50 protein-coding genes and 1 rRNA gene (1 of these 51 running past the window's edge) are annotated in these 57671 nt (G+C 74.4%); 14 read left to right on the top strand and 37 right to left on the bottom strand.

Features of this window, described 5'->3' with window-relative positions:
• Window positions 1-866: the 5' portion of a S1 family peptidase gene (locus IE271_RS31260; RefSeq protein WP_190193841.1), read on the bottom strand. 37 nt of this gene lie to the left of the window's left edge; only the first 866 of its 903 coding nucleotides appear in the window; the start codon lies at window positions 864-866; its stop codon lies beyond the left edge, outside the window.
• A 997-nt stretch (window positions 867-1863) separates the two neighbouring features.
• Window positions 1864-3045 carry a DUF5685 family protein gene (locus IE271_RS31255; protein WP_190193840.1) on the bottom strand — a complete coding sequence of 394 codons (1182 nt, stop codon included), beginning with the start codon at window positions 3043-3045 and terminating at the stop codon, window positions 1864-1866.
• A 289-nt stretch (window positions 3046-3334) separates the two neighbouring features.
• On the opposite strand from IE271_RS31255, the gene IE271_RS31250 reads away from it, so the two are divergent.
• Complete coding sequence (locus IE271_RS31250) at window positions 3335-3772, top strand: cell division protein SepF (protein ID WP_190193839.1); 438 nt, start codon at window positions 3335-3337, stop codon at window positions 3770-3772.
• A gap of 51 nt (window positions 3773-3823) precedes the next feature.
• Here IE271_RS31250 and IE271_RS31245 read toward each other — a convergent pair whose 3' ends face one another.
• A complete protein-coding gene (locus tag IE271_RS31245; RefSeq protein WP_190193838.1) occupies window positions 3824-5014 on the bottom strand; it encodes an acyl-CoA dehydrogenase family protein in 1191 nt (396 codons plus the stop codon).
• A 108-nt stretch (window positions 5015-5122) separates the two neighbouring features.
• The gene (locus IE271_RS31240; protein WP_190193837.1) at window positions 5123-6763 is read right to left on the bottom strand and encodes an MFS transporter; all 1641 of its coding nucleotides are present in this window, start codon (window positions 6761-6763) and stop codon (window positions 5123-5125) included.
• 264 nt (window positions 6764-7027) lie between these two features.
• On the opposite strand from IE271_RS31240, the gene IE271_RS31235 reads away from it, so the two are divergent.
• Together IE271_RS31235 and IE271_RS31230 are read left to right on the top strand one after the other, a co-directional pair.
• The gene (locus IE271_RS31235; protein WP_229919670.1) at window positions 7028-8257 is read left to right on the top strand and encodes a putative hexosyltransferase; all 1230 of its coding nucleotides are present in this window, start codon (window positions 7028-7030) and stop codon (window positions 8255-8257) included.
• A 242-nt stretch (window positions 8258-8499) separates the two neighbouring features.
• Entirely contained in the window at window positions 8500-9672 is a 1173-nt protein-coding gene (locus tag IE271_RS31230) for a phosphatase PAP2 family protein (RefSeq protein ID WP_190193835.1), read from the top strand.
• Window positions 9673-9781: 109 nt separating this feature from the next.
• Here the strand turns inward: IE271_RS31230 and IE271_RS31225 are convergent, their stop codons facing one another.
• A complete protein-coding gene (locus IE271_RS31225) occupies window positions 9782-9997 on the bottom strand; it encodes an I78 family peptidase inhibitor (RefSeq protein ID WP_190193834.1) in 216 nt (71 codons plus the stop codon).
• 410 nt (window positions 9998-10407) lie between these two features.
• On the opposite strand from IE271_RS31225, the gene ctaD reads away from it, so the two are divergent.
• Entirely contained in the window at window positions 10408-12111 is a 1704-nt protein-coding gene (ctaD, locus tag IE271_RS31220) for an aa3-type cytochrome oxidase subunit I (protein ID WP_190193833.1), read from the top strand.
• Between the two features lie 40 nt (window positions 12112-12151).
• On the opposite strand, the gene IE271_RS31215 is transcribed toward ctaD, so the two are convergent.
• The 3 genes from IE271_RS31215 to IE271_RS31205 form a co-directional block, all read right to left on the bottom strand.
• A complete protein-coding gene (locus IE271_RS31215; RefSeq protein ID WP_229919669.1) occupies window positions 12152-13045 on the bottom strand; it encodes a hypothetical protein in 894 nt (297 codons plus the stop codon).
• Window positions 13042-14313: a glycosyltransferase family 4 protein gene (locus IE271_RS31210; protein ID WP_190193832.1), complete on the bottom strand. Its 1272-nt coding sequence runs from the start codon at window positions 14311-14313 to the stop codon at window positions 13042-13044. The genes IE271_RS31215 and IE271_RS31210 overlap by 4 nt, the downstream gene beginning before the upstream one ends.
• A 262-nt stretch (window positions 14314-14575) precedes the next feature.
• On the bottom strand, window positions 14576-15196 hold the full coding sequence (locus tag IE271_RS31205; protein ID WP_190193831.1) for a LysM peptidoglycan-binding domain-containing protein: 621 nt from the start codon (window positions 15194-15196) through the stop codon (window positions 14576-14578).
• A 539-nt stretch (window positions 15197-15735) separates the two neighbouring features.
• Between IE271_RS31205 and IE271_RS31200 the strand changes: the two genes are divergently transcribed.
• Complete coding sequence (locus IE271_RS31200) at window positions 15736-16512, top strand: DUF8842 C-terminal domain-containing protein (RefSeq protein ID WP_190193830.1); 777 nt, start codon at window positions 15736-15738, stop codon at window positions 16510-16512.
• A gap of 457 nt (window positions 16513-16969) precedes the next feature.
• Entirely contained in the window at window positions 16970-17458 is a 489-nt protein-coding gene (locus IE271_RS31195; protein ID WP_190193829.1) for a hypothetical protein, read from the top strand.
• Window positions 17459-17538: 80 nt separating this feature from the next.
• Here IE271_RS31195 and der read toward each other — a convergent pair whose 3' ends face one another.
• The 5 genes from der to aroH form a co-directional block, all read right to left on the bottom strand.
• Window positions 17539-19014 carry a ribosome biogenesis GTPase Der gene (gene der, locus IE271_RS31190; RefSeq protein WP_190193828.1) on the bottom strand — a complete coding sequence of 492 codons (1476 nt, stop codon included), beginning with the start codon at window positions 19012-19014 and terminating at the stop codon, window positions 17539-17541.
• Window positions 19015-19086: 72 nt separating this feature from the next.
• A complete protein-coding gene (locus IE271_RS31185) occupies window positions 19087-19809 on the bottom strand; it encodes a lysophospholipid acyltransferase family protein (protein ID WP_373308871.1) in 723 nt (240 codons plus the stop codon).
• Window positions 19767-20462 (bottom strand): (d)CMP kinase, encoded by a 696-nt coding sequence (gene cmk, locus IE271_RS31180; RefSeq protein WP_190193827.1) that lies wholly within the window; start codon window positions 20460-20462, stop codon window positions 19767-19769. Before cmk ends, IE271_RS31185 begins: the two co-directional genes overlap by 43 nt.
• Before the next feature lie 535 nt (window positions 20463-20997).
• A complete protein-coding gene (locus IE271_RS31175; protein WP_190193826.1) occupies window positions 20998-22083 on the bottom strand; it encodes a prephenate dehydrogenase in 1086 nt (361 codons plus the stop codon).
• A complete protein-coding gene (gene aroH, locus IE271_RS31170; RefSeq protein WP_190193825.1) occupies window positions 22080-22442 on the bottom strand; it encodes a chorismate mutase in 363 nt (120 codons plus the stop codon). The genes IE271_RS31175 and aroH overlap by 4 nt, the downstream gene beginning before the upstream one ends.
• Before the next feature lie 408 nt (window positions 22443-22850).
• On the opposite strand from aroH, the gene IE271_RS31165 reads away from it, so the two are divergent.
• From IE271_RS31165 to IE271_RS31150, 4 genes are read left to right on the top strand one after another with little or no spacing between them, the layout of a single operon-like run.
• The gene (locus tag IE271_RS31165; RefSeq protein ID WP_190193824.1) at window positions 22851-23540 is read left to right on the top strand and encodes a hypothetical protein; all 690 of its coding nucleotides are present in this window, start codon (window positions 22851-22853) and stop codon (window positions 23538-23540) included.
• Window positions 23541-23599: 59 nt separating this feature from the next.
• The gene (locus tag IE271_RS31160; RefSeq protein ID WP_190193823.1) at window positions 23600-24184 is read left to right on the top strand and encodes a DUF6529 family protein; all 585 of its coding nucleotides are present in this window, start codon (window positions 23600-23602) and stop codon (window positions 24182-24184) included.
• Window positions 24181-24648: a Rieske (2Fe-2S) protein gene (locus tag IE271_RS31155; protein WP_229919668.1), complete on the top strand. Its 468-nt coding sequence runs from the start codon at window positions 24181-24183 to the stop codon at window positions 24646-24648. The genes IE271_RS31160 and IE271_RS31155 overlap by 4 nt, the downstream gene beginning before the upstream one ends.
• A gap of 23 nt (window positions 24649-24671) precedes the next feature.
• Window positions 24672-25433, top strand: a complete 762-nt coding sequence (locus IE271_RS31150; RefSeq protein ID WP_190193822.1) for a nucleotidyltransferase domain-containing protein — start codon at window positions 24672-24674, stop codon at window positions 25431-25433.
• Window positions 25434-25476: 43 nt separating this feature from the next.
• Here the strand turns inward: IE271_RS31150 and IE271_RS31145 are convergent, their stop codons facing one another.
• From IE271_RS31145 to pyrG, 11 genes are all read right to left on the bottom strand, one after another.
• Complete coding sequence (locus IE271_RS31145) at window positions 25477-26496, bottom strand: ADP-ribosylglycohydrolase family protein (RefSeq protein ID WP_190193821.1); 1020 nt, start codon at window positions 26494-26496, stop codon at window positions 25477-25479.
• A complete protein-coding gene (locus IE271_RS31140) occupies window positions 26493-27251 on the bottom strand; it encodes an NUDIX hydrolase (RefSeq protein ID WP_190193820.1) in 759 nt (252 codons plus the stop codon). The genes IE271_RS31145 and IE271_RS31140 overlap by 4 nt, the downstream gene beginning before the upstream one ends.
• Window positions 27252-27499: 248 nt before the next feature.
• Entirely contained in the window at window positions 27500-28576 is a 1077-nt protein-coding gene (locus IE271_RS31135; RefSeq protein ID WP_190193819.1) for a pseudouridine synthase, read from the bottom strand.
• A complete protein-coding gene (scpB, locus tag IE271_RS31130) occupies window positions 28576-29301 on the bottom strand; it encodes an SMC-Scp complex subunit ScpB (RefSeq protein ID WP_373308870.1) in 726 nt (241 codons plus the stop codon). Before scpB ends, IE271_RS31135 begins: the two co-directional genes overlap by 1 nt.
• On the bottom strand, window positions 29298-30545 hold the full coding sequence (locus IE271_RS31125) for a segregation and condensation protein A (RefSeq protein ID WP_190193848.1): 1248 nt from the start codon (window positions 30543-30545) through the stop codon (window positions 29298-29300). The genes scpB and IE271_RS31125 overlap by 4 nt, the downstream gene beginning before the upstream one ends.
• Window positions 30546-30563: 18 nt before the next feature.
• Entirely contained in the window at window positions 30564-31145 is a 582-nt protein-coding gene (locus IE271_RS31120; RefSeq protein ID WP_190193818.1) for a hypothetical protein, read from the bottom strand.
• Window positions 31130-32308, bottom strand: a complete 1179-nt coding sequence (locus tag IE271_RS31115) for a ParA family protein (RefSeq protein ID WP_229919667.1) — start codon at window positions 32306-32308, stop codon at window positions 31130-31132. Before IE271_RS31115 ends, IE271_RS31120 begins: the two co-directional genes overlap by 16 nt.
• Window positions 32309-32654: 346 nt before the next feature.
• Window positions 32655-33779, bottom strand: a complete 1125-nt coding sequence (gene ald / locus IE271_RS31110) for an alanine dehydrogenase (protein WP_190193816.1) — start codon at window positions 33777-33779, stop codon at window positions 32655-32657.
• A 137-nt stretch (window positions 33780-33916) separates the two neighbouring features.
• Window positions 33917-35998: a tetratricopeptide repeat protein gene (locus IE271_RS31105; RefSeq protein ID WP_190193815.1), complete on the bottom strand. Its 2082-nt coding sequence runs from the start codon at window positions 35996-35998 to the stop codon at window positions 33917-33919.
• 234 nt (window positions 35999-36232) lie between these two features.
• The gene (locus tag IE271_RS31100) at window positions 36233-36859 is read right to left on the bottom strand and encodes an NUDIX domain-containing protein (protein WP_190193814.1); all 627 of its coding nucleotides are present in this window, start codon (window positions 36857-36859) and stop codon (window positions 36233-36235) included.
• Window positions 36860-36968: 109 nt separating this feature from the next.
• Entirely contained in the window at window positions 36969-38651 is a 1683-nt protein-coding gene (gene pyrG / locus IE271_RS31095) for a CTP synthase (protein ID WP_190193846.1), read from the bottom strand.
• Window positions 38652-39140: 489 nt separating this feature from the next.
• On the opposite strand from pyrG, the gene IE271_RS31090 reads away from it, so the two are divergent.
• On the top strand, window positions 39141-40943 hold the full coding sequence (locus IE271_RS31090; protein WP_190193845.1) for a glycoside hydrolase family 15 protein: 1803 nt from the start codon (window positions 39141-39143) through the stop codon (window positions 40941-40943).
• Window positions 40944-41094: 151 nt separating this feature from the next.
• Complete coding sequence (locus IE271_RS31085; protein WP_190193813.1) at window positions 41095-42747, top strand: PucR family transcriptional regulator; 1653 nt, start codon at window positions 41095-41097, stop codon at window positions 42745-42747.
• A 73-nt stretch (window positions 42748-42820) separates the two neighbouring features.
• On the opposite strand, the gene IE271_RS31080 is transcribed toward IE271_RS31085, so the two are convergent.
• From IE271_RS31080 to IE271_RS31055, 6 genes are all read right to left on the bottom strand, one after another.
• The gene (locus IE271_RS31080; protein ID WP_190193812.1) at window positions 42821-43960 is read right to left on the bottom strand and encodes a glycosyltransferase family 4 protein; all 1140 of its coding nucleotides are present in this window, start codon (window positions 43958-43960) and stop codon (window positions 42821-42823) included.
• A 253-nt stretch (window positions 43961-44213) separates the two neighbouring features.
• Window positions 44214-45029 (bottom strand): hypothetical protein, encoded by an 816-nt coding sequence (locus IE271_RS31075; RefSeq protein ID WP_190193811.1) that lies wholly within the window; start codon window positions 45027-45029, stop codon window positions 44214-44216.
• 70 nt (window positions 45030-45099) lie between these two features.
• Window positions 45100-46818 carry a DNA repair protein RecN gene (gene recN, locus IE271_RS31070; protein ID WP_190193844.1) on the bottom strand — a complete coding sequence of 573 codons (1719 nt, stop codon included), beginning with the start codon at window positions 46816-46818 and terminating at the stop codon, window positions 45100-45102.
• 177 nt (window positions 46819-46995) lie between these two features.
• The gene (locus tag IE271_RS31065; RefSeq protein ID WP_190193810.1) at window positions 46996-47901 is read right to left on the bottom strand and encodes an NAD kinase; all 906 of its coding nucleotides are present in this window, start codon (window positions 47899-47901) and stop codon (window positions 46996-46998) included.
• Complete coding sequence (locus IE271_RS31060; protein ID WP_190193809.1) at window positions 47898-48713, bottom strand: TlyA family RNA methyltransferase; 816 nt, start codon at window positions 48711-48713, stop codon at window positions 47898-47900. The genes IE271_RS31065 and IE271_RS31060 overlap by 4 nt, the downstream gene beginning before the upstream one ends.
• Window positions 48714-48720: 7 nt before the next feature.
• Window positions 48721-49104, bottom strand: coding sequence for a hypothetical protein (locus IE271_RS31055; RefSeq protein WP_190193843.1), 384 nt, complete (start codon window positions 49102-49104; stop codon window positions 48721-48723).
• Between the two features lie 177 nt (window positions 49105-49281).
• Here IE271_RS31055 and IE271_RS31050 point away from each other — a divergent pair, with 177 nt between their 5' ends.
• On the top strand, window positions 49282-49629 hold the full coding sequence (locus tag IE271_RS31050) for an SCP2 sterol-binding domain-containing protein (RefSeq protein ID WP_190193808.1): 348 nt from the start codon (window positions 49282-49284) through the stop codon (window positions 49627-49629).
• A 3-nt stretch (window positions 49630-49632) separates the two neighbouring features.
• On the opposite strand, the gene IE271_RS31045 is transcribed toward IE271_RS31050, so the two are convergent.
• The 4 genes from IE271_RS31045 to IE271_RS31030 form a co-directional block, all read right to left on the bottom strand.
• A complete protein-coding gene (locus tag IE271_RS31045; protein ID WP_229919666.1) occupies window positions 49633-50583 on the bottom strand; it encodes an ABC transporter ATP-binding protein in 951 nt (316 codons plus the stop codon).
• Complete coding sequence (locus tag IE271_RS31040) at window positions 50580-51596, bottom strand: FecCD family ABC transporter permease (protein WP_229919672.1); 1017 nt, start codon at window positions 51594-51596, stop codon at window positions 50580-50582. Before IE271_RS31040 ends, IE271_RS31045 begins: the two co-directional genes overlap by 4 nt.
• An 89-nt stretch (window positions 51597-51685) precedes the next feature.
• Entirely contained in the window at window positions 51686-52732 is a 1047-nt protein-coding gene (locus IE271_RS31035; RefSeq protein ID WP_190193805.1) for a FecCD family ABC transporter permease, read from the bottom strand.
• A 112-nt stretch (window positions 52733-52844) separates the two neighbouring features.
• Window positions 52845-53873 carry an HAD hydrolase-like protein gene (locus IE271_RS31030; RefSeq protein WP_190193804.1) on the bottom strand — a complete coding sequence of 343 codons (1029 nt, stop codon included), beginning with the start codon at window positions 53871-53873 and terminating at the stop codon, window positions 52845-52847.
• Window positions 53874-53945: 72 nt separating this feature from the next.
• Between IE271_RS31030 and IE271_RS31025 the strand changes: the two genes are divergently transcribed.
• A complete protein-coding gene (locus IE271_RS31025) occupies window positions 53946-55250 on the top strand; it encodes a DUF1015 family protein (RefSeq protein ID WP_190193803.1) in 1305 nt (434 codons plus the stop codon).
• Between the two features lie 162 nt (window positions 55251-55412).
• Here the strand turns inward: IE271_RS31025 and IE271_RS31020 are convergent, their stop codons facing one another.
• The 3 genes from IE271_RS31020 to rrf form a co-directional block, all read right to left on the bottom strand.
• Complete coding sequence (locus tag IE271_RS31020; protein WP_190193802.1) at window positions 55413-56231, bottom strand: tetratricopeptide repeat protein; 819 nt, start codon at window positions 56229-56231, stop codon at window positions 55413-55415.
• Entirely contained in the window at window positions 56168-57358 is a 1191-nt protein-coding gene (locus IE271_RS43635; protein ID WP_190193801.1) for a hypothetical protein, read from the bottom strand. Before IE271_RS43635 ends, IE271_RS31020 begins: the two co-directional genes overlap by 64 nt.
• 219 nt (window positions 57359-57577) lie before the next feature.
• A 5S ribosomal RNA gene (rrf, locus tag IE271_RS31010) occupies window positions 57578-57671 on the bottom strand; the annotation flags it as partial.

Genomic DNA, 57671 nt, shown 5'->3' with positions numbered 1-57671 from the left:
GTGACCGGCTGGAAGAACGTGGTGCCGCCCGAGGAGCAGTTGCCGCTGCCTCCGGAGGTCAGGCCGTAGGCGGTGGTGCCGCCGTACAGCGGGCCGCCGGAGTCGCCGGGCTCGGCGCAGACCGTGGTCTGGATCATGCCGTAGACGATGTCGCCGCCGCCGTAGTTGACCGTGGCGTTGAGCGCGGTGACACGGCCGCTGTGGGTGCCGGTGGTGGAGCCGCGCCGGTAGACGGTGGTGCCGACCGAGGGCGTGGCGGCGCTGGTGATGTCCTGGCTGCCGACGGTCCCGTCCTTGGCGACCGAGGAGTTGGTGTACCGGACGATGCCGTAGTCGTTGGTCGGGAAGCTGGAGCCGGACGTCGTGCCGAGCGTGGTCGTGTGCGAGGAGTTCGACCACCAGGTGCCCGCGCCGTCGGTGCAGTGGCCGGCGGTCAGGAAGTAGTAGTTCCCGCTGTTGTCCTGGACGTTGAAGCCCAGCGAACAGCGCCAGCTACTCGCATAGATGGCGTCGCCGCCGGAGATCAGCTTGGTGAACTTTCCGGGGGTGTGCTTGATCGTGAGGGCGCCGGCGTCGGCGCCCGCGTCCTTCTTGATCCGCGCGATCTCGGCGTCGGAGACCGTGCTGTCGACCGTGACGACCACGCGGTTCGTCGCGGAGTCGACCGCCCACGCGGTGCCGGCGACGTCGGACCGGAGCACCGATTCACTGGCCTGCGCCAGCCGGGCGGCGCTGAAGGCCCGCGCGTCGGTCGCGCTCGCGTGGGGGACCGCGATCGCGGCCGCCGCCACCAGTCCGGTGCCCACGGCGATCAGCCGGGTCCGTCTCGTGATGCCGCTGCGGGGAGTGGTGCGCTTGATCCTCACTTCTCGTTCCTCCCAGAGGAGTCGGGGGCCCGCGTGGGGGTCGGGGCCCGTGAGGCGCAGCCGGGGGCACTGTTCGGATTCCGAACACGTCGTGCCCCTGACAAGCGCTGGTCGGGAGTATTCGGCCGCGCGGACGAGCGCCGCAAGGGCACCTTTCGGACGCCACCCCCGGGTTCCGCGCCCGGTCCGCGCGGCGCCGAGCCGCCCGGAAGCGACCGATCCGGGGGAAGTGCCCCCCTGTACCGCGACCGCACCGGTCCGGCGTGCGCACGGACGCGGGGACGGGACGGCCGGACGGGCCGGCGACCACACCCGGGGCCGACCCCGGGCGCCGGATCCGCCCGGGCATCCGTCCCAGGTCACGGGCGCCGCACGGACGGACGGCCGGAGTCCGCCCCGCCCTCGGGCCGGGCCGTCGGGAGCGGCCCGCGCCCCGCCCGCCGGCAGGCGCCTTCCGGGCGTCCTCGCGCCGCCCCCCGTACGCCCGCGCGCCGCCGGGCCCCGCGCTCCCGCCAGTGTCCGGAATTCACTCTTCCGAATGACCCGCCCGGCGGCTGCCCGACAGGCTCCGCGGACATCCCGCGACGGGCGGCCGTCGCGCGCGGCGGCCCTCAACCGCGGGCTTTGCCGGCCCTTTAAATGCCTTTGCCGCGGCGATTGCCCGCACGGGCCCGGACGTACGCCGCGCGCGGTTCCCCGACGCGATCGAGGAGCCGCACCGGTCCGCACCGCAGGGAACACGCCATGATCGGCGACTGCGGAAGCGGACATCTCGGTCGCTACGGCCGCGGCGGACCGCCGGAGCGCGGCCGGTCGCGTACGCCGGCCGCTCCCCTCACCCGCACACGGCCAGGTCAGCACGCCGACCGCCCCCTCGTCCGGCGCCTGGTCAGGTTCATGGCACAACCGGCCGGTTGCCGCCGGTGGGTCCCGCGCCCGCCGCCCCCGCCGGTCCGGCCGCGCCCACCGGTCCCGCTCCCCTCCCCGGCCCGCCCGCTCAGCAGTCGCACCCGCAGTCGCAGCCCTCGCAGCAACTGCAGCAGTTCCCACAGCAGTCACAGCAGTTGCAGCAGTCACTGCACCCGTCGCAGTCGCACTGGCTGCACAGGCCGTCCTTGCGCTCGCGGGACCACGGGTCCTCGTACGTGCCGCAGCACAGCCGGCACGTGCAGGCCAGGCCCGCCCACACCAGGCACCCGGCGACCAGGCCCCGGCGGTCCCGGTGCGGCGGCCCGGGCGGCGGGGCGCCGGGACCGGCCGGGCCGCCGGGCGCGTACGGGCCCGGCGGCGGCGTGCCGTACCGCTCGGGCCGGTGGGCGCAGGACGCGGTGCCGAAGGCGCGGTCCACGGAGACGCGCAGCTCGTGCGCGAGCAGCGCGTGCGCGAGCCTGCCGTCGGTGAACTCCACCTCGCGCAGGGCGAGGCGGACGCCGTGCAGGGCGTCGTCGGCGAGCCGCCGCGCCTCCGCGAGCGGGGTGCCCGTCGCGGTCAGCGGGTTCCACGCGCCCGACGCGGCGTCGGCCTCCCGGTCCTCCACGGCGTCCAGGAGGTGGGCGAGCCGGCCGAAGAGGCGGCCCGCCTCGGCGAGCGGCTCCGCGTTGCCGGGCCGCCCGGCCAGCACGGCGGTGTGCGCGAAGGCGGCGGCGGTGGCGGTCTCGGTCGGCTCGGTCACGGCGAGCAGCGGGGTGCCGGGGCCCGCGAGGGACTCCACGCCGAGCTGGCGGTCCACGGCGTCGACGAGCACCGCCGTGTCGAAGCCGACGGCGGTACCGGTCCTGGCACCGGCCCGGTCCCAGCGCACGGCGACCCGGCGCGCCGCGGCCGCCGCCGGTCCGCGCGCCAACAGGCCGTCGCCGTCGGCGACGTGGTCGCGCACTTTCGCGGCGGCGAGCACCAGCGAGACCGCGGCGGCCAGCCGGGCGCCCTCGCCCCGCGCGACGGACGCGGTCCGCAGGCCGCGCAGCGGGCAGGGCCCGGCGGTGCGCCGCCCGGCGGGGGTACGTGCGGCCTGAGCCTCCGTCAGGACCGAGACGAGCAGCCCGTCGTAGTTCGTGACGAGCCGTGCGAGCTGGCCGTGGTCGCCCCGCAGCGCGAGGCAGAGCCCGCACAGGTGGGCCGTCCAGTCGGCTCTCAGCCGTTCCCCGAGGCGATGGACGCACGGCCTGACGATTCCGAACATGATTCCCCCGTGGACCGATCGGCGTTGAGCTGCGGCATCGTAGCGACCGCCTCGTTCACCCGTACGCCCCAGGCGTCACCCGTCCGCCGCGGGAAATCATATTTCACTCTCAGTCAGCAGGCGTTCACAGCCAGAACCTTGGAAAACCGGGCCTCTCGACTAAATCGCTCTGCACCAGTACCGTCACGAAACCCCCGCGCGGCGACTATCCACTTGGCACGTCATCCGCATCATGGACGACGATAGGGATACGGAAGAGCTAGCAAGACCGCTGTGAGAGGAGGCGTCCATGGGATCGGTGCGCAAGGCGAGTGCCTGGCTTGGCCTCGTCGACGACAACGATGACGAGCGTTACTACGACGACGACTACTCCGAAGGTGCCGAAACCGGGGACGCCTGGGTCACGGACCCCCGGGTGAAGGTGGCCTCGGACACGGCCCAGGAGAAGGGCCGCCGGATCGGCACGGTCACGCCCGACAGCTTCCGGGACGCCCGGAACATCGGGGAGCTCTTCCGGGACGGCGTCCCGGTGATCATGAACCTCACGTCGATGGAGGCCGCCGACGCCAAGCGCGTGGTGGACTTCGCCGCCGGCCTCATCTTCGGCCTGCGCGGCTCCATCGAGCGCGTGTCGAACCGGGTCTTCCTGCTGACCCCCGCCGACACCGAGATCGTCAGCGGGGAGCCCGCCCGCCGTCACTCGGACGGCTTCTTCAACCAGAGCTGAGGCAGGGCCGCCCACCGGCCCTGCCTCCCCACGGGGACCTCCCCCGCCGGCTCACCGGAAGGCGTCGAGCCCGGTGAGCGCCTTGCCCAGCACGAGCTGGTGCATCTCGACGGTGCCCTCGTAGGTGAGCACCGATTCCAGGTTGGTGGCGTGCCGCATCACGGGGTACTCCAGCGAGATGCCGTTCGCGCCCAGGACCGTCCGCGCCGTGCGGCAGATCCCGATCGCCTCCCGCACGTTGTTGAGCTTGCCGAAGCTGACCTGCTCGGGACGCAGGCGGCCGGCGTCCATGCGCCGCCCGAGGTGGTGCGCGAGCAGAATCCCCTTGTGCAGTTCGACCGCCATGTCGGCGAGCTTGGCCTGGGTGAGCTGGAAGCCGCCGATGGCCCGCCCGAACTGCTCCCGCGAGCGCGCGTACTCCAGCGCCGCCTCGAAGCTGGCCCGCGCCGCGCCCATCGCCCCCCACACGATCCCGTACCGCGCGTGCGACAGACAGCTCAGCGGGCCCTTGAGCCCGGTGGCCTCCGGCAGCATCGCGTCGGCCGGCAGCCGTACGCCGTCGAGGACCAGCTCGCTGGTGACCGAGGCGCGCAGCGACCACTTGTGCCGGATCTCGGGCGCGGAGAAGCCGGGCCGGTCGGTGGGCACGACGAAGCCGCGGATGCCGTCGTCGGTGCGGGCCCAGACGACGGCGACGCCCGCGACCGACCCGTTCGTGATCCACATCTTGCGGCCGTCGAGCACCCAGTCCGCGCCGTCGCGCCTGGCGTACGTCCGCATGGACGCGGGGTCGGAGCCGTGGTCGGGCTCGGTCAGGCCGAAGCAGCCGATGACCTCGCCGGCCGCCATGCGCGGCAGCCACTCCCGCTTCTGCTCCTCGGAGCCGAAGCGGTGGATCGCGTACATCGCGAGGGAGCCCTGGACCGAGACGAGCGAGCGGATGCCGGAGTCGGCGGCCTCCAGCTCCAGGCAGGCCAGGCCGTACTGCACGGCCGAGGCTCCGGCGCAGCCGTGGCCCTCCAGGGACATGCCGAGCGCGCCGAGGGCGCCCAGCTCCTTCGCCAGCTCCCGGATCCCGGGCAGTTCGCCCTTCTCGTACCACTCGGCGACGTACGGCAGCACCCGGTCCGCGGCCCAGCGCCGCACGGTGTCGCGGACGGCGAGGTCCTCCGGTTCGAGCAGGTCGTCGACGCCCAGCGGGTCGGCGGGGTCGAAGGGCGGCAGCTTCGAGGAAGCGGACATGGGGCCTCCGGCACGGAAAACTAGCACTGTTAGTCACAGATCGGCGCCGACGTTACGGCGCGGTGTCCCGCGCGTCCAGAGCGTGCGTCCCCCGCACGGCCGGTCGGTTCAGCCGACCGACTCCGCCCGCACCGGGGAGGACGAGGACGCGGATGCCGCGGAGGGCTCGCGGGGCGAGGGCACCTCGGCCAGGGTTCCGGCGGGCGGCGCCCCGCACTCCATGGTGCGCGGCAGCCGCAGCGCCATCACCGCGCCGAGCAGCAGCAGTCCGGCGCTGACGAGCAGCGTCACGTGCAGCCCGTGCACGAAGGAGGCGCAGGCGGCGTCGTGCAGCGCCGTCCCGGAGGAGCCGCCGAGCCGGTCGGCCACCTCGTACGCCTCCCCCAGCGAGTGGCTCGCCCCCGCCGCGTCGGCGGCCGGCACGCCCGGCACGGAGGACAGGCGCGGCGCGTAGGCGGCGTTCATCACGCTGCCGAGCAGTGCTATGCCGATGCCCGCGCCCAGCTGGTACGAGGTCTCGCCGATCGCCGCGGCCCCGCCCGACTGCTCCGGCGGCGCCTCGCTCAGCATCGACTCGTACGCCCCGAACAGGGTGGTCTCCAGGCCGAAGCCGAGCAGCACGAAGCCGGTGAGCAGCAGCGGCGCGTTGTCCTCGCGGCCCATCGCGGTGAGCGTGAGCACGGCCGCCGCGGTGAGGCAGAAGCCGAGGCCGACCATGGTCCGCGGGCCGAAGCGGTGCAGCATCCGGGCGCCGAGGAGCCCCGCCGCCATCGCCGCCACGGTCAGCGGCAGCAGCCTGAGGCCCGTCTGGAGCGGCGAGAGGCCGAGGACGAGCTGGAGGTACTGCGCGGCGATGAGTTCGAGTCCGACCAGCGCGAGCATGGCCAGCACGATGCAGCCCACCGACGTACTGAAGGCGGGCCGGGTGAACATGCGCAGATCGACGAGGGGGTGTGCGCGCCCGCGCTGCCTGCGGACGAAGCCGGCGAGCAGGGCGGCGCCCGCCAGCAGCGGGACGAGGGTGGCCGGGCCCAGCGGCGCCTCGCCGCCGCCCAGCCGCTTCACGCCGAGCACCAGGCCGAAGAGCCCGGCCGCCGCCATCAGCGCGCCGACCACGTCCCACGGGCCGTCCCGCCGGCCGGTCGACTCGGGCAGCAGCAGCCGGCCGACCGGCAGGCTGACCAGCATCAGGGGAATGTTGATCAGGAAGACCGAACCCCACCAGAAGTGCTCCAGGAGGAAGCCTCCGAGCAGCGGTCCGACCGCCGCGCCGACCGCGGCCACCGCGCTCCAGACGCCGATGGCGAGGGCCCTCTCGCGCCGGTCGGGAAAGACCTGGCGCAGGATCGACAGCGTCGCGGGCATGATCATCGCGCCGCCCACGCCGAGCAGGGCGCGCGCCGCGATCAGCAGCCGCGCGTCGTCGGACAGGGCCGCCGCGGCGGACGCGACGCCGAAGAGCGCGTAACCGAGCAGGAGGACGCGTCTGCGGCCGACGCGGTCGCCCAGCGTGCCGAAGAGGATCAGCAGCGAGGCGCAGACGAGCGGGTAGACGTCGACGATCCAGAGCAGTTCCATCGCGCCGGGCCTGAGGTCCTCGGTGACGGCGGGCACCGCGACGTGCAGCACCGTGGCGTCGAGGGCGACCAGCAGCAGGCTGGCGCAGAGGACGACGAGGACGACCCAGCGGTTGGCACCGGCCCCGGCCTCCCGACGGCGTCGCACTGCGGCCGTGGTCGTCCCGGACATGTACGTACCTCCCAGATGTTCCCTCGCGGTCGGCGGTTCCGCGGGCGGGGACTTCCCGCGGTGGCTGCGGTGCGGAGGGGCGGTCCTCCGGCACCCGCGCGCCGAAGGGCGAGTGAGCCGTCAGGTTACGCGAGTTCAGGCCAGTGTCGCGTGGCGGACCTCTCACGTCTGCGGGCCGTACGGTGTGGTGTGCGCCACGCCGTCTCCCGGTACGACGCGTCTGCGTGCCCCTTCCGGTTGCGGCTCCGCCCGATAATCGAGCCCGTGACCGATCCAGCGACGCCCGCCGTCCCGCCCCGCGCGGGCCCCTCCGTACGCCGGGCCGCGCCCGCCCTGTTGGGATACGCGGCGGTGCGTGCGCTGGGGGTCGCGGTGCTGGCGGTGTGGAGCGCGGCGCGGGGAACGAGCGCCCACCACTTGCTCACGGCGCGCTGGGACTCCGTGTGGTACGTGCGGGTGGCGGCTTCCGGATACGGCTACGAGGTCCGGCTGCCCGGCGGGGACGTCCACTCGAACCTGGCGTTCTTCCCGCTGCTGCCGTGGCTGGAACGGGCCGTCGCGGCGGTGACCCCGCTGCCGTACGCGGACGCGGGTCTGCTGGTGAGCACGCTCGCCTCGCTCGCCGCGGCCTGGGGGGTCTTCGCGGTCGCCGACCTGCTGTACGGGAGGCGGGCCGGCATCTGCGCGGTGCTGGCGTGGGCGGTGCTGCCGGTCGGGGTCGTGCAGTCGATGGCGTACAGCGAGTCGCTGTTCACCGCGCTCGCCGCATGGTCGCTGTACGCGGTGCTGACGGGCCGCTGGCTCACGGCGGGCGCGCTGGCGGCGGCGGCCGGGCTGACCCGACCGGTGGGCATGGCCGTGGCCGCCGCCGTGTGGACGGCGGCGTTCGCCTCGTTCGCACGGGACCGGCGGGCGGCGGCCGCAGAGGGCGGAACGCGGAGCGGCGCCCCGGACGGACAGGCGCGGGGTGCGGCCTCGGCGGCGTGGCGGAGGGCGACGGGCGCGCGGGCCGTCGCCGTCGCCGTCTCGCCCCTGGGCGCCGTCGGCTACGTGCTGTGGGTGGGCCGCCGCACGGGCGCGGGCCCGCTGGGCTACCTCGACGTCCAGGCGGGCTGGGGCAACGGCTTCGACGGCGGGTACGCCTTCACCCGCTTCGTCGCCGGCAGGTTCACGTCGTTCCCCTCGGCCCTCGCCGGGCTCGCGCTGGTCGCCTCGGTGGCCCTGCTCCTGGCGCTGTACGCCGCCGGCGTGCGGCAGGGCCAGCCGCCCGCGCTGCTGGCGTACACGGGGATCGTCCTCGCGCTCGCCCTGTGCGCGTCGGGCTATTTCGGCTCGAAGCCGCGCCTGCTGCTGCCCGCCTTTCCCCTGTTGTTCCCGCTCGCGCGGGCTCTGGCGCGGCTGCGTCCCACCAGGTCGGCGGGGGTGCTCGGAGGTGTGGCCGCGGTGTCGGCGGTGTACGGGGCGTTCTGGCTGAACGGCTCAGGCCCGCCCTGACCGGCCCCCTGACGACCCGTGAGCGGCCGGATAAATTCGTCGGATCTTCCGGTGAACGAATTTATAAGGGAGATAAAACGGCCACCCTTATGGATCACCGGGAATTATCGGAGCACCGGCCCCCGCGATTGCATATCCCGGCGAATAAACCATCTCCCTGAGAGGAATCCCACATCACATCGTCATCACAAAGCCGGTGATTGGGCCTGGAACGCACCTCACTCGCTGTAACGTCGATTGACGTGCGTACCGAACGGAAGCTGACTCGTCTGGACCGGGTGTTCGCCCGGCTTGACCGTGAGCCGGAACGACCGGCCCACATCGACGTGCCCAGGATGAGCCGGCACCGGGTGGTCCTCTTCTCCGCCACCCTCGCCTTCTACGGCGCCATCGTGTGGGCCGTGCTGATCACCTCGTGGCTGGTCCGGCTCGACTGGCAGGTCATGTTCTTCCGGCCCTACCAGCAGTGGCCGGAGATCCACGCCTTCCTCGACTACTACGTGGTCCTGGGCCAGCGCGGGCCCACCGCCGTGATGGTCGCCGCCTGGCTGGGCTGGCGCTCGTGGCGGCAGCACACGCTCCGCCCGCTGCTGACGCTGGGCGCCGCGCTGCTGCTCCTGAACGTCACCGTGGGCGCCGCCAAGCTCGGCATGGGCCGCCTCGGACCGCACTACGCGACCGAGATCGGCTCCAACGAGATGTGGCTCGGCGGCGACATATTTCCCTCGGGCCACACCGCCAACGCCGTGGTGACATGGGGCATCCTCGCCTATCTGGCGTCGACGCCGCGCGCCCGCCGCTGGCTGTCCGCGCTCTCCGCCGTGGTCTCGCTCGGGGTCGGTCTCACCACCGTCTACCTCGGTACGCACTGGCTGAGCGACGTCCTGCTGGGCTGGACCGCGGGTCTGCTGATCCTGCTGGCGCTGCCCTGGTTCGAGCCGCTGATCGCCCGTGCGGAGGCCACCCTGTTCGCGCTGCGCGACGCCTGGCGCCGCCGCGGCACCGCTCCGGTCCCGGTCCCGGCCCCGGCCAGGACACCGGCCGGCGCGCTGCTGGCCCAGGACGGCGCGCCGTCCGCCGGGGAGTCCGTACCGTCCGGGCCGCCGGTCCGTCAGGCCGCCCCGCACGAGGGCACGGCCCGGGGCGCCGCGCCGCACGAGCTCACGGTGCTGGAGCCGGCCGCCCAGGAGCCCGCGGCGCGCGAACCGGCCTCCCGCGAGGCGCCGCGGGAGCCGACCGCCCGCACGCCGCGGACGCCGGTCCACCTGGCGCCCGGCCCGCACCTGACCCGTTCGGAGCGCACGCCCGTCACCCCCGTGGGCAGCCGCAGGCCGCCGCACGCGGACCGGCTGCCGCACGCGGACCGGCCGCCGCGCGGCCCGGCTTCGGCGGCCCGCCCCCTGACGGGCGGCTGAGCCGGCACGGCGGACGGGCCGCGCACACCGTCCCGCACGGCACGAGGGCCCCGGTTCCTTCCCGGAACCGGGGCCCTCTTCCGTCACCGCACGCCGGGCGGGACCTCGCTCAGCCCTTCCAGCAGCGCTTCACCAGGCCGTCGGCGACCTCGAAGTTCAGCCGTCCGGCGCGGTACTCCATGGTCACCACCGCCCCCGGCGGCAGCGACCTGACGGTGGACCAGCCGTGTTCGCGGGCCCGGCGCTCGGCGCCCGCCGCCTCCAGTCCCACGTAGGCGTCGAGGCTGTCCTGGGGCTCCGCGGGCGGAGTGGGAATCGGTGCCATGCCCGCCACGGTAGGCCGCCCGCGGCCGCGGCGGAAGCCCGGGCCCGCCACCGTGCGTCACGCGCCCCCGCAGTCACACCGACGTCACAGGACGACGACAGGCGTTTTGGCGTAACGGCATCACACGTACGAGCGGTTCACGGCGTGTTCCCGACAAGCCACCCGGAATTCCGTCCCCGCCCGGCGCCGCTCGAATTGCCCGGGAATAGCGGAGGGCCGCGCCACGGCGGCGGCCTTTTTCCCTCCGCATTTCCCGGATCGCCACGCGGAAACCCGCCGATTCTTCTCGGCCACGGGACGCGCACGTTTCCCCCACACGATCCGCGCACACCCTCTGTCGGAGTCCGGCCCGGGCGCGCATCATGGCGTGAGCCACGGCAGGCCCGGGACGCGACGAGCGAGGGGGCAGCATGGGCACGGACACCGCGCAGGCGGCGGAGGTCCGCACCGCGCCGGTGAGGCGGCAGGGACGGCTGGTCGTGGACTGGCTGACCACGACGGACCACAAGAAGATCGGGCACCTCTACCTGATCACATCGTTCGTGTTCTTCCTGGCCGGCGGGGTGATGGCGCTCGTGATGCGGGCCGAACTGGCCCGCCCCGGCCTGCAGATCGTCGACAACGAGCAGTACAACCAGCTCTTCACGCTGCACGGCACGATCATGCTGCTGCTCTTCGCGACCCCGACCTTCGCCGGGTTCGCCAACGAGCTGATGCCGCTGCAGATAGGCGCGCCCGACGTCGCCTTCCCCCGGCTGAACATGCTGGCGTACTGGCTCTTCCTCCTCGGCGGCCTGATCGTGCTCGGCTCGCTGCTGACGCCGTCGGGGGCCGCCGACTTCGGCTGGACCTCCTACACCCCGCTCAGCGGTCCGGAACGGTCACCGGGCGTCGGTGCCGACATGTGGATCATGGGGCTCGCGCTGTCCGGGTTCGGCACGATCCTCGGCGCCGTGAACTTCCTGACCACCATCATCGGGATGCGCGCCCCGGGCATGACGATGTTCCGGATGCCGATCTTCGTCTGGAACACGCTGTTCACGTCGATCCTGGTCCTGATGGCGTTCCCGGTGCTGGCGGCCGCGCTGCTGGTGCTGGAGGCGGACCGGCGGTTCGGCGCGGTGGTGTTCGCCGCGGAGAACGGCGGCCCGCTCCTGTGGCAGCACCTGTTCTGGTTCTTCGGGCACCCCGAGGTGTACATCATCGCGCTGCCGTTCTTCGGGATCGTCACGGAGATCATCCCGGTCTTCAGCCGCAAGCCGATCTTCGGCTACACCACGCTGGTCGCCGCGACCATGTCCATCACCGGGCTGTCGGTGGTGGTGTGGGCGCACCACATGTTCGCCACGGGCGCGGTGCTGCTGCCGTTCTTCTCCTTCATGACGTTCCTGATCGCCGTGCCCACGGGCGTGAAGTTCTTCAACTGGACGGGGACCATGCTGAGGGGGTCGCTGTCCTTCGAGACGCCGATGCTGTGGTCGGCCGGCTTCCTCGTGACGTTCCTGTTCGGCGGTCTGACCGGCGTGATCCTGGCCTCGCCGCCGCTGGACTTCCACGTCACGGACACCTACTTCGTGGTCGCCCACTTCCACTACGTGGTGTTCGGCACGGTCGTCTTCGCCACCTTCGCGGGCTTCTACTTCTGGTGGCCGAAGTTCACCGGGAGGATGCTCGACGAGCGCCTGGGGAAGCTCCACTTCTGGACGCTGTTCATCGGCTTCCACACCACGTTCCTGGTGCAGCACTGGCTGGGCGCGGAGGGCATGCCGCGGCGCTACGCCGACTACCTGGCCGCCGACGGGTTCACGGCGCTCAACACCGTCTCCACCGTCGGCGCGTTCCTGCTCGGCCTGTCGACGCTGCCGTTCCTCTACAACGTCTGGCGCACGGCGAAGTACGGCCGGAGGGTCGAGGTGGACGACCCGTGGGGCTTCGGCCGGTCCCTGGAGTGGGCGACCTCCTGCCCGCCGCCCCGGCACAACTTCGTCACGCTGCCCCGGATCCGCTCCGAGTCCCCCGCCTTCGACCTGCACCATCCGCGGTACGCGGCGATCACCCCGCCCCAGACCCGCTCCGGCCAGGGGCGCGAGGCCCCCGGTCCGCCGCGGCCGTGAGGTCCGCGGGGACCGCGGGCGGGACGGCGCGCGACGGCCTTCAGGAGGTCTTCGGGGCGGGGCCCTTGGGTGACCGGGCCGTGACGGCGACCGACAGGTCGTTGTCGACCGTGTAGTACGGGTGCGCCTCGACCGGTCCGTGCGCGCCCCGCAGCTCCGCCTTGGGGTAGGTGAAGATCGCCTTCTTGTCCGCGACGTCGTCGAGCAGCCGGGCCAGGCGCACCCGCGGCCCCGCCTGGCCCGCCGGGCGCAGCCACAGGTCCCAGACGCCCTCCGCCAGCTCGTCGTAGGGCACGTCGAAGCGGAAGTCCGGCGCGTCGCCGGTCACCTCGGCCCGCAGCGGCGCCGTGTCCCCGCCGCGCGGGCTCACCTCGGCGTACGCGTCCGGGCCGAGGGCGACGCCGTAGACCCGGCCCCGCACCTCGAGGACCCGCTCCCCCACGTGCAGTTCGCCCGCCTCGGCGTGCGGGGCGCGCAGCCAGCTGCGGACGGTGAGGTTGCCGTGCTTGGTCGCGTACGGGATGCGGACCGCGACGTGGCCGAGGGAGCCGCTCGGCATCCGGTCGACCAGGGAGCGCAGGTCGTTGACGCCCGGCACGAGGCGCTGCGGCTCGCCGTCCGCCAGCCGGACGTAGGCGTCCCAGCGGCCCTCGGGCAGCGCGACGCCGCTGGGCAGCGCGGCCCGCAGCCGTCCCTCGGACACGGGCGTCAGCGGCAGGCTGACCTCCGCGCCGTCGTCGCGGCGGCGCAGCACGAGCAGCGCGGCGCCGGACTCCCCGGTCTCGGTGACGTCGAAGGTCAGCCCGCCCGCGGAGTCGGCGACGCAGTCGGCGCGGGGCGGCACGGCGGTGTCCTCCTCGGCCCGCCGCGGCACGGGCTGCGGCGGTACGGACGGCTGCTGCGGCTGAGGCGGCCGGGGAACCAGCGTCGTCATGCGGTACGCCCCTTCCTGAGTCCGTCGCGTCCGGCGGCGTCCCGGACGGCGTACGCGCCGCTGAGCAGCGCGCCCCTGGTGCGGTGCAGCGACTCGCGCACCCGGGCGAGCCGCGAGGGCCCGCTGCGCCGGGACAGCCCGGAGAAGAGCGACTCGTAGCGCTCCGCTATGCGGGCCGGGTCGAAGCGGGCGGAGTCCTGGAGCGCGCGGACGGCCATCCGGTGCCGCAGCGCGTCGTCGTTGATGAGTTCGAGCAGACCGCCCGCGATGGCCTCGACGTTGCCGACCTCGACGAGGCGGCCGTCGACGCCGTTGTCGATGATCTCCCCGGGGCCGTGCGGGCAGTCCGTCGAGACGACGGGCAGGCCGCAGCGCATGGCCTCGACGATCGTCATGCCGAAGGACTCCAGGCTGGAGGTGACGGCGGCGATGGAGCCCTTGGCCCACTCCGGCTCGATGGGGTTGGCCGGCCCCATCAGGTAGACGTGGTTGTAGAGGTCCAGGTCGTCGATGAGGGCGCGCAGCCTCTCCTTCTGCTTGCCGCCGCCGTAGATCCGCAGCCGCCAGTCGGGCCGCTGTCCGCGCACCCGGTCGAACGCCCTGATGAGCAGGTCGTACCGCTTGACCGGAGCCAGCCGGCCGGCCGCCACCACCCACTTGCCCGAGCCGTCCGCGGGCTCCACGACGGGCGCGGGCACCGGGTTGGGCACGGCCTGGATCCGTACGCCGGGCAGCCGCATCGTGCCGCGGTACGCGCGGGCGTCGGCCTCGGTGGTCGTGGTGAGCGCGTCCAGGCACGGGTAGACGGCCCGCAGGGCCGCGCGCAGGGCGGCGGAGTGGCTGTCGAGCGTGAGGTGCTCCTGGCCGACGCGGAGCGGGCCGCGGCGGGTCTGGCGGGCCAGGTGGACGTTGAGGCCCGGCCGGGTGCCGACCACCACGTCGGCCTCGACCGTCGCGAGGTGGGCGGCGATCCGGCGGTCGCTCAGGGCGCTGTACTGCGCGTAGCGGCCCTCGGCGCGCGGGAACACCCTGGCCCGGGCGCGGTGCTCGGGGTCCTCGCCGTCGTAGCCGGGGGAGTCCTTGCGGAGGTCGACCAGGTGCCGGACGCGGACCCGCGGGTCGTGCGCGAAGACCGGCTCGTCGCGGTGGCGGAAGACCGAGACGACCTCGACGTCGTGGTGGTCGGCGAGGGCGTCGGCGAGATTGAAGGTCGTCCTGATGGTCCCTCCGATCCCGTACGCGTTGTGTATGAGAAAAGAGATGTGCATGCGTCCTCGAATCCCCCGAATCCGCTGACCGGTCCGCCTTCCACATGGTTAGACCGGTTCCGCGTACGCGTGGTTGGGCGTCCTCATCATCTTGTTCTCGAACGGTTGCGTCATCGGTAGGCGATTTCCGGAACCTTTCGGCGGGATCGCGCGTCGGGGCCGGTGCGGTGACCGTCGCGCGCGGCGGCCGCGGACGCGGCGGGGCCCCGCCCGGCGGGGCGGCCGGACGGGGCCCGTCGTCCCGGGACGCGGGGAGCGGGGCTCAGATCATGAGCCGCTGACCGGGGACGATGACATGGGGGTTCGCGCCGATGGCCGCCTTGTTGGCGGCGTACACCTGCCGCCAGCCGACGCCGTGCCGGGCGGCGATGGTGCCCAGCGTGTCTCCCCGGCGGACGGTGTAGCCGCCGCGGGACGCTCCGCGGTCGCTGCGCGCGGGCGCCTGCGACCGCTGCTTCGGGACCGCCGCCCTGGCCGACTTGGCCGGTTCGGCGGCGGGCGCGGCCGCCGCGGGCGCGCTGCCGTACGCGCCGGCCCGGGCCGAGCAGACGGGCCAGGCGCCCCAGCCCTGACCGCGCTGCACCTTGGTCGCGACGGCGATCTGCTGCGCCCTGGACGCCTGGTGGGCGCTGGCCGCGTAGGCGCCGCCGCCGTAGGCGCGCCAAGTGCTGGGGGTGAACTGCAGACCGCCGTAGAAGCCGTTGCCGGTGTTGATGTGCCAGTTCCCGCCGCTCTCGCACTGCGCGATGCGGTCCCACACCCCGCCGTCCGTTGCCGCGGCGCCGCCCGGGGCGGCCAGCAGTCCGAGCGGGGCGAGGAGGGCGGCCCCGGCGAGGACCGCCGCCGTACGGGTCTTACGGGTGTTCACGGCACATTCGGACATGTGTTTCCCTCTCGAAGGACCCGGGTCGCCCCGAAGGCGGGGCGCGACCGGATGCGCACAGGACGCGGTCGTCGCGCTCCGCCCCGTCCGCCTGCGGGGCCGTACCGAGAGACGTGTGACGCGGTCGGCGGACGTGCCCGAGCGGTGCTCGCTGCACACGGCCGAGGAATGTAGGGAGCCGGTCCGCCTGTCATCAACCGGAAACCCGTCATGCCAGGCCAGTCATCTGTTACCGGAAGTATCAAGAGGGTTCGGACATCCGTTTCGCACCTCGATATACTGATTTTTCTCCTCTCGCCCCACGTGATCTGTGAGCCACCTCACCGGTCCAACTTCCTCGGACGTCAGAGGAGTTGGCGCGGAGTGACCGGAAACGGCACGGATTTCACCCTGCGCACCCGATGGTTCGATTCCGTTCGCTCCCGGGCGTGACTCCGGCCACAGGTCGCCCGTTGTCTTCTTCATGAGCCGGGAACCACCCCGCGCTCGTGGACCGGGAGCCGCCCGGGCCGTCACGCACCGCATCCGAGGGAGCCACCGTGCCGCGCATGCTCGACGTCAGCGACGACGTACGCGCCGAGATCGGCGACGAAGAAGCCGACCGGCTGCTCGCCGGAGAGAACGCCCCGGGCAGCTACGACTGCACCTCCTGCCGTACCCCGGGCGACTCCGAACAGGAGCGCACCAGCACCGTCCTGTTCGTCGGCGAGGAGACCGCCGTCCTCGCCTTCGCCCACGCCACCTGTCTCCCCTCCCAGGTCGTCCAGGTCACCGAGGAGCAGCTGCAGGGCGCGGTCCGCTCCATCACCGGTGCCGAGCGCCCGGCCGGGGCACCGCCGGAGCAGGCCGTCCTCGGGGTCACCAGCGGGCTCGTCCTGCTCTCCGGCGAGCTGCACCCGGCGCTGGTCGTCGAGCCCACCGGCCCGATCGCCCGGCCCGGCACGGAGGGCGGCCCCGGCGACGACTTCCTGCCGCTCCTCATCGAGCAGGGCTTCATGCCCGTCACCGAGCTGACCGGGGCGCCGTCCGTGCTGCACGGCTGGTCGGTCCTGCTCGCCATGGGCCAGCTGCACGCCGTGCTCCAGCCCAGCGCGGACGGCGGCGCCCCCGTGGCCTGGTGGCAGGCCCACCAGCCGCTCCAGGTCACCGAGAGCTGGCGGGCCGCGGCCAACAAGCACCAGCAGGTGCTGCTCTTCGCGGCCCCGGTCGGATCCATCGGCCGCCAGCCCCGCGAGGACCTGCTCCGCGAGGCCCTCGACAAGGCCGCCGCCGAGGGCAAGCTGGTGGCCGCCGCGCTGCCGCTCGCCGGCACCTGAGCGATCCGCCCCCCGGCGCGCTCCGCCTCCGGGCGGGGCGCGCCGCGTGCGTACGGAGCGACGACGCGGCACGGCACGTACGCGCGGCCACCCGCGCCGCGCGAGAGACGCACCGCGGCCGCCGGCTCCGGCACGGGAGGGCGTACGCGCGAAGGGGCGCCTCCGTGCGGAGGGCCGTGCGCCCGGACAGCGGCTCGTACGAGGGCGGCGTGCGCGCGAGCAACGGCTCGTACGAGGGCGGCGTGCGCGCGGACAGCGGCTCGTACGAGAGACGTGCCGCGGACATCGGCTCCGCGCGTGAGGTGTGCCGCGGGCGCAGGCCCCGCCCGGGAGAGGTGTGCGTCCGTCCGGGGACACGGGCGCGCGACAACCGCCGCGTACCGGTGTTATCTATGCTGACCTGCGAAATTCACGGCGAAAGCCGCATCCGAGAGCTCCGCGAGTCGTTGGCCCGTACGTGCACACCTACGACTCCTCCCGCCGCCAGCCCCATTCGTCGCCGCTCCCGGCCCTGCGCCCCCAGGCCCTGCACCATGTGCGGGCCGCCGAGCCCTCGGCCTCCCAGGGCGGCCACTCGGCCACGCCGATCTACGACGCGCTCTACGCGGAGTACCGCCGGTCCTTCCGGGCGCTGCCCGGCGACCGCAGCGGCGAGGAGGACATGGGCTTCACCGCCTTCGGCACCTCGTCGTACGGCCCCGGCTCCTACGACGCCCCGCCCTCGTCGTACTACCACGGCGGGTACGGCGGGCGGCACGCCTCCGCCCAGCACGCGACCGGTCACCCCGTGCCCCTGCCCGAGCAGCGGCACGAGACGCAGCACGGCCGGAGCGGACCCGGCGGGCGCGGCCCGGCCTCCGGAGGCGGCTGGCAGCCGGTCGGACGGCTGCGCTCCACCGGCCTGATCCCGGCCCCGCTGCCGCCGGGCCAGCGCCGGGAGAACTGAGCCGCCGGTTCGCGAACGGACGAAAGGGCCCCCGGACGGGGGCCCTTTCGTCCGTTCGGCCGAGCCCGGTCGGCGGCCGGTCACTTCTTCTTGGCGCCGCGCTTCTCGCGGACCCGCACCGAGATATGGATCGGCGTGCCCTCGAAGCCGAACTCCTCGCGCAGCCGGCGCTCGACGAAGCGCCGGTAGCCGTGCTCGATGAAGCCGGAGGCGAAGAGCACGAACCGCGGCGGCTTCGTGCCCGCCTGCGTGCCGAACAGGATGCGCGGCTGCTTGCCGCCCCGGATCGGGTGCGGGTGCGCGGCGACCAGCTCACCGAGGAAGGCGTTCAGCCGGCCCGTCGGGACGCGGGTCTCCCAGCCCGCCAGGGCCGTCTCGATCGCCGGGACCAGCTTCTCCATGTGCCGCCCGGTGCGCGCCGAGACGTTCACCCGCGGGGCCCACGCCACCTGGCCGAGCTCGGTCTCGATCTCCCGCTCCAGGTAGTAGCGGCGCTCCTCGTCGAGGGTGTCCCACTTGTTGTAGGCGAGCACGAGCGCGCGCCCGGCCTCGACGGCCATGGTGACGATCCGCTGGTCCTGCACGGAGATGGTGTCCGAGGCGTCCAGGAGGACGACCGCGACCTCGGCCTTCTCCACGGCGGCCGCGGTGCGCAGCGAGGCGTAGTAGTCGGCGCCCTGCTGGAGGTGGACGCGCTTGCGGATGCCCGCCGTGTCGACGAACTTCCAGGTCTTCCCACCCAGTTCGATCATCTCGTCGACCGGGTCGCGGGTGGTGCCGGCGAGTTCGTTGACGACCACGCGCTCCTCGCCCGCCACCTTGTTGAGCAGCGAGGACTTGCCCACGTTCGGGCGGCCGATGAGGGCGATGCGGCGCGGGCCGCCGACGGCGGTGCCGAAGGTCTGGGCGGGCGCCTCGGGCAGCGCCTCCAGGACGGCGTCCAGCATGTCGCCGGTGCCGCGGCCGTGCAGCGCGGAGACCGGGTGCGGCTCGCCGAGGCCGAGGGACCACAGGTACGCGGCGTCGGCCTCGCCGCTCGGGCCGTCGACCTTGTTGGCGCACAGCACGACGGGCTTGCCCGCCTTGCGCAGCAGCCGGACGACCGCCTCGTCGGTGTCGGTGGCGCCGACCTTGGCGTCGACGACGAAGACCACCGCGTCGGCGGCCTCGATGGCGTACTCGGCCTGGGCGGCGACGGAGGCGTCGATGCCGAGGACGTCCTGCTCCCAGCCGCCGGTGTCGACGACCTTGAAGCGGCGGCCCGCCCACTCCGCCTCGTAGGTGACGCGGTCGCGGGTGACGCCCGGGCGGTCCTCGACGACCGCCTCGCGGCGGCCGATGATGCGGTTCACCAGGGTCGACTTGCCGACGTTCGGCCGGCCGACGACGGCGAGGACGGGCAGCGGGCCGTGCCCGGCCGCCTCGATGGCGCCCTCGACGTCCTCGATGTCGAAGCCCTCTTCGGCGGCGAGCTCCATGAACTCCGCGTACTCGGCGTCGCCAAGCGCCCCGTGTTCGAACTCCGGGGAGTCCTCGGGCTGGATCTGGTCGTTCATGAAGTCCGTACCTCGTTCATCGTGGTGATCGGTGGACCTCCCGTACCGGGAGATCCACTACTCAAGTGTCCCTTAGCGCCCGGTGAGGCGCCTGGCGTTTTCCAGGTGGGCGGTGAGCTGCTCCTGGATGCGCACGGTCGCCTCGTCCAGCGCCTTGCGCGTGCGCCGCCCGCCACCACCCGCGCCGGGGCTCCGCGCCCCTTCGACGGCCTCGAAGGGGTCGCCGAAGACGACGTCGACGCGGCTGCGCAGCGGGGGCAGCCCCTTTATCAACCGTCCGCGGCGCTCGGTGCTTCCCAGCACCGCCACCGGGACGATCGGGGCGCCGCTGCGCACGGCGAAGTAGGCGAGCCCCGCGCGCAGCGAGGCGAAGTCGCCCTCGCCCCGGGTGCCCTCGGGGAAGATCCCGAGGACCCCGCCGTTCTCCAGCACGCCGAGGGCCTGCATGATCGCGGTGCGGTCGACGGACGTGCGGTCCACCTTCAGCTGCCCGATGCCGAGCAGGAAGGGGTCGAGCGGACCGACGAACGCCTCCTTCTTGATCAGGAAGTGCGTGGGCCGCGGCGCCACGCCCATGACCATCGGGCCGTCGATGTTGTGCGAGTGGTTGACCGCGAGGATCACCGGGCCGGCCGCGGGGACCCGCCAGGCGCCCAGTACGCGCGGCTTCCACAGCCCGTACATCAGGCCGACGCCGATGCGGCGGCCGACCTCGGCTCCCCGGACGGAGGGCGCCGCGGCGGGGGCCGCGCTCACTTCGCGGCCCGCTTCTCCTCGACCAGCGTGACGACGCACTCGACGACCTGCTGGAGCGTGAGGTCGGAGGTGTCCACCTCGACCGCGTCGTCCGCCTTGGCCAGCGGGGAGGTCTTGCGGCTGGAGTCGGCCGCGTCCCGCTTGAGCAGGGCCTCGCGGGTGCTGTTCACGTCCGCGCCCTTCAGCTCGCCGCTGCGCCGGGCGGCGCGGGCCTCGGGGGACGCGGTCAGGAAGATCTTCAGGTCGGCGTCGGGCAGCACCGTGGTGCCGATGTCCCGGCCCTCGACGACGATGCCGGTCACGGCGCCGGCGGCGATGGCCCGCTGCAGCTCGGTGATCCGGGCGCGCACCTCGGGCACCGCGCTGACCGCGCTGACCTTGGAGGTGACCTCCTGGGTGCGGATCGGGCCCGCGACGTCCGTGCCGTCGACCGTGATGGTCGGCGCGGACGGGTCGGTGCCGGAGACGATGTCCGGCTTCCCGGCCGCGGCGGCGATCGCGGAGGGGTCGTCGACGTCGATGCCGTTGGTCACCATCCACCAGGTGATCGCGCGGTACTGGGCGCCGGTGTCCAGGTAGCTGAGGCCGAGCTGGGCGGCCACGGCCTTGGAGGTGCTCGACTTGCCCGTGCCGGAGGGGCCGTCGATGGCGACGATCACTGCCGGGGCGGTCCGGGCGGCGCTGGTTTCCACGGGTGCGGGCACCTTCCTGAGTACGGGGTGGTGGGTGGCGCTGGGCGCGAGCGCGCCCCGCACAAGGGTAATGGCTCCCCGGCGCCCCTCCGACGGGCCCGGCGGCCCGGGCCGCCGGGGCCCCGCGTCCCGGACGGCGGGCCGTCGCGCCCGTCCCCGCGGACCGCTTCCCGGCGCCCGCGGAGCCTCCCCGGCCCCGGCCGCACCCGGCGCCTGCCACCCGCCGCCCCGGCGCGCGCCCCGTGCTCCCGCCGGCGTGCGGCCGACGGACTTACGGCATACGGCGCGGGCGGCGCCGAGCCGGGGACAGGGCGCAGGCCGGGGCGAGGGGGCCGGCCCGAGCGCGCGAGGACGGGCGGCCCGAGGGTGGGCGGCGCCGGCCTGGAGGCGGCCGGAGCCGGTCCGAGCGCGAGCGCCACCGAGCCCGAGGGCAGGCGTCCGGGGGCGGACACCCGTGCCGGGCCCGAGCGGCGCCTGCCCGGGGGCGGACGTCACCGGGTCCGAGCGGTGCCGGCGTCGGGGCCGGGCAGGGGTGCTACTGCCGGACCGCCCAGCCCCGCTCGCGCAGGGCGGCGGTCAGCACCGGTGCCGCCGACTGGCTCACCATCAGCTCCACCAGGCCCGCCTGGCGGCCGGTCGCGTGCTCGATGCGGACGTCCTCGATGTTGACGCCCGCGTGGCCGGCGTCCGCGAAGATGCGGGCCAGCTGACCGGGCTGGTCGTCGATGAGGACGACGACGCTCTCGTAGACGGCGGGGGCCGCGCCGTGCTTGCCCGGGACGCGGACCTGCCCGGCGTTGCCTCGGCGCAGCATGCCCTCGATGCCGGCGGCGCCCTCGCGGCGCTTGTCCTCGTCGGAGGACTGCAGCGCGCGCAGCGCCCGTACCGTCTCGTCGAGGTCGGCGGAGACGTCCGCGAGCAGGTCGGCGACCGGGCCCGGGTTGGCGGAGAGGATGTCGATCCACATCCGGGGGTCGGACGCGGCGATCCGCGTCACGTCGCGGATGCCCTGCCCGCACAGGCGCACCGCCGCCTCCTCGGCGTGCTGGAGGCGGGCGGCGACCATGCTGGACACCAGGTGCGGCATGTGCGAGACCAGCGCGACGGCCCGGTCGTGGGCGTCCGCGTCCATGACGACGGGCACGGCGCGGCAGTGCGAGACCAGCTCCAGCGCGAGGTTCAGCACCTCGGTGTCGGTGTCGCGGGTCGGCGTGAGCACCCAGGGGCGGCCCTCGAAGAGGTCCTCGGTGGCGGCCAGCGGGCCCGACTTCTCCCGCCCCGACATGGGGTGCGTCCCGATGTACGAGGACAGGTCCAGGCCCAGTTCCTCCAGCTCGCGGCGCGGTCCGCCCTTGACGCTCGCCACGTCGAGGTAGCCGCGCGCGGCACCGCGCCGCATCGCGTCCGCGAGCGACGCGGCCACGTGCGCGGGCGGGGCCGCCACGATCGCCAGGTCGACCGGCCCCTCGGGTGCCTCGTCCGTGCCGGCGCCCAGGGCGGCCGCCGTGCGCGCCTGTCCCGGGTCGTGGTCGCTGAGGTGCACGGTGACGCCGCGCCTGGCCAGGGCCAGGGCCGCGGAGGTGCCGATGAGCCCGGTTCCGATGACGAGGGCGGTCCTCACTGGGCGATGTCCTTGCGCAGCGCGCCCGCGGCGCCGAGGTAGACGTGCGCGATCTCCGAGCGGGGCCGGTCCGACTCGATGTGCGCCAGGAGCCGTACGACGCGGGGCATGGCGCCCTCGATGTCCAGTTCCTGGGCGCAGATCAGCGGTACGTCGACGATGCCGAGCTTGCGCGCGGCGGCCGCCGGGAAGTCGCTGTGCAGGTCGGGCGTGGCCGTGAACCAGATGCTGATCAGATCGTCGGCGGTCAGCGCGTTCCGCTCGAGGACGGCGGTGAGCAGCTCGCTGACCTGCTCGTCCATGTGCCCGGCCTCGTCCCGCTCCAGCTGGACCGCGCCCCGGACCGCTCGTACCGCCACGGTGATGCTCCTCGTTCGACGTGGGTATCGGCTCGGTGACCAGCCTAGTCAGCCGGGCGTCCGCGGGACCGGACCGCCCGCCTGCCGAGACGGACCGCGGGGCCGGGGCACCCCTCCCTGCCGGGACGGGCCGCAGGGCCGGGGCGCCCCTGCCCAGACGATCTGCGGGCGACGGACCGCGGGCGGCGGCACGGCACCGCCGCCGGACCGCCGCCCCTCCCCTTCCCCGGATTCCCGGACCGTGGACGCGCACCGCGGAACACCCCTTTCCCTCCCTTGTCCCGTCACTTGCGGCGAAGTCGCCGCGAAGGCGGACGGAAGTCGCTCTTGCGGGCCTCTGGACGCGGCACCCGTCGGTCCGCTTGCATGGACGGGGCCGCTGGTGCCACGCCTCGGGGGGAGGCAGGAATGAAGCGCTCCGGGCCCCTTCTCACCCTGCTCGCGGGACTGCTGCTGGCCCTGTGCATGCTGACCCTCAACGCGACGACGGGGACGCGCGCCGCGCCCTACGCGCAGGGGGACGCGGCGGCGCCCGCCCCCGCCTCCTCCGGACCGCCGGCCGGGGAGCCGCCCGGCCCGTCCCCGTCGAAGACCTCCGCCGGGACCTCCTCGGCCTCCCCTTCGCCGGACGTCCCGCCCGACGCCGACTACGCGGGCCGCACCGACGACGGCTCCTCGGCGGTCGCCGTCTCGCTGCGCGAGGGCCGGGCGGTCGCGTACTTCTGCGACGGCCGCGACCGGGAGGCGTGGCTGAAGGGCGAGGCCGGGGAGGACGGCGGCCTGGCGCTCACCGGCGAGCGGGGTGCGGAGCTGACCGGCACGCTCACCGGCCGGCACGTCCGGGGCGACGTGCGCGTCGGCGGGCGGACGTACGCGTTCACCGCAGACAGGGCCGTCGAGCCGTCCGGGCTGTACCGGGCGACGGCGACGGTGCGGGGCGCCGAGTACGACGGCGGCTGGATCGTGCTGCCGGACGGCCGCCAGGTCGGCGTCCTCGGCCGCGACGGGGAGCGCTCGGCCGCGCCGCGGATCGACCCGGAGGCCGGCGCCGTGACGGTCGACGGGCGGCGGCTGGCCGTACGCCCGGTGACGCCCTGATCGCCGCCGCACCCCTCCCCCCTCCCGACTGACCCGCCCGCCCGCGCAGGGAGCCGATCATGACCGTGGACCCGAACGCCGCCACGCAGGGCGTCCCCTCCCCCGAGCCCGCCGCCGGCGGTGGGGGCGCCGCCCGCTACCTCGTCCCGGCGCTGGTCGCGGCGGCCGTCGCGGTGGCCCTGGGCGCCTACGGGAAGGTGCACGCTCCGGCGGGGACCGCCTTCAACCTGGCGGGGTTCAGCAGTACGGGCGCGGTGAAGTCGTGGCTGGCGACGGCCGCGTTCGCCCTCGCCCTCGTCCAGGTGGTGTCGGCGCTCATGGTCTACGGGCGGCTGCCGGGACCGGGCCGGGCGCCCGCGCTGCACCGCTGGTCGGGGCGGCTGGCGTTCCTGGTGGCGGTGCCGGTCGCCGTCCACTGTCTGTACGCGCTGGGGTACCGGTCCTCCGAACCGCGGGCGCTGTGGCACTCGCTCCTCGGCTGCGTCTTCTTCGGCGCCTTCAGCGCCAAGATGCTGCTGCTGCGCTCGGAGCGGCTGCCCGGCCCGCTGCTGCCGCTGGTCGGCGGCCTGGTCTTCGCCGTCCTGACCGTGGTCTGGCTGACCTCAGCCCTCTGGTTCTTCCGTACGTTCGGGGTGACGGTGTGAAGCCCGGCCCGGCCCGGCGCGCGGCCCTCGCCACGCTCGCGGCGGGCGCGGCCGCGCTGTCCGCGGGCTGCGCCGAGTACGGGAACGGGGGCGGGGGCAGCGCCTCCGGGAGCCCGGCCGGGACCGGGGGGACCCCCGAGGGCGGCGGCACGGACAGGCGGCCCGGGGGCGGGCCGGGTGAGGAACTGGTGCGGACCGGCGACGTCCCCGTGGGCGGCGGCACGGTCCTCGGAGAGCCGCGGGTCGTGGTGACCCAGCCGGAGCCGGGCGTCTTCCGGGCCTTCTCCGCGGTCTGCACCCACCAGGGCTGCGCGGTCGGCTCCGTCGCGGACGGCACGATCCGCTGCCCCTGCCACGGCAGCCGGTTTCGGATCACCGACGGCTCCGTGGCGCACGGCCCGGCCCGGCGGCCGCTCCCGCCGCTGCGGGTCGAAGTCGCCGGTAATTCGGTTCTCCGGGCCTGACCAGGGCGTCTACGCTTCTCGGCATGAGCCCCGAGGACCTGGTGCGCGACCACACGATCTACTCCTGCGTCATGGGCTCGCGGGCCTTCGGGCTCGCCACGCAGGACAGCGACACCGACCGCCGGGGCGTCTTCGTGGCGCCGACGCCGCTCTTCTGGCGGTTCGAGAAGCCGCCGACGCACGTGGAGGGCCCGGCGCCGGAGCAGTTCGGGTGGGAGCTGGAGCGCTTCTGCGAGCTGGCCCTGCGTGCCGATCCCAACATCCTGGAGTGCCTGCACAGCCCGCTCGTCGAGTACGCGGACGACACGGGCCGCGAACTGCTCTCCCTGCGCGGCGCGTTCCTCTCCCGGCAGGTCCACGACAGGTTCACCCGCTACGCCCTCAGCCAGCGCAGGAAGCTCGACGCCGACGTACGCGCCCACGGCGCCCCGCGCTGGAAGCACGCCATGCACCTGCTGCGGCTCCTGACGAGCTGCCGCGACCTGCTGCGCACCGGCGAGCTCGGGGTCGACGTGGGCGACGGCCGCGAGCGGCTCCTCGCCGTCAGGCGCGGCGAGGTGCCGTGGCCCGAGGCCGAGTCCTGGATGGCCCGGCTGGCGGCGCAGACCGAGGAGGCGGCCGCCCGCTCCCCGCTCCCGCCCGAGCCGGACCGGGCCCGCGTGGAGGACTTCGTCGTACGGGTGCGCCGCGCGTCGGCCCTGCGGGAGGCCGGCCCCCTGGAGCCGTGTCCGTACGCCGGGGGCGCGCGGGGCCTCGCACGCGACCGGGACGTCCGGCGGCGCTGAGGCGGCCCGGGGACGGCCTGCGCTCCGTCCGGCGCCGTGCGGCTCAAGCGTCCCAGCGGGCTCCCAGGGCCAGGAGGTCGGTCCGGTACTCGATCCGCTCCGTCCACGCGGCCGGCCAGGCGTCGGCGCCGAGGTAGGCCCCCGCGAAAGCGCCGGTCAGGCAGGCGATCGAGTCGGAGTCGCCCGAGGTGCAGGCGGCGCGGCGCAGGGCCGTCACGGGCTCGTCGACGAAGAGCAGGAAGCACAGCAGCCCGGTGGCGAGGGCCTCCTCGGCCACCCAGCCCTCCCCCGTCGCCAGGCACGGGTCCGTCTCCGGGGAGACCTCGCGCACCGCGTGCCGCAGCCGCTCCAGCACCGCCAGGCACTCGTCCCAGCCGCGTGCGATGAAGTGCTCCGGGGTCGGGTCCTGGCCGCGCGTCCACAGGTCGCCGAGCCACCGCTCGTGGTAGCGGGTGCGGTTGTCGTAGGCGTACGAGCGCAGCAGGCCCACGAGCCCGGTCGGCTCGGCGCCCCGGGTGAGCAGCCGCAGCGCGTGCGCGGTGAGGTCGGAGGCGGCGAGCGCGGTGGGGTGGCCGTGGGTGAGGGCGGCCTGGAGCTGGGCGGCCCCGGCGCGCTCCTCGTCGCTCGGGCCGGGCACGAGGCCGAGCGGCGCGACGCGCATGTTGGCGCCGCAGCCCTTGGAGTGGATCTGCGAGGCGTCCTGCCAGGCCCGGCCCTCGTCCTCGAGCAGGCCGCAGGCGACCAGGCAGGTGCGCCCGGGGGCGCGGTTGTTCTCCGGCGACCGGTACCAGTCGACGAACTCCTCCCGTACGGTCCGCTCCAGGCGCTCCGGCCCGAGGGGGCCCCTCTCCACGGCGGTGCGCAGGCCCCGGCCCAGCGCGAGCGTCATCTGGGTGTCGTCGGTGACGATCGCGGGCCTCGGCAGCTCCATGTCCCGCCAGGGCCCGCACTTGGCGAGGATCGACGGCACGTCGTTGAACTCGGTGGGGAAGCCGAGGGCGTCGCCGAGGGCCAGTCCCAGGAGGGAGCCCGTGGCGGCGCGCTTGGCGACGGTCGTGGTCATGAGGGACGTCCTTCCGGGGGCGGGGCCGTGGTGGTCCGAGCGGCTGCCGGGGCCGGGGCCGGCCGCAGCAGGGGCGGGTGCAGGGCCGTGGCGGGGCCCGCCCGGTAGAGCGCGGCGGGCTTGCCCCGGCCGCCGGTCAGCCGGGCGGCGCCGGGCACCGCCGCCACGAACCCGGGGGTCGCGAGGACCTTGCGCCGGAAGTTGGGCCGGTCCAGGGCCGTGCCCCACACCGTCTCGTACACCTGCTGGAGCTCTCCCAGCGTGAACTCCGGCGGGCAGAAGGCCGTGGCCAGGCAGCTGTACTCCAGCTTGGCGCCGACCCGTTCGCGGGCGTCGGCCAGGATGCGGTCGTGGTCGAAGGCGAGCGGCCCCGGCCCGTCGTACGGCAGCCAGCGGGCGCTCGCCGCGTCGCCGCCGCCGCGCGGCTCGGGCGCGTCCGGCAGCAGGGCGGCGTACGCGACGGACACGACCCGCATCCGGGGGTCGCGGTCCGGCTCGCTGTAGGTGCGCAGCTGCTCCAGGTGCAGCCCGGAGACGTCGGCGAGGCCGGTCTCCTCGGCGAGCTCGCGCCGGGCGGCGGTCTCGGCGGACTCCTCGGGCAGGACGAAGCCGCCCGGCAGCGCCCAGCGGCCCGCGTACGGCTCCTGTCCGCGCTCGACCAGCAGGACCTGCAGGCGGCCCTCCCGGATCGTGAGGACCGCGAGGTCGACGGTGACGGCGAAGGGCTCGAAGGCGTGCTTGTCGTAGCCCTCCATCCCCCTCCTCCCCTCTCCCGGCGCCGCCGCCGGGCACCCGCGCGGGACCGGGACCACCCCCGTGGGCCCTGCTCCCGCACGCGGGCGCCCGGCACGGCGCCCTCTTAATAGTCACTGAGACTATAAATAGCCGGGAGGTCCGCCACAAGCCCCCGGGGACACGGAGAGTCCCGCCGTACGCACGAAAAAACCGGCCGGTCCCGGGAGACCCGGGACCGGCCGGCGAGGCGCGCCGGAGCGTGGGCGGACTACAGGTCCACCTCGCGCATCAGCATGCCCACCTCGGTGTTGGACAGGCGGCGCAGCCACCCGGACTTCTGGTCGCCCAGGGTGATCGGCCCGAAGGCGACGCGCACCAGCTTGTCGACCGGGAAGCCGGCCTCCGCGAGCATGCGGCGCACGATGTGCTTGCGGCCCTCGTGCAGGGTGACCTCGACCAGGTAGTTCTTGCCGGTCTGCTCGACCACCCGGAAGTGGTCCGCGCGCGCGTAGCCGTCCTCCAGCTGGATGCCGTCCTTCAGGCGCTTGCCCAGGTCGCGCGGGATCGGGCCGACGATGTGCGCCAGGTACGTCTTCTTCACTCCGTACTTGGGGTGGGTCAGGCGGTGCGCCAGCTCGCCGTGGTTGGTGAGCAGGATGACGCCCTCGGTCTCGGTGTCCAGGCGCCCGACGTGGAAGAGCCGCGTCTCGCGGTTCGTCACGTAGTCGCCGAGGCACTGGCGCCCTTCGGGGTCCTCCATCGTCGACACGACACCCGCGGGCTTGTTCAGCGAGAAGAACTGGTACGACTGCGTGGCCACGGTCAGGCCGTCGACCTTGATCTCGTCCTTCTCCGGGTCGACGCGCAGCCCCTGCTCCAGGACGATCTCGCCGTTGACCTCGACACGGGCCTGCTCGACCAGCTCCTCGCAGGCGCGGCGCGAGCCGTAGCCCGCGCGCGCGAGCACCTTCTGCAGCCGCTCGCCCTCCTGCTCGGCGCCCGGGAAGGTCTTGGGCAGCTTGACGTCCTTCTTGCCCGCGTACCGCTCGCGGTTGCGCTCCTCGGTCCGCGTCTCGTACTCGCGCGAGCGCGCCGGGGCCGTCCGCCCGCCGCCGCGCTGCCCCTGCCCCTGACCCTGCTTGGGTCCGCCCTTGGCGCCGCCGCGGGCCGAGCTGCCGCGCCCGGACTTCGGGCCGTCCGGGGAGGCGCCGGGTCCCACGTCGTAGCGGCGCTCCTCGGGACGGGGCTTGCGGGGGCGGCCCTGCCCCTGCTTCTGGTCCCTGTTGTTGCCGGCGCCGCGGTAGTTACCGCGCCCGCCGCTCTTGCCGCTGCCGCTGCTTCGCATCAAAGTTCCGTCGTCGTCGAGTGGTCGTCTGTGTCCGGTGCGTCCGGATCGAACGACGGTACGCCTTCCTGCGTCTCGGCCTCGATCGCGTCCGCCTCCGGGAGGAAGGGCGCGAGCTCCGGGAGTTCGTCCAGGCCGCGCAGGCCCATCCGCTCCAGGAAGTAGTTCGTCGTCCTGTACAGGATCGCACCTGTTTCGGGTTCCGTGCCCGCCTCCTGGATCAGACCGCGCTGGAGGAGGGTGCGCATCACGCCGTCGCAGTTGACCCCGCGCACCGCCGAGACCCGGGAACGGCTGACCGGCTGGCGGTACGCGACCACGGCGAGGGTCTCCAGGGCGGCCTGGGTGAGCCGGGCCTGCTGGCCGTCCAGGACGAAGCGCTCCACGGCGGCCGCGTACGCGGGCCGCGTGTAGAACCGCCAGCCGCCGGCCACGAGCCGCAGCTCGAACCCGCGGCCCTGGGCGGTGTACTCGTCGGCCAGCTCGCGCAGCGCGTCCGCGACCTGCCGCCGGGGCCGCTCCAGGAGCCTCGCCAGGTGCTCCTCGGCCGCGGGCTCGTCCACGACCATCAGGACGGCCTCCAGGGCGGGCTTGAGGCCGAGCCCCGCGACCTCGGAGGCGGCGTCCGGACCCGCGGGGGCCGCCGCCCCGTCCCGGCCCGCCCGGCGGTCCGGCGCCGCCGGGCCCGCCGCGCCCTCCCGGGCCCCGGTGTCCCGTCCGCTCACGCCTTCTCCTCCTCGTTCCCGTCCGGTCCCGCCTGCGGCGGCCGGTCGAACTCGTCCGTCACCCGGGGCGCCGCCCCGCCGTCCCCGCCGGTCCAGCGCACGAGCAGCTCGCCGAGCGCGGTCTCCTGGTCGAGCGCGACGGCCTTCTCCCGGTACAGCTCCAGCAGCGCCAGGAAGCGGGCGACGACGGTGAGCGTGTCGTCGGTGTCCTCGACGAGCGCCCGGAACGTGGCCTCCCCGGCCTCCCGCAGCCGCGCGACGACGATCCCCGCCTGCTCCTGCACGCTGACCAGCGGGGCGTGGATGTGCTCGACGTACACCTGCGGCGCGGGCTTCGGCCGCATCGCCTTGACCGCGAGCCTCGCGAGGCCCTCGGCGCCGATGCCGATGACGACGTCGGGCAGCAGGTCCGCGTGGTGCGGCTCCAGGCCGACCGTACGCGGGTGCCGGCGCGCCTCGTCGTCCAGGCGCCCGCTGAAGATGTCGGCGACCCGTTTGTACGCGCGGTACTGCAGCAGCCGCGCGAACAGCAGGTCGCGGGCCTCCAGCAGGGCGAGGTCCGCCTCGTCCTCGACCTCGGCGGCGGGCAGCAGCCGGGCCGCCTTGAGGTCCAGCAGGGTGGCGGCCACGACGAGGAACTCGGTCGTCCGGTCGAGGTCCCAGTCCGGCCCCATGGCACGGATGTGCGCCATGAACTCGTCGGTCACCTCGGACAGGGCGACCTCGGTGACGTCCAGCTTGTGCTTCGCGATCAGCTGGAGCAGCAGGTCGAAGGGCCCCTCGAAGTTGGCGAGGTGCACTTTGAAGGTCCCGTCGCCGCCGGCCTGCTCCTGCTCGGCGTCCCCGCCCGCGGTCCCGGCCCCGGCCTCCGCCGTGGCGACGGCCGTCGCCTGTGCCCCGGCGGTCTCCGGACCGGCCGGCAGGATCGGTTCCTCATCGTCCGCCGCGCGGGCGGGCGGTTCCGGGGCGGCAGGCGGCACGGGCCCCGCGGCCGAACCGTGCGGCGGTGTCCCGTCGGCACCGGTCCCGGGCGCGGCCGGCGGCCGTGCCTCCTCCTCGCGCGGCGCGGGTGCCGGCGCGGCCGCCTGCGGCGCCTCCTCGGCGGTGGCCCCGGAGGGCTCCTCCGCGGGCACGGGCACGGGCACCGGCACCGGCACGGGTGCGGGCGCCGTCCCCGGCCCCCGCCCCAGGGCACGCCGACGGCCGGCGGAGCCGGAGCCTGGGGTGCCGTCGGAAAGGGACATCAAGCCCGAAGGCTACCGTCACCGCCCGCGGAGCCGGCGGACGAGGATGCTCGCGTCCCCGCGGGACTCCAGGTCGGCGAGGACCACGGCGACGGCCTCGCGCACGATCCGGCCCCGGTCGACCGCGAGCCCGTGCTCACCGCGGAGCACCAGCCGAGCGTGCTCCAGGTCCATGAGCTCCTCGGCGGAGACGTACACGGTGATCTTCTCGTCGTGCCGCTCGCGCCCGCTGGGGCGGCGCTGGGCGGTCCGCCCGCGCCGGCGCGGCTGCGCCGCCGCGGCACCGCCCGCCGCCCCGTCCCGGTCCGGCTGGCGCCGCGCGGGCCGCTTCTCCGCCTCCGCGGCGGCGGACCGGCTGCGCGACCCCTCCGTCTCGGACTCGGCGTCCGCGGCCACGTGCTCGGCGCCGACGCCGTCACCGCCGCGCGCGGGCACCGACTGCGGCGCGTCCTCCGCCGGGGCGGACTCGCCGTCGCCCGCCGGGCCCGGCACCCGCGTCTCCCCGTTGGCCTGGCGTCTGGGGGTGGACGCCTGCAGCGCCGTTCCCCCGGTGGTGCGGAACAGTTCGTCGGCTCCGGGCAGACTCACTCGGCGTGACACCGGGCGAGCACCTCCCTGGCGAGCTGACGGTAGGCGGCGGCACCGACGGAGTTCGAGGCGTACGTGGTGATGGGCTCGCCGGCGACCGTGGTCTCCGGGAAGCGGACCGTACGCCCGATGACCGTGTGGTAGACGTGGTCGTCGAACGCCTCGACGACCCGGGCCAGCACCTCGCGGCTGTGCACCGTGCGCGAGTCGTACATCGTGGCCAGGATGCCGTCGAGCTCCAGCTCGGGGTTGAGCCGCTCCTGGACCTTCTCGATGGTCTCGGTGAGCAGCGCGACACCGCGCAGGGCGAAGAACTCGCACTCCAGCGGCACGATCACCTTGTGGGCCGCCGTCAGCGCGTTCACGGTGAGCAGGCCGAGCGAGGGCTGACAGTCGATCACGATGTAGTCGTAGTCGGCCATCAGCGGCTTCAGGGCGCGCTGCAGTGTGGACTCGCGCGCGACCTCGCTCACCAGCTGCACCTCGGCGGCGGACAGGTCGATGTTGGAGGGCAGCAGGTCCATGTTGGGGACCGCCGTCTTGAGCAGCACCTCGTCGGCCGCCATGCCCCGCTCCATGAGCAGGTTGTAGACGGTGAGGTCCAGCTCCATCGGGTTGACCCCGAGGCCCACCGACAGGGCGCCCTGCGGGTCGAAGTCCACGAGCAGCACCCGGCGTCCGTACTCCGCCAGCGCGGCGCCCAGGTTGATGGTCGACGTCGTCTTGCCGACGCCGCCCTTCTGGTTGCACATCGCGATGATCTTCGCGGGGCCGTGGTCGGTCAGCGGTCCCGGGATGGGGAAGTACGGCAGCGGCCGGCCGGTCGGGCCGATGCGCTCGCGACGCTGGCGGGCGGCGTCGGGCGCGAGCGTGGCCGCGTACTCGGGGTCGGGCTCGTACTCGGCGTCGGGGTCGTAGAAGTGCCCCTCGGGCAGTTCGTCGTAGTCGGCGAAGTGGGTGTGGTTCTCGCCACTTCCGTTGCCGGCCATGGCGTTCACGTGATGGCCATCCATGCTCTGGTGTGCTGTCTGAGTCGCCCCTGCCTCGCGGTGACTCTGGTGGGCTGCGAAGGTGCGCACAGCGACGGAGCCGACAGCCTTGAGCCCCGTGGGGCCCTCGGCCCCCGCAGACGTTCCTGGTTGACCACCCCCGGGAGTAAATGTCGACTCATTCACAAGTCGTCTTACCTCCTTGGTGACCAGGAAACTTCTAGATAGGTCAGCGTGGCACCATGCCGACGGTTGGCGACTCTATGGCGTGTCACCGCTCCGCAGCAACACAATCCACCGGACCCGCGCCGATGTGTCGGTAACGGAACAACCCCCTGTCAAGGGCGTACGACCGTCGCACGGCAGGTTTCACTGGGGCTCGAAAGGGTCGAACGGTCATCTTCGGCGCGAGTTGAACGAGTATCCCAAAGTGAGGCGACGCACATCCGGCCGGGCCTTGTCGGGCAAGGTCCGGCCGGGTGCGTCGTGTTGACGATCCGTGTTGACGTATCGCCTTGTGACCTCGGGGAGATCAGCCGAGCAGGGACTCCAGCTCGACGTGGTCGAGACCGTGGGCCTCGGCGACCTCGCGGTAGACCACCTTGCCCTCATGGGTGTTGAGCCCCTTGGCCAGGGCCGGGTCGCGGCGCAGCGCCTCCGTCCAGCCGCGGTTCGCCAGTTCGACGATGTACGGCAGCGTGGCGTTGGTCAGTGCGTAGGTCGAGGTGTTGGGCACCGCGCCGGGCATGTTGGCGACGCAGTAGAGGACCGAGTCGTGCACGGCGAAGGTCGGCTCGGCGTGCGTGGTGGGACGTGAGTCCTCGAAGCAGCCGCCCTGGTCGATCGCGATGTCGACAAGGACACTTCCCGCCTTCATCCGCGACACCAGCTCGTTGGTGACGAGCTTGGGGGCCTTGGCGCCCGGGATGAGGACGGCGCCGATGACGAGGTCGGCCTCCAGGCACGCCTTCTCCAGTTCGAAGGCGTTGGAGACGACGGTCCGGATCTTCGTGCCGAAGATCCGGTCGGCCTCGCGCAGCTTGTTGATGTCCTTGTCGAGCAGGGTCACGTGGAAGCCCATGCCGATGGCGATCTGCGCCGCGTTCCAGCCGGAGACGCCGCCGCCGATGACGACCGCCCTCGCGGCCGCCACGCCCGGGACGCCGCCGGGCAGCACCCCGCGGCCGCCGTTGGCGCGCATCAGCTGGTAGGCGCCGACCTGCGGGGCCAGCCGGCCCGCGACCTCCGACATCGGGGCGAGCAGCGGCAGCGCCCGGTTCGGCAGCTCGACCGTCTCGTAGGCGATGGCCGTGGTGCCGGACTCCAGCAGGGCGTCCGTGCACTCCTTGGAGGCGGCCAGGTGCAGGTAGGTGAAGAGGGTCTGGTCCTTGCGCAGGCGGTGGTACTCCTCGGCGACCGGCTCCTTGACCTTCAGCAGCAGGTCGGCGGTGGCCCACACCTCGTCGGCGCTCTCCAGGACGCGGGCGCCGGCCGCGACGTACTCGCCGTCCGGGATCGAGGAGCCGGCACCGGCGTTCCGCTCGACGACGACCTCATGGCCGTGGCGCACCAGCTCGTGCACGCCGGCCGGGGTGATGGCCACCCGGAACTCGTTGTTCTTGACCTCGCGGGGGATGCCGACCTTCACGTGGATCACGGTCCTTGGGCTCAGGGGGATTCTTGCAGCAATGCACGACATACCGGTACGCACGGCGGCACACCGGGAGACACCGCGGAACACCACGGCGGAGCCAGTCTAATGAAGGACTTGTGGCTGTCTAGCCTTTCAAAGCATCAATCTTCAGACGATGTACTGCGGGTTTCGCAGGCGTTAGCGTCATGTTCCCTGTCTGCTTCGAGCTCCTGCAGCTCGTCTCCCAGCATGCGCTCGGCGGCGCCGCGGTGCAGCCGGGCGGCCGCGGGGTCCCCGAGGCGCTCCAGGGTGTCGGCGAGCCGCAGGTGCAGCGCGGCCTGCAGCCGCACGTCCTCGGCGCGGCGCGCCCACTCGACGGCCTCCTGGCAGGTCCGCAGCGACTCCTCGGGCCGGCCCGCGTACTCCTGCACCCGCGCCAGCTCGCTCAGGGCACGGGCCTGGGCCGCGACGTCGCCGTTCCTGCGGTGGGCGGTGACCGCCGAGCGCCAGGTGCGCAGCGCTTCGCCGTAGCGGCCCGCGTAGGTGTGCGCGGTGGCGATGCGGCCGTACAGCCGGGCGGCGTCCGTCCGCTCGTCGCGGGCCAGCCGCTGCGCCAGCGCCCGCCCGTACCAGTCGGCGGCCCGGTCGTAGTCCCCCAGCTCCAGGTGGGCGCCCGCGACGGACTCCATCGCGCGGCCGGTCGCGTACGGGTCGTTCGCCGCGCGCCCGGCGTCCAGCGCGGCCCGGTAGCGGACCAGCGCGTCGGCGGTGCGCCCGGTTCGCGCGTCCAGGTCGGCGAGGTTCAGCAGGGCCGCGGCCTTCTCGCGGGGCAGGTCGCGGCGCTCGGCGACGTCGAGCACGAGCTGGTGGACGCAGTACAGGTCGGCGGCCGCCGCCTGCGTCCCGAAGTGCGCGACCAGGGCCCGCACCAGCGCGGACATCAGCCGCCTCGCCAGGGTGTCCAGCTCTCCGTCGGCGACCGCGAGGCGGGCCGCGGCGAGCAGCGCGGGCTGCCGGACGCGCAGCCACTCGGCGGCGGCCCGGGGGTCGGCGAAGCGCAGCGCGCGGGGCATCGCGAGCAGCCTCTCGCGGGCCTGCGGGCTGTCGGTCTCGGTGATGGCGCGGCAGGACTGCAGCAGCCGTACGGTCCGCTCCAGCATCCGGGCGCGGGCCAGCTGCAGCTCGGCCGGGCGGTCCTCGGCCGCGGTGCGCGCGCGCAGCAGGGGCAGCAGGCAGCCGGGCACCTCGTACTCCGGCAGCGGGGACTCGACGGCCCGCAGCAGGCCGAGCCCGACGAAGTCGTCCAGGGCGGCGCGGGCGGTCTCGACCGAGCACCCGGCGAGCCCGGAGGCGATGTGCGGGTCGACCAGGCCGGCCGGGGCCAGCGAGAGCAGGCGCAGCATCCGGGCGGCGGCCGCGGGCAGGTCCGCCAGGACGAGCCGGAAGACCCGGCCGAGGACCGGGCCGTCGTCGCCGTCGGCGTGCAGCTGCTTGGCGAGGTCGGAAACGGCCGATTTGGGGCGGTGGGCCAGCCACCCTCCGGCCAGGACGAGGGCGGCCGGCTGCCCCGCGCAGATCTCGACCAGGCCCTCGGCGGCACGCGGGTCCACGGTGATGCGGACCGAGCCGGTGTAGCGGCCCAGGAGTTCCAGGGCGGCCTTGGTGTCGAGCCCGCCGACGGTGCACGGGCGGACGCCGGGGATGCCGGTCAGCGGCCCGTCGGAGACGGCGACGACCAGGCACCGGGTGGTGTCCGGCAGCAGGACGTCGACCTGCTCGGCGTCGGCCGCGTCGTCCAGCAGCAGCACCGCCCGGCGGGTGGACAGCGCCGCGCGCACCTCCGCGGTCAGGTCGTCCTCGGCGGCTCCGGCCGGGGCGGCCGTCCCCAGGGCGGTCAGCAGGTCGCGGGCGGTGCGCTCGCCGGGCACGGGCGTGCCGTCGGGCGCGCTGAGGCGCGCGCGCAGCACGCCGTCCGGATAACGGTGCGCGACCCGGCGGACCAGCTCCTCGGCGAGCGCGGTGCGGCCGTACCCGGGCTTCCCCGCGACCAGCAGCACCCGCGCGCGGGGCGCGGCGCGGCCCCCGAGGGTGTCCAGGCCGACGCGTTCGATGTCGGCCTGGAGCTCCTTCAACTCCCTTGTCCTGCCCAGGAACAGACGCTCCGTAGGGAAGGACTCGACGGCCGGGTCCGGCCCGGTCGCCGCCACCTGCGTACCGTCCGTGTCCACCGCCTGCTCCGTCACGGGCCACACTCCCGTCCCACTGCGCGCGCGTGCCCGCCGGATCTTCCGGACGGGGCGTTTTCCGAGCCTAGTTCACGCTCTGCGACGATCCCGACGGAGCGGGGCGGGCAGGTCCCCCGATCGGATCAGCAGATCGTCACACCGGCCTGCGCGATCAGGGTGAACGGGGCCGGAGGGCGCCGCACGGAGGATTCGGCCGGTTCCGGACGCACGGCGGCGGCCACCGGGACGGGATCAGGCCTCGAAGGGGCGGGCGGGCCAGGGGGCCTGGGCGGGGCGCAGCGCGTCCAGGCCGTCGCCCGCGCGGGCCGCGACCAGCGACAGAACGCCCACGACGAGGCAGTTGTTGTGCAGCTCGCCGGCGAGGACGCCGCGCACGAGCTCGTCGACGGAGACCCGCGCGAGCTCCATGTCGGCCTCCTCCTCCATGACCTCGAACCGCTGCCCCTCGGCCTCGGACAGGTCGCGGGCGAGGAAGATCCGCACGGCCTCGTCGCAGCCGCCCGGCGTCGTGTACACGTCGGTGAGCACGCGCCAGTCCTCGGCCTTGACGTGCGCCTCCTCGTACAGCTCGCGCTGAGCGGCGCTCAGCGGATTCTCGCCGGGGACGTCGAGCAGTCCCGCGGGGATCTCCCAGAGCTTGTGGCGGACGGGGTGCCGGTACTGCCGGATGACCAGGACGCGGTCCTCCTCGTCGAGGGCGAGGACCGCCACCGACCCGGGGTGGACCTGGTAGTCGCGGTGGACGACCGAGCCGTCGGGCATGACCACGTCGTCGGTGCGGACGGAGGTCTTGTTGCCCGTGAACGGGGTCGCGGTCGCCCTGACCTCCCACTCCTCGGCGGTGTCCTTGATGGTCATGTCGACGTGTCCTCCCACACCTGTGCGAGCCGGCCGGGCGGGCCGGCCGACGGAAAAACCGGGGTGCGCGTCATGAGGACGCACACCCCGGCAACCGTACAACCAGGTGTCACTCGCTCGTCGCGTGTGCCGCCTGCTGCCGCTCCACGGCCGCCTTCACCAGGCCGGCGAAGAGCGGGTGCGGGCGGGTCGGGCGCGAGCGCAGCTCCGGGTGCGCCTGCGTGGCGACGAGGTAGGGATGGACGTCGCGGGGGTACTCGACGTACTCGACCAGCTTGCCGTCCGGGGAGGTGCCGGAGAACTGCAGACCCGCCTTCTTCTCCAGCTCCGCGCGGTAGGCGTTGTTCACCTCGTAGCGGTGACGGTGGCGCTCCTCGACGTACTCCTTGCCGTCGTACACCTCGCGCACGATCGAGCCCTCCGCCAGCTTCGCCGGGTACATGCCCAGCCGCATGGTGCCGCCCATGTCGCCCTCGCCGGCGACGATGTCGAGCTGCTCGGCCATGGTGGCGATCACCGGGTGGGCGGTGGCCGGGTCGAACTCGGTGGAGTTGGCGTCCGGGATGCCGCCGAGGTTGCGCGCGGCCTCGATCACGATGCACTGCAGGCCCAGGCAGAGGCCGAGCAGCGGGATCCCGTTCTCACGGGCGTACTGGATCGCGCCGACCTTGCCGGACACGCCGCGCTCGCCGAAGCCGCCGGGGATGCAGATCGCGTCGACGTCGCCGAGCTGGGCGGCGGCGCCCGCCGGGGTCTTGCAGTCGTCGGAGGTGACCCACTTGATCTTGACGCGGGCCCGGTTGGCGAAGCCGCCGGCGCGCAGCGCCTCGGTCACCGACAGGTAGGCGTCGGGCAGGTCGATGTACTTGCCGACCAGCGCCATGGTGATCTCGTGCCGCGGGTTGTGGACCCGGTCGAGCAGGTCGTCCCAGGTGCTCCAGTCCACGTCGCGGAAGGGCAGGTCCAGCTTGCGGACCACGTAGGCGTCCAGGCCCTCGGCGTGCACGACCTTGGGGATGTCGTAGATCGACCGGGCGTCGGGGCAGGCCACCACGGCGGCCTCGTCCACGTCGCACATCAGCGAGATCTTCCGCTTGATGGCGGTGGGGACCTCGCGGTCGCAGCGCAGCACGATCGCGTCCGGCTGGATACCGATGTTGCGCAGTGCCGCAACCGAGTGCTGCGTGGGCTTCGTCTTCAGCTCACCCGACGGACCGATGTAGGGAAGGAGGGAGATGTGGACGACGAAGACGTTGTCGCGGCCGACCTCGTGCCGTACCTGGCGGACGGTCTCCAGGAACGGCAGCGACTCGATGTCGCCGACCGTGCCGCCGACCTCCGTGATCACCACGTCGACCTCGTCCGTCGCCATGCGCCGGATGCGGTGCTTGATCTCGTTGGTGATGTGCGGGATGACCTGCACGGTGTCGCCCAGGTACTCGCCGCGCCGCTCCTTGGCGATGACCGACGAGTAGACCTGGCCGGTGGTGACGTTGGCCGAGCCGTCGAGGTCGCGGTCCAGGAACCGCTCGTAGTGGCCGATGTCCAGGTCGGTCTCGGCGCCGTCGTTGGTGACGAACACCTCACCGTGCTGGAACGGGTTCATCGTGCCCGGGTCGACGTTGAGGTAGGGGTCGAGCTTCTGCATCACGACACGGAGACCCCGGGCCTTGAGCAGCATGCCCAGGCTGGAGGCGGTGAGGCCCTTGCCGAGCGAGGAGGCGACGCCCCCGGTGACGAAGATGTGCTTGGTCGTCGTGGCTGTGCTGTTGCGAAAAGCACTGGGCGGCATGGCCAAGAGGGGGCTCCCGTGGTCGCGGTCTGGAGTGCGGATCGGCAGCCCTGCCCGGAGGGTTCCGGAGGTGCCGGCGCTGCGGTTCGGGGGACCCTTCTCTCCTCACTGTCCGGAGTGGGCGCCCACCGGTCCACGGGCTACCAGCGTATCAGCGGCGGAGCGAGACCGCTTCCGGCCACGCTCCGCACACGCGTCGACACACGTACCGGAGTAGGTCATTCATTCGGCGCAGTCGCGTTGCCGGGAGGGGCGAGCGGATCATCGACGTGCGTCGTATCCTGCTCGGACACTCAACTGCCGAGCCGGGCCGGCACGCGGCACCACCCCGACCGTTGTCCCGGAACCACAGAGAGCTCGTCAGTCCGTTGCGCGACGAATGCCGGCGTTTCCCGTCGATGTCGCGCGGCGACGCATTACAAACGTTCCCCTGACCTCATGAGCGACCGCCCCTGCGGGGGCGACGCGGCCGTTCGACTGGAGTTGCACGTGGCCGGGCGCATCGAAGACTACGCACTCATCGGAGACATGCAGACCGCCGCGCTGGTCTGCCGGGACGGCACGGTCGACTGGCTGTGCCTGCCCCGCTTCGACTCCCACGCCGTCTTCGCGGGGCTCCTCGGGACCGAGGAGCACGGGTTCTGGCGTCTGGGCCCGGCGTACCCGGCCGACGCCGAGCCGCCGAGAGCGTCCCGCCGCACCTACCGCGGCGACTCGCTGATCCTGGAGTCCGAGTGGGACACCCCGCGCGGCACGGTCCGCGTGACCGATTTCATGCCGCCGCGCGACGGCGCCCCGCAGCTCATCCGGATCGTCGAGGGCGTCTCGGGCCGGGTGCCGATGCGCTCCGCGCTGCGGATGCGGTTCTCCTACGGGCGGGTCGTGCCATGGGTGCACAAGCACGACGGGCGCACGGTCGCCGTCGCGGGCCCCGACTCGGTGTGGTTCGACACCGAGGCCGAGACCTACGGCAAGGACCTGACGACCTTCGCGGACTTCACGGTCGCGCCGGGCGAGCGGATCGCGTTCACGATCTCCTGGGAGCCCTCGCACCGGACGCCGCCCGCGCTGCCGGAGCCGGAGCAGTCGCTGGAGGCGACCGAGGAGTTCTGGCACGAGTGGGTGGAGCACTGTACGTACCACGGCCCCTACCGGGAGGCCGTGATCCGCTCCCTGATCACCCTGAAGGCCCTCACGTACGCCCCGACCGGCGGCATCGTCGCCGCGCCCACCACCTCCCTGCCGGAGGACATCGGCGGCGTGCGCAACTGGGACTACCGCTACACCTGGCTGCGCGACGCGGCGATCACCCTGTCCTCGCTGCTGCGCACCGGCTACCGCGAGGAGGCCCGCGCCTGGCGCGAGTGGCTGCTGCGCGCGGTCGCGGGCGACCCGGAGAACCTGCAGATCATGTACGGCATCGCCGGTGAGCGCGAGCTCGGCGAGGCGGAGCTGGACTGGCTGCCCGGCTACGAGGGCTCCGCCCCGGTGCGGGTCGGCAACGGCGCCGCCCACCAGCTCCAGCTGGACGTGTACGGCGAGGTCACCGAGGCCCTGCACCTGGCCCACATGACGGGCCTGGCCCGCAACGACTACGCCTCCCTGCTCCAGCTGAAGCTGATCCGCTACCTGGAGGACCACTGGCAGGACCCGGACGAGGGCATCTGGGAGGTGCGCGGCCCGCGCCGGCACTTCGTGCACTCCAAGGTGATGGCCTGGGTCGCGGTGGACCGCACGATCAAGCTGATCGAGTCCGGCGACGCGGACGGCCCGCTGGAGCGGTGGCGGGAGCTGCGGGACGACATCCACCGGGACGTGTGCGAGAAGGGCTACGACCCCGAGCGCAACACGTTCACCCAGTCGTACGGCTCCCAGGAGCTGGACGCCTCGCTGCTGCTGATCCCGCAGGTGGGCTTCCTGCCGCCGGACGACAAGCGGGTGATCGGCACGATCGAGGCGATCCAGCGCGAGCTGTCCACCTCGGACGGGTTCATCCTGCGCTACCCCACCGAGAGCGGCGACGAGAACGTGGACGGCCTGCCCGGCGACGAGGGCGCCTTCCTGGCCTGCTCGTTCTGGATGGCGGACGACCTGGCGATGATCGGCCGGGTGGACGAGGCCCGCAAGCTCTTCGAGAAGCTGCTGGCCCTGCGCAACGACCTGGGCCTGCTCGCCGAGGAGTGGGACCCGCGCCTGCAGCGCCAGGTCGGCAACTTCCCGCAGGCGTTCAGCCACGTGCCGCTCATCGACACCGCCCTGCGGCTGACGGCCTCCGGGGCGTACGGAGGCTAGTGCCGTGACCGGAAGGGTTCACCGGCTCGCGACGCCCGGCACGGCACTGGAGGCACACGGCCGGGCGAACGCCGACCGCGCCCGCCGGTGATCGTCCACGGACCCGCCCGGAGCTGTCTCCGGGCGGGTCCGTGCAGGTAGCGTCCCCGCCATGGACAGCGGCATCGGCGTTGCGGACGCCCAGGGCGGCGGGATCAGCGTACGGCGGGCCCTGGAGCTGCCGGGGCTGCGCGGCGGGCTCCCGGAGGTCCTGGCGGGCGCCGAGCGCCTGGACCGCACCGTGCGCTGGGTGCACGCGGGCGAGGTGCCGAACATCGCCTCGCTGCTCAAGGGCGGCGAGCTGCTGCTGACCACCGGATACGGCCTCGGGGCGCGCCCCGCCGAGCAGCGGGCGTTCGTCCGGGCCCTGGCCGAGCGCGGGATCGCGGCGCTCGTCGTCGAGCTGGGCCCCCGCTTCGCCCGGCTGCCCGCGGCCCTGGTGGAGACGGCGCGTACGAGTGGTCTTCCGTTGGTCCAGCTGCACCGCGAGGTGCCGTTCGTGACGGTGACCGAAGAGGTGCACACCGAGATCGTCAACGGCCACTACGCGCTGCTCCGGCGGGCCGAGGAGGTGCACCGGCGGTGCACCCGGGCACTGCTCGACGGCGGCGGGGTCCCGCAGGTCCTGGGGATTCTCGCAGACTTCTCGGGCAACCCCGTCTTCCTGGAGACGGCCGGCGGGCAGCTGCTCTACGCCGCCGGGGACGGGGACTGCGGCGCGGACCCGCTCCAGGTGTGGGAGGGGCTGCGCGGCCGCCGGCGGGACGCGCCGCCCGAGGGGACCGTGCTGGTGGACGTGCCCGGCGGCGGTCCCGGCACCGGCTCCGTGCGCGCCCGTCTCGTGCTGCTGCCCGTGGGCTCCCCGCCCGCGCCGGTGCACCGGATCGCCGCGGAGCGGGCGGCGGGCATCCTGGCCGTGGTGCTGATGCAGGCGCGCCAGGAGGAGGAGCTGGCCGCGCGCGGCCGCGGCGACTTCCTCACCGATCTCGCGGAGGGCCGCGTCACCGCCCGGGACGCGCCCGCGCAGGCCCGTGTGCTGGGCTTCCGGCCCGGCGCCGGGCCCATGCTGCCGGTGGTCATGCGGCTCGCGGACGGCCTCTCCCCCGACGGGCCGCCCTCCGGCGGCGGCTGGGCGGTGCTGGCGCGCGCCGTGGCCGAGGAGCTGGCGCCGCTGGGAGTGCCGGTGCTGCTCGGCGTACGTCCCGTGGAGGGCCGCGTCCCGCTGCTGCTGGGGCTGCGCGCCGAGTCCGGACGGGACGGCGTCGCCGACCGGGCGGCCGCCGCGCTGCGGTCCGGCGCGGAGCGGGCGGGCCTGGTGCGCCCCGGCGCCCGGCCGCCGGTCGTGGTGGTCGGGGCGCCCGGCGGCTGGGCGGCCGTGTCGGCGGGGCTGCGGCACGCGGCCGAGGCGGCGACGGCGGCGCAGGGCCTGGCCGACCGCCCCTGGTACGACGCCCGCCGCCTGGACATCGACCTGCTGCTGTGGCGGCTGCGCGACCACCCTGACCTGGCGGCGTTCGTGGACCGCGCGATCGGCCCGCTGCGGGACCACGACGCGCGGTCGAGGCCGCCCCTGCTGCCCACCCTGGAGGCGTACCTGGCGCACGCGGGCCGCAAGGCGGAGACGGCCCGCGACCTCCACCTCAACCGCCAGACCCTCTACAACCGGCTGGCCCGGATCGGCGAGCTGCTCGGCACCGACCTGGAGGACCCGCAGACGGTCCTGGCGCTGAGTCTGGCCCTGCGGGCGCGGCGCCTGGTGCCCTGAACCGGCCGCCGGTCACGGCGTCCGGTGTCCCGGCCGGCCGCCCGCCGCCCGCACCGCGCGACGGCGGTCGGCCCTAGGGCAGCGGCAGCGGGTTGGTCAACTCGTCGTAGACGCTGAGCACTTGGGCGACCGTCGCGTCCTCCGTCGGCCAGGTCGCGGCCTGCCGGACGCCCCTGTCCCGCAGCAGCTCGCGCCGCGCCGGGTCGCCGAGGAGGCGGACGACGGCCTCGGTGAGGGCCTCGGCGTCCGCGTACGGGACGAGTTCGGCGGCGTCGCCGACCAGTTCGGGGGTGCCCCCGACGGCGGTGGCGACGAGCGGGACGCGGGCGTGCAGTGCCTTCTGGGCGAGCACGGAGCGCGCCTCCCATCTGCTGGTCACCAGCGCGAGGTCGGCGGCCGCGAGGAGGCCGTCCACGTCCTCGTACCGCCCGAGCAGCCGCACCGGCAGCTTCTCCTCCTCGACGCGGCGCCCGAGCGGGCCACGCAGCGGGCCCTCCCCCGCGATCACGACGAGCGGCACCGGGTCCAGCCACCGCCAGGAGCGGGCCGCGTCCAGCAGCGTGCCATGGCCGCGGTCCCGGTCGAGCGGGCCCACGGCCAGCAGCAACGGCCGGTCCTCGACGCCCAGTGCGTCCCGCACCGCGGACCGCCGCGGTGCCCACGCGCCGCCCGCCGCCCCGGTCGTCCCCACCCCCGGCAGCGCGACCGCGGCGAGCCGGGCGTCGCGGGCCCCCCGGCGGCGGGCGCGGTCCACGAGGTCGGAGGAGTTGCCGAGCAGGACCGAGGCGGCGCGGGCGACCCGGCGCTCGATCAGGCGGACGAGGTGCGCCCGCGCGCCCTCGACGTGCGTACGGGTGTGCCAGGTGACGACGAGCGGGACGCGCCGGCCGCTGAGCGCGAGGGCGGCCCGCAGCCCGGCGTGCAGGCCGTGCGCGTGCACCAGGTCCGCGTCCGCGCACGCCGCCCGCAGCGCGGCCATCGACGCGGGGTCGGCGCGCCGGGCGACGGGGACGTGCCGGGCACCGGCCCCGGCGAAGTCGTACGCGGGCCCGGCCGCGGCCGGGGCGCACACGGTGACCCGCACGCCCCGGGCGACGAGCCCCGCGGCCAGCGACCGTACGTGCGCGCTGCTGCCCGCGCTGCCGCCGCCGAGCACTTGTACGGTCCGCAGCGGCGACTGGCCGTGCGCTGGATGGCTGCTCACGTGCATCACGTGGCCGGGCTCCCGGTTCGGCGTCGGACGGGCACGAAGGAACGTACTGGGAGGGAGCGCACCGTGGTGCGTCCCGTGCGTGGTGCTCCGCGTTTCTCCGTCAAGGATGCCAGCACGCACGGGTGTTCCGGGACCACGAGGACGGCACGGCCGTGACGCGAGCGGCGGAGCCACCCCCTGGGGTCACCCACACGAGTGAGTCCGTACGAGACGGAATTCGCCCGTCCGTGCGGCCGCCGCCCGACCGGGGCGACTACGCCCGGCGGAGCCGTCGGCGCGCGGCGGCCCACGGCGCGCCGGACGCCCGTGCCCACGCGCTCACCCGCTCGCCGCGGGCCGCCGCCGCGACCAGCGCGGCGGCGTGGAGGAGCAGCCCGGCGCGGCCGCAGCCGGCGGCGACGGCCGCACCGGGGGCGGCGCCCAGCGCGTGGGCCCCGGTGTCCCCGACCATCGCGCGTCCGCCGAGGTCGTCGGGGAGCACCGCGGCGGCGGCGCCCACGGCCGCCGCGGCCAGTGCGCCTGCGGCTCCCCGGCGCGGCAGGCCGGGCACGCCCAGCACGAGCACCGCGCAGGCCGCCCGCCCGGGACGCACGTCCACGAGGTTGACGAAGTGGGCCGTCCCGGCGATCACGACACCCGCGAGCACCTTGTCCAGGGGCCGCTCCCGCAGCAGCGCGCCGGCGGCGAGCCCCGCCGCGGAGATCCCGAACAGCTTGACCGCGCCGCTGGTGACCTCGCCGTCGCGCAGGGCCGACAGGTGCGCCCGGAAGCCGCGCCGTGCGTCCCCCGCGCCCGCCACGTCGTCGTACGCCCCGCAGGCCCCGGCGGCCAGGACGGCGAACCCGGCGGCGCCCCGCACCCGGGCGGCGGCGAGCGCGGCCCCGGCGGCGACGGCCGGACCGGCGTACAACTCCACGGTGCGGCCCGCGTGGTGGGTCCGCAGCCACCGCGCACGCCCGCCCGGGGCACGGGACCGCAGCACGGCGGCGGCGATCCGCGTGGCCCCGGCGGCGACGGCGGACACCCCGCTCCTGCCCGCGCCCGTGCCCGCGTACCGCCCGATGATCATGGAGCCACCCTACGACGACGGCCGCCACCGAGGAGGGCTCCCCGGTGGCGGCCGTCCCGCGCCGTGCGGACTAGACCTCCGCCCGCGCCGTCTCCAGCAGCTCCTCCGCGTGCGCCCGGGCCGTCTCCGAGTCCTCCTGGCCGGCCAGCATCCGGGAGAGCTCGCGGACCCGCTCCTCACCCTCCAGGACCTTCACGCCGGAGCGGGTGACGGAGCCGTCGTTGGTCTTCTCCACGAGCAGCTGCCGGTCGGCGAAGGCCGCCACCTGCGGCAGGTGCGTGACGACCACGACCTGCGCGGTCCTGGCCAGCTTGGCGAGCCGGCGGCCGATCTCCACGGCCGCCTTGCCGCCGACGCCCGCGTCGACCTCGTCGAAGAGGTACGTCGGCACGGGGTCCGTGCCGGCGAAGACCACCTCGACCGCGAGCATCACGCGCGACAGCTCACCGCCGGACGCGCCCTTGGCGATGGGCCGCGGCGGCGCCCCGGGGTGGGGGGCCAGCAGCAGCTCGACCTCGTCGGCGCCGGACGGCCCGTAGGCGACCGTGCGGCCGCCGACCTCGACGCCCTCGGGGTCCTCGGTCTGCCGGATCTCGAAGGACACGCGCGCGTGCGGCATGGCCAGCGAGGCCAGCTCGGCGGTCACGGCGGCGGCGAACCGCGACGCGGCCTCCTCGCGCGCGTCCGTCAACGCCTGCGCGAGCCCGCCCAGTTCGGCCCGCAGCGCGTCCCGCTCGGCGGTCAGCTCCTCGATCCGCTCGTCGTCGCCGTCCAGCTCGGTCAGGCGCGCCGCGCCCTGCTCGGCCCAGGCCAGGACGGCGTCGATGTCCTCGCCGTACTTGCGGGTGAGCTGGGTGAGCGCCGCCCGTCGCTCCTCCACCGCCGCGAGGCGCAGCGGGTCGGCGTCGAGGTCGTCGGCGTACCCGGCCAGCTCGCCGGCCACGTCGCCGAGCAGGATGCCGACCTCGCCGATGCGGTCGGCGAGCGCCGCCAGGGCGGTGTCGTGGGAGCGGACCGCCTCCAGGGCCCGGTGCGCGCCCGCGACGAGGGTCGCGGCGTCGATGCCCTCCGGGTCCTCGGGGTTGCCCGCGAGCGCGGCGTGCGCGGCGGTGGCCGCCGACGCCAGCGCCTCGGCGTGCCCGAGCCGCTCGGCCTCCGCGGCCAGCTCCGCGTCCTCGCCCGCGCGCGGCTCCACGGCCGCGATCTCGTCGAGGCCGAAGCGCAGCATGTCGGCTTCCTGGGCGCGTTCCCGCGCACGCGTGGTGATCTCCTCCAGCTCGGCGGAGACCGCGCGCAGCCGCCGGTAGGCGCCCGTGTACTTGGCGAGCGGCACGGCGACGGCGTCGCCCGCGTAGCGGTCGAGGGCCTGCCGCTGCCGGCCCGGCTTCAGCAGGCCCTGCTGGTCGGTCTGGCCGTGCACCGCGACGAGCTCGTCGGCGAGTTCGGCGAGCAGCCCGACGGGCACGGAGCGCCCGCCGAGGTGGGCGCGGGAGCGCCCCTCCGCGGAAACGGTACGGCTGATCAGCAGCGCCCCGTCGTCGAGTTCGGCCCCCGCCTCCTCGGCCCGTACGGCCGCCGGGGCGCCCGCGGGCACGGTGACGCGGCCCTCCACGACCGCGTTCCTGGCGCCGATCCGTACGAGGGCCGGGTCCGCGCGCCCGCCCAGCAGCAGGCCGAGGCTGGTGACCACCATCGTCTTGCCCGCGCCGGTCTCACCGGTCACGGCGGTGAAGCCGGGCGACAGCTCCACGACCGCGTCGTCGATGACTCCGAGCGACCGTATCCGCATCTCCTCCAACACGCACACGACCTTACGAGGTCAGAGGCCGAATGTGCGACGGGCCCCGCCCCGCTGTGACGAAGGCGCAGGTGACAGGGGTCCGTCCCGTACCACTTCACTCTACGGAGTGGGATTCTCCGACCCCGGCCCCGGCCGCGGCCCTGGTCCCAGCCTTGGCTCCCGCTCCTACTGCGGCGCGCCCCGCCACCCCGACACCGGCAGCGCGAACTTGGCCACCAGCCGGTCCGTGAAGGACGCGTGGTGCAGCCGGGCGAGTCTGACGGGCACCGAGCCCCGGCGCGCCTCGACCCGCGCGCCGGACGGCAGCGGGAACGTGCGCCGTCCGTCGCACCAGAGCACCCCGTGCGGCGTGTGCGGCTGCACCTCCACCGCGAGCACCGTGTCGGGCGAGGTCACCAGCGGTTTGGCGAACAGGGCGTGCGCGCTGATCGGCACCATCAGCAGCGCCTCCACCTCCGGCCAGACCACCGGGCCGCCGGCCGAGAAGGCGTACGCCGTGGAGCCGGTCGGCGTCGCGCACACGATGCCGTCGCAGCCGAAGCCCGTGACGGGCCGGCCGTCGATCTCCAGCACGACCTCCAGGAGCCGCTCGGCGGAGACCTTCTGCACGGCGGCCTCGTTGAGCGCCCAGTCGGTGTGCACGACGTCGCCGTTGCTGTGCACGACGACGTCGATGGTCATGCGCTCCTCGACCTCGTACGACTTGGTGACGACGCGGTCGACGACCTTGTCCAGGTCGTCGCGCTCGGCCTCGGCGAGGAAGCCGACCCGGCCGAGGTTCACGCCGAGCATCGGGACGCCGGAGGCGCGGGCGAACTCCGCGCCGCGCAGCAGCGTCCCGTCGCCGCCGAGCACGATCAGCAGTTCGCACCCGTCGAGGCACTCCGGGGTCGCCTCCTTGACCAGCTGCACCGACGGCGGGAGCGGCAGGTCGGCGGCCTCGGCCTCCAGGACCTTGACGCCGAGCCCGGCGCGCTGCAGCCCCTGGACGACGAGCTCGGCACTGCGGATGGCCGCGGGCCGTCCGGTGTGGGCGAGCAGGAAAACAGTACGAGCTCCGGTCTGAGTCAACGCGGCCCCTCCGCCACTGCACGGTCAACGTCGGCCGGGTCCAGTTCGGGCGCCCCGGCGCGCAGCCACAGAAAGTACTCGACGTTCCCGGAGGGCCCGGGCAGCGGGCTCGCGGTGACGCCCCGCACGCCGAGGCCCAGCTCGTGCGCGCGCTGGGCCACCCCGCGCACGGCCTCGGCACGCAGCTGGGGGCTGCGGACCACGCCGCCGCTGCCCAGCCGTTCCCTGCCCACTTCGAACTGCGGCTTGACCATCATCACCAGATCCGCGTCGGGCGCCGCGCACCGCACCAGGGCGGGCAGCACCAGACCGAGCGGGATGAAGGACAAGTCGCCCACGACAAGATCCACGGGTTTCCCATCGATCGCCTCCAACGTCAACTCGCGTACGTTCGTACGGTCCTTGACGGTGACGCGTTCATCGCTCTGCAGCGACCAGGCGAGCTGACCGTAGCCGACGTCGACGGCGACCACGTGGGCGGCGCCCGCGCGCAGCAGCACGTCGGTGAAGCCGCCGGTGGAGGCCCCGGCGTCCAGCGCCCTGCGGCCCTCGACCCGCAACCCCCGCGGCACGAACGCGGCGAGGGCGCCGGCGAGCTTGTGGCCGCCGCGCGAGACGTAGTCGGGGTCGCTGTCGTCCTGGGCGACCACGATGGCGGCGGCCGTCTCCACCTGGGTGGCGGACTTGGTCGCCACCGTCTTGCCGACGGTGACCCGCCCGGCGGCGATCAGCTGGCCGGCGTGCTCGCGCGAACGGGCGAGCTTCCGGCGGACCAGTTCGGCGTCGAGGCGGCGTCGTGCCACTCCTGCCACGTTCGGTTCAGCTCCTGTTGCTAGGGGTGTTGCCTGGGATGTCGCTCGGGGCGTGCGTGCCGCTCCGAGCCGGCCGGGGTGCCGGGGGACCCGCCGGTCCCGGGGGCCCCTGCGGTCCCGGCGGCCCCGGACGGGTGTCCAGCTCGGTGAGCGCGTCACGCAGCCCCCGGTGCACATCCTCGTACACCGCGACGTGTCCGTCGGTGGCGAGGTGGTCGACGTCGGAGAGCCGTGCGAGCCGGGCGTCGATCCCGGCGTCGCCCGTGGGGGTGCGGGGCACGTCCAGCGGGGCCGGGGCGGCGGGGTCGCGCTCGGGCTCCGGCTCCGGCTCCGGGGCCTGCTCCGGTTCCGGGGGCCGCCCCGGCTCCGGGGCCTGCTCCGGCTCCGGAATCCGTTCGCGCTCCGGGGCCCGCCCGTGCTCCGGTCCCCGCCCGTGCTCCGGCCGGGCGTCGGTCCCCGGCCGGGGAGCGGGTTCCGGCCGGGGACCCTGTCCGGTCTCCCCGGTCTCCCGCACTGAGTCGTTCATGCCCCGACGCTACCGCGAAGCGCTGGGGTACCGTCGCTCACGATGGCGACGACTGAGGAGTGCCGCAGCGCACTCGACAAACTCTCGGACAGCATGGCGGACGCGAACGGGAAGGTGCGCAGCGCGGCGGCTTTCGACCGCTCGCTGAGCTGCCACATCACCGATCTCGACGTCACCTTCACCGGCCGTCTGGACCAGGGCCGCATCGAGGTGCTCGACACCCTCCAGGGACCACCCCGGGAGAAGGCCCAGATCCGGCTCGCCATGACCGGCGACGACCTGGTCGCGCTGGTCGACGGCGAGCTGCACTTCGCCCGGGCCTGGGGCGCGGGCCGGGTCAGGCTGGAGGCGGGCTTCCGCGACCTGCTCCGGCTCAGGTCCCTCCTGTGACGCTCAGGCGCCCTCCGCGACGCCGGCCGCCGCGGAGGCGCGCGCCTTGCGGGCCGCAGGCACCACCAGCGGCGTCCCCGTCTCCGGGTCGTCGATGACCTGGCAGCGCAGCCCGAAGACCCGCTCGACCAGCTCGGCCGTGACGACGTCCTTCGGCGCGCCCTCGGCGATCACCTCGCCGCCGCGCAGCGCGATGAGGTGCGTGGCGTACCGGGCGGCGTGGTTGAGGTCGTGCAGCACGGCGACCAGGGTGCGGCCCTGCTCCTCGTGCAGCTCCGCGCACAGGTCCAGGACGTCGATCTGGTGCTGGATGTCCAGATAGGTGGTCGGCTCGTCGAGGAGCAGCAGCGGGGTCTGCTGGGCGAGCGCCATGGCGATCCAGACGCGCTGGCGCTGGCCGCCGGAGAGCTCGTCGACGTAGCGGTCGGCGAGCTCGGCGACACCGGTGGAGGCCATGGACTCCTGGACGATCCGCTCGTCCTCGGCCGACCACTGGCGCAGGATGCCCTGGTGCGGGTAGCGGCCGCGGCCGACCAGGTCACCGACCGTGATCCCGTCGGGCGCGATCGACGACTGCGGCAGCAGCCCGAGGGTACGGGCCACCTTCTTCGCGGGCATCGACTGGATGACCTGCCCGTCGAGCAGTACCCGGCCCTCGCTCGGCCTCAGCATCCGGGACAGGGCGCGCAGCAGGGTGGACTTGCCGCAGGCGTTGGGACCGACGATCACCGTGAAGGAGTTGTCGGGTATCTCCACCGACAGCTTCTCCGCGATGACGCGCTGGTCGTAGGCGAGGGTGACGTTCTCGGCGGACAGGCGGTTCACAGTGCCGGTGCTCCTCTTGGTGTTCTCGTTCGCTCCGCCGTCGGCGCTCCGGTGCGCCCCGCCGGTCTCCGTACCCGCCCCGCCGCCCGCGCCGGCTCCCCCGGGGCCCCGGCGTCCCGCCGGTCTCATACGCGGCCCGCCCTGCGCTCGGCGACCAGCAGCCACAGCAGGTAGACACCGCCGAGGACGCCGGTGACCACGCCCACGGGCAGCTGGTCGGCGCCGAAGGCCCGCTGCGAGGCCCAGTCCGCGACGATCAGCAGGGTGGCGCCCATGCACATGGCGGGCACCAGGTTCGGGCCCGGCGAGCGGGTCAGGCGCCGGGCGAGCTGCGGCGCGGTGAGCGCGACGAAGCCGACCGGGCCCGCCGCGGCGGTGGCGGCGGCGGTGAGCAGCACGGCGGCGAGCATCAGCAGCAGCCGCGTCCGCTCCACCCGCACGCCCAGCGCGTACGCCACGTCGTCGCCCATCTCCAGCATCCGCAGGCCGCGCGCCTTGCCCAGCACCAGCGGCACGAGGACCGCGCACAGGGCGAGCAGCGGCCAGACCTGCGTCCAGTCGCGGCCGTTGAGGGAGCCGGTCATCCACACCACCGCGCGGGCGGCGTCGACGAGGTCGGCCTTGGTGATCAGGTAGCCGTTGACCGCCGTGAGCATGGCGGCGACGCCGATGCCGACCAGGACGAGCCGGTAGCCGTGCACACCCCGCTTCCAGGCCAGCAGGTAGATGCCGAGGCCGGTCACCAGGCCGCCGGCCAGCGCGCCCGCGGTGACCGCGGTGGCGCTGCCGGAGAACAGCACGATGACGACGAGCGCGCCGGCCGTGGCGCCCTGCCCGAGGCCGAGCACGTCCGGGCTGCCCAGCGGGTTGCGGGAGATCGACTGGAACAGCGCGCCGCCCAGCCCGAGCGAGGCCCCCACCAGCAGGCCCACGAGGACGCGCGGCAGCCGCAGCTCGGTGACGATGAACTCCTGCCCGGCGTTCCCGTTCCCGGTCAGCGTCGCCAGCACGTCGCCGGCGGAGATCGGGAAGTCGCCGGTGCCGATCAGGACGACGCTCGCGGCGAGCGCCGCCACCAGGAGCAGCACGACGACCGTGGCGGCGCGCACGTCCAGGCGGACGGAGAGGCCGCCGGTGCGCACGGCCCGCGGGTGGAAGGCCCGCGCGGAGCCCTCGGCGGTGCCGGAGGCCCCGGGGCGACCGGGGGTGCGTGGGTCCTTCACGACTCTCCTCACAGCTGGGCCGTCCTGCGCCGTCGTACGAGAAAGATGAAGACCGGGCCGCCGAGGATCGCGGTGACGATGCCGACCTGGAGCTCGGCGGGCCGCACGATCATCCGTCCGACGACGTCGGCGCCGAGCAGCAGCACGGGCGACAGGACGGTGGCGTACGGCAGGATCCAGCGCAGGTCGGGCCCGGTGAAGGAGCGCACGACGTGCGGGATCATCAGGCCGACGAAGACGATCGGGCCGCAGGCGGCGGTCGCGGCGCCGCACAGCAGGGTGGCGGCGGCCATGGACAGCGCGCGGGTGCGGTTCAGGTGGGCGCCGAGGGCGCGGGCGGTGTCGTCGCCCATGGCCATGGCGTTCAGCGGGCGGGCCAGCGCCAGGGCCAGGACCGTGCCGATGACGAGGAACGGCAGGACCTGCTCGATCGTCCGGTCGGTGGCCGAGGACAGCGATCCCACCGTCCAGAAGCGCATCTTGCCGAGGGCCGCGTTGTCCATGATCATCACGGCCTGCAGATAGCCGTACAGCGCGGCGCTGATCGCGGTGCCGGCGAGCGCGAGCCGTACGGGGGTCGCGCCGCGGCTGCCGCCGAGGAGGTAGACCAGGGCGCCGACCGCGGCCGCGCCCAGGAAGGCGAACCACACGTAGCCGCTCAGCGTGGTCACGCCGAAGAAGGTGATGGCGGTGACGACCGCGGCGGACGCCCCGGCGTTGATGCCGAGGAGCCCGGGGTCGGCCAGCGGGTTGCGGGTCAGCGCCTGGAGGACCGCGCCGGACAGGCCGAGCGCGGCCCCGGCGAGCAGTCCGAGCAGGGTGCGCGAGAGCCGGTCGCCGACCACGGCGTCCCCGTACGTGCCCGAGGCGTGGAACAGGCCGTGCCAGACCTCCCCCACGGACAGCGACTTCGCGCCGATGGCGATGCTCGCCAGCGCGACGAGCACGAGGACCGCGACCGCGGCGAGGAGCCCCAGCGCGCGTATCGCCCGGCGGGACGGCGGCGCGGGGGCGGTCTCCGCGCGCTGCTGTTCGGGAGGACTGTCGACCAACACGTAGTTAGGTTAGCCTAATCTGCCGTTCTTCCTCGATCCTCGCTCCGACCTGCGCCTACGCGGGCGGCCCCGCCCGGGCCCTCGCGCACGCCGTCCGCGGCGTCGACCCCGCTCAGAGGCCGAGCCGCGCCAGCGCCTTCCCCCCGTCCAGCGTGCCCGCCCCGTCCCCGGCCGCCGTCCAGGCCGCCGCGCACAGCGCCCGCAGGCCGTCGAGCGGAGCGCCCTCGCCCTCCAGTTCCAGCCGTTCCCGTCCGGCGAGGGCGGTCCAGCCGCCGCACCGGAAGCCCTCACCGGCCGCTTCGACCTCCGGCTGCCCGGTGAGCAGACCCCGCAGGTCCGCGTCCACGTACGTCGGCCGGTGCCGCGGCGGCGCGGCGAGCAGGCGCGCCCCGTCGGTCACACCGGTCAGCACCAGCAGCGAGTCCACCCCGCCGTTGAAGGCGCCCTCGATGTCGGTGTCGAGCCGGTCGCCGACCACCAGCGGCCGCTCCGCCCCGGTCCGCAGGATCGTCTCGCGGTGCATGGGGGGCAGCGGCTTGCCCGCCACCTGCGGCTCCGCGCCCGTGGCGATACGGACGACCTCCACCGCGGCGCCGTTGCCCGGCGCGATGCCCCGCGCGCTCGGAATGGTCAGGTCCGTGTTGGACGCGAACCACGGCACACCCTTGCTGACGGCGTACGCGGCCTCCGCGAAGCGCCCCCAGGGCAGGTCGGGCCCGCCGTACCCCTGCACGACCGCCGCCGGGTCGTCGTCCGCCGACTCCACCGGCTCCAGACCGCGCTCGCGCAGCGCGACCCGCAGCCCCTCCCCGCCGACCAGCAGCACCCGCGCGCCCTCCGGCAACTGCTCGCTCATCAGCCGGGCCACGGCCTGCGCCGACGTCACGACGTCCGTGGCCTCGGCCGGGATCCCCAGCTCGGTGAGGTGCGCGGCCACCGCGTCCGGCGTGCGCAGCGCGTTGTTCGTGACGTACGCCAGCCGCATGCCGCCCTCCCGGGCCGTGCCCAGGGAGTCGACGGCGTGCGCGATCGCGTGCCCGCCCGCGTACACCACCCCGTCCAGGTCGAGCAGCGCCGTGTCGTACGCCTCACTGAGGGCCCGTCCGCTGCCCTCGGGCCGCGTCCTGACGGTCTGGCTCATTGCGCATCGCTCCTCATCCGATCCCTTTCCCCCGATCATCGCGCATGGCGCCCGCATGCTTACGATGCACCAATGACTATGGCTGGTCCCGCGGAGGTAACAGCAGGTACGGGCCTTGATCTGAGCCCGTTCAGGGGTCTGCGCTACGTCCCCGGCAGAGTGGGCAGCCTGGCGGCCGTCACGTCCCCGCCCTACGACGTGGTCGTACGGCCGGACGGCCTGCTCCACCTGGAGTCGGCCGACCCGCACAACATCGTCCGGCTGATCCTCCCGCAGGCCGACACCCCCGCCGCCCGCAACGCGCAGGCCGCGGACACCCTGCGGCGCTGGCTCTCCTCGGGCGTCCTGTCCCCCGACGCCGAGCCGGCCCTGTACGTGTACGAGCAGCGCAGCGACGACGGCATGCTCCAGCGCGGCCTCATCGGCGCCCTGCGCCTGTCGGACGCGTCCGAGGGCGTCGTCCTGCCGCACGAGGACGTCATGCCCGAGGTGGTCGCGGACCGCGCCGACCTGATGCGCGCCACCCGCGCGAACCTCGAGCCGCTGCTGCTCACCTACCGCGGCGACACCCCCGCCGGCAACGGCTCCGCCTCCGGCGCGGCCGCCGTCGTGGAGCGCACCGCCGAGCGGCCGCCCCTCCTGCGCACGGTGACGGAGGACGGCTACAGCCACCGTCTGTGGGCCGTCACAGACCCGGCGGACACGGTACGGATCCGGACAGACTTGCGGCACCGGCAGGCCCTCATCGCGGACGGCCACCACCGCTGGGCCACCTACCTGCGGCTGCGCGCCGAGCACGGCTCCCCCAGCCCCTGGGACCACGGCCTCGTGCTCCTCGTGGACACCGCGCGCTATCCGCTGCGCGTGCGCGCCATCCACCGGCTCCTGCACCGCCTGCCGCTGCCGAAGGCGCTGGCCGCGCTCGAGGACTCGTTCCGGGTACGCCGCCTGGAGGTGCCCCTGCCCGAGGCCATGGAGCGGCTCGCCGCGGCCGCCGAGAAGGGCAACGCCTTCCTCCTCGCGGGCGACGGCGCCTTCCACCTCGTCGACCGGCCGGACCCGGGGCTCCTGGCCCGTACGGTCCCGGCGGACCGGCCCGAGGCCTGGCGCACCCTGGACGCGACGGTCCTGCACGCGACGCTCCTCGACCACGTGTGGCAGATCCCGGACGTCCCGGGCCACATCGCCTACATCCACGACACGGCCGCGACGGTCGAGAAGGCGGAGCGCGACGGCGGCACCGCGGTCCTGATGCACCCGGTGCACGAGGAGGTCGTGCGCGAGCTGGCGAGCCAGGGGGTCAGGATGCCCCGCAAGTCCACCTCGTTCGGCCCGAAGCCGGCGACGGGCCTGGTGCTGCGGGCGCTGGAGTCCTGAGACGACGGGCCGCCCGGCCCGGGGACGCGGACGGGCGGGGCTCCTGGTGGAGCCCCGCCCGTGCGCGTGGTGCTTCTGTGGGTCCGTCCGCGGTCCCGGCGGGGGGGCACGGGCGGCGCGCCCTGCCTCCCGCCGGGTCCGTTCACGGCTCCCGCGGTCGCGTCAGTCCCGCGGCCTGTCGTCCCCGTCGCGCCCGACGGCCTCGGGGGCTTCACTGTCCTCGGCGCCGTCGTCAGCGCCGGACTCCGTCGCCCCGTCCGACCCGGCGGCCGACGCGGGTCCGGTCTGCGCCGCCGGGGCTGCGTCCTCGTCCCGCAGGACCGAGGCGTCACCGTCCTCCGCGTCCTCATCGAGGGCGTCGACGAACTCGACGCCGTCCAGTTCGGCGAGCCGGTCGGAGGCGTCCGTGCTGCCGTCCCGGTCGGACTCGACGGCCTTCGCGAACCACTCGCGCGCCTCGCTCTCGCGGCCCGCCGCCAGCAGCGCGTCGGCGTACGCGTACCGCAGCCGCGCGGTCCAGGGCTGGACGGAGTTCGAGGCCAGCTCGGGGCTCTGGAGCGTCACGATGGCCGCGTCGAGCTGCCCCATGTCGCGCCGCGCCCCGGCCGCCACGAGCCTCATCTCGACCTGGCCCGCCTTGTCGAGCTTGTGCACCTCGGGGGCGCCGGCCATGTCCAGCGCCTTCTCGGGCCGCCCGAGACCGCGCTCGCTGTCGGCCATGACGGGCCACAGGTCGACGTTGCCGGTCATGCGCCGCGCCGCCCGGAACTCCGCGAGCGCCTCGCCGTACTTCTGATTGGCGTACGCGGCGAAGCCGGCCGCCTCGCGCACGGCGGCGACACGCGACGCCAGCCGCAGCGCCACCCTGGAGTACGCGTACGCGCCCTCCGGGTCCTCGTCGATGAGCCGGGCGACCATCACCAGGTTGCGCGCGACGTCCTCGGCGAGCGTCTTCGGCAGGCTCTGAAGCTCCTGCCGCACGTCCTTGTCGATCTCCTCGCCGGTGACGTCCTCGGGGATCGGCAGCCGCTTGACCGGCTCGCGGTCGCGGTCGGGGCGCTGCTCGTCACGGAAGCGGCCGCCGCCGCGGCGGTCGTCCCGCCGGTCGTCACGGCGGAAGCCGCCGCCCGGGCGCCCCCGGCTGTCGTCGCGCCGCGGGCCGCGCCCACGCTCGTCGCGGCCGCGGAAGCCGCCGCCGCGGCTGTCGTCACGCCGGTTGTCGTCGCGGCGGAAGCCGCCACGGTCACCGTCGCGCCGGTCGTCACGGCGGTCGCGGTCGTCACGCCGGCCGTAACCGCCCCCGTTGTCCTCACGCCGGAAGGCAGGACGCTCACGGCGGTCGTCGCGCCGGTCGTCGCGGCCACGGAACCCGCCGCCGCGGCTGTCCTCACGGCGGCTGTCCTCACGGCGACTGTCGTCGCGGCGGAAGCCGCCACGGTCGTCACGGCCCCGGAACCCACCGCGGTCGTCCCGACGCTCGTCGCGTCGGTCGTCGCGGCGGAAACCGCCCCGCTCACCCTCACGCCGGTCGTCACGACGCCCGTAACCCCGCTCGTCATCACGCCGATACGAGGAACGCTCATCGTCACGCCGGTACGAAGGACGCTCGTCACGGCCGCGGAACCCGCCGCCGCGGCTGTCGTCACGCCGGTTGTCGTCGCGGCGGAAGCCGCCACGGTCACCGTCGCGCCGGTCGTCACGGCGGTCGCGGTCGTCACGCCGGCCGTATCCACCGCGGTCGTCCCGACGCTCGTCGCGTCGGTCGTCGCGGCGGTCGTCGCGGCGGAAACCGCCCCGCTCACCCTCACGCCGGTCGTCACGACGCCCGTAACCCCGCTCGTCATCACGCCGATACGAGGAACGCTCATCGTCACGCCGGTACGAAGGACGCTCGTCACGGCCGCGGAACCCGCCGCCGCGGCTGTCGTCGCGGCGTGGTCCGCCGGGGCGGTCGTCGCGCCGGAAGGCGGGCCGGCCCGGCCGGTCGTCGCGGCCGCGGAAGCCGCCGCTGCGGTTGTCGTCGCGGCGGAAGCCGCCACGGTCACCGTCGCGCCGGTCGTCACGGCGGTCGCGGTCGTCACGCCGGCCGTATCCACCGCGGTCGTCATCGCGACGCGGGCCTCCGCGGTACCCGCCGCGGTCACCACCGTCCCGGCGGCGCTGATCGCGCTCCGGTCGCTCGTCGGGAGAGTTGGTGGACATCGGGTGACTCCTGTCTTCGGTACCGCAAGTCATTCTCACGCAGCCGAGTACCCGGCGCGCTCGGGAAAAACAAAAAGGACCTTTGGTCCCAGCGAGTCGCTGGGACCAAAGGTCCTCCAAAGATTGTTCGGCGGCGTCCTACTCTCCCACAGGGTCCCCCCTGCAGTACCATCGGCGCTGTGAGGCTTAGCTTCCGGGTTCGGAATGTAACCGGGCGTT

This window comes from Streptomyces minutiscleroticus (genome assembly GCF_014650875.1).
Taxonomy (GTDB): domain Bacteria; phylum Actinomycetota; class Actinomycetes; order Streptomycetales; family Streptomycetaceae; genus Streptomyces; species Streptomyces minutiscleroticus.
The sequence above is the reverse complement of the archived record's forward strand: the minus strand, read 5'-3'. Positions and strand labels throughout refer to the sequence as shown.

Bases quoted from the DNA above. Each gene is read 5' to 3' on its own strand.
- IE271_RS31255 (WP_190193840.1), bottom strand. From the start codon at position 3,045: ATGTTCGGAATCGTCAGGCCGTGCGTCCATCGCCTCGGGGAACGGCTG.
- IE271_RS31250 (WP_190193839.1), top strand. From the start codon at position 3,335: ATGGGATCGGTGCGCAAGGCGAGTGCCTGGCTTGGCCTCGTCGACGAC.
- IE271_RS31245 (WP_190193838.1), bottom strand. From the start codon at position 5,014: ATGTCCGCTTCCTCGAAGCTGCCGCCCTTCGACCCCGCCGACCCGCTG.
- IE271_RS31240 (WP_190193837.1), bottom strand. From the start codon at position 6,763: ATGTCCGGGACGACCACGGCCGCAGTGCGACGCCGTCGGGAGGCCGGG.
- IE271_RS31225 (WP_190193834.1), bottom strand. From the start codon at position 9,997: ATGGCACCGATTCCCACTCCGCCCGCGGAGCCCCAGGACAGCCTCGAC.
- ctaD (WP_190193833.1), top strand. From the start codon at position 10,408: ATGGGCACGGACACCGCGCAGGCGGCGGAGGTCCGCACCGCGCCGGTG.
- IE271_RS31215 (WP_229919669.1), bottom strand. From the start codon at position 13,045: ATGACGACGCTGGTTCCCCGGCCGCCTCAGCCGCAGCAGCCGTCCGTA.
- IE271_RS31210 (WP_190193832.1), bottom strand. From the start codon at position 14,313: ATGCACATCTCTTTTCTCATACACAACGCGTACGGGATCGGAGGGACC.
- IE271_RS31205 (WP_190193831.1), bottom strand. From the start codon at position 15,196: ATGTCCGAATGTGCCGTGAACACCCGTAAGACCCGTACGGCGGCGGTC.
- der (WP_190193828.1), bottom strand. From the start codon at position 19,014: ATGAACGACCAGATCCAGCCCGAGGACTCCCCGGAGTTCGAACACGGG.
- IE271_RS31165 (WP_190193824.1), top strand. From the start codon at position 22,851: ATGAAGCGCTCCGGGCCCCTTCTCACCCTGCTCGCGGGACTGCTGCTG.
- IE271_RS31160 (WP_190193823.1), top strand. From the start codon at position 23,600: ATGACCGTGGACCCGAACGCCGCCACGCAGGGCGTCCCCTCCCCCGAG.
- IE271_RS31150 (WP_190193822.1), top strand. From the start codon at position 24,672: ATGAGCCCCGAGGACCTGGTGCGCGACCACACGATCTACTCCTGCGTC.
- IE271_RS31145 (WP_190193821.1), bottom strand. From the start codon at position 26,496: ATGACCACGACCGTCGCCAAGCGCGCCGCCACGGGCTCCCTCCTGGGA.
- IE271_RS31140 (WP_190193820.1), bottom strand. From the start codon at position 27,251: ATGGAGGGCTACGACAAGCACGCCTTCGAGCCCTTCGCCGTCACCGTC.
- IE271_RS31135 (WP_190193819.1), bottom strand. From the start codon at position 28,576: ATGCGAAGCAGCGGCAGCGGCAAGAGCGGCGGGCGCGGTAACTACCGC.
- IE271_RS31125 (WP_190193848.1), bottom strand. From the start codon at position 30,545: ATGTCCCTTTCCGACGGCACCCCAGGCTCCGGCTCCGCCGGCCGTCGG.
- IE271_RS31100 (WP_190193814.1), bottom strand. From the start codon at position 36,859: ATGACCATCAAGGACACCGCCGAGGAGTGGGAGGTCAGGGCGACCGCG.
- pyrG (WP_190193846.1), bottom strand. From the start codon at position 38,651: ATGCCGCCCAGTGCTTTTCGCAACAGCACAGCCACGACGACCAAGCAC.
- IE271_RS31085 (WP_190193813.1), top strand. From the start codon at position 41,095: ATGGACAGCGGCATCGGCGTTGCGGACGCCCAGGGCGGCGGGATCAGC.
- IE271_RS31075 (WP_190193811.1), bottom strand. From the start codon at position 45,029: ATGATCATCGGGCGGTACGCGGGCACGGGCGCGGGCAGGAGCGGGGTG.
- recN (WP_190193844.1), bottom strand. From the start codon at position 46,818: ATGCGGATACGGTCGCTCGGAGTCATCGACGACGCGGTCGTGGAGCTG.
- IE271_RS31050 (WP_190193808.1), top strand. From the start codon at position 49,282: ATGGCGACGACTGAGGAGTGCCGCAGCGCACTCGACAAACTCTCGGAC.
- IE271_RS31045 (WP_229919666.1), bottom strand. From the start codon at position 50,583: ATGAGACCGGCGGGACGCCGGGGCCCCGGGGGAGCCGGCGCGGGCGGC.
- IE271_RS31030 (WP_190193804.1), bottom strand. From the start codon at position 53,873: ATGAGCCAGACCGTCAGGACGCGGCCCGAGGGCAGCGGACGGGCCCTC.
- IE271_RS31025 (WP_190193803.1), top strand. From the start codon at position 53,946: ATGACTATGGCTGGTCCCGCGGAGGTAACAGCAGGTACGGGCCTTGAT.
- IE271_RS43635 (WP_190193801.1), bottom strand. From the start codon at position 57,358: ATGACGACCGCGGTGGATACGGCCGGCGTGACGACCGCGACCGCCGTG.